This window comes from Acinetobacter sp. YH01024 (assembly GCF_013420195.1).
In the GTDB taxonomy this organism is placed as follows: Bacteria; Pseudomonadota; Gammaproteobacteria; order Pseudomonadales; family Moraxellaceae; genus Acinetobacter; species Acinetobacter amyesii.
Genome location: NZ_VOYQ01000023.1, coordinates 1 through 57,671, shown reverse-complemented (window position 1 = coordinate 57,671; position 57,671 = coordinate 1). Strand labels below are relative to the sequence as shown.

At 40.0% G+C, this 57,671-nt stretch carries 49 protein-coding genes, 4 tRNA genes and 1 pseudogene (1 of these 54 running past the window's edge); 27 read left to right on the top strand and 27 right to left on the bottom strand.

Translation table 11 applies throughout. From position 1 onward, the window contains the following. Positions 1-254, bottom strand: the 5' end (the start) of a protein-coding gene (locus tag FTT88_RS11040; protein ID WP_078190263.1) for an aminodeoxychorismate/anthranilate synthase component II. It extends 331 nt beyond the left edge of the window; the window shows 254 of its 585 coding nt (coding positions 1-254); the start codon lies at positions 252-254; its stop codon lies off the left edge, out of view. Between the two features lie 888 nt (positions 255-1,142). Here FTT88_RS11040 and glnA point away from each other — a divergent pair. Next, positions 1,143-2,558 (top strand): type I glutamate--ammonia ligase, encoded by a 1,416-nt coding sequence (gene glnA, locus FTT88_RS11035; protein WP_171319222.1) that lies wholly within the window; start codon positions 1,143-1,145, stop codon positions 2,556-2,558. 96 nt (positions 2,559-2,654) lie between these two features. Then, complete coding sequence (locus FTT88_RS11030; protein ID WP_180173927.1) at positions 2,655-2,933, top strand: hypothetical protein; 279 nt, start codon at positions 2,655-2,657, stop codon at positions 2,931-2,933. Positions 2,934-3,017: 84 nt separating this feature from the next. Here the strand turns inward: FTT88_RS11030 and FTT88_RS11025 are convergent, their stop codons facing one another. Beyond that, positions 3,018-3,932, bottom strand: a complete 915-nt coding sequence (locus FTT88_RS11025) for a polysaccharide deacetylase family protein (protein WP_168379165.1) — start codon at positions 3,930-3,932, stop codon at positions 3,018-3,020. A gap of 203 nt (positions 3,933-4,135) precedes the next feature. On the opposite strand from FTT88_RS11025, the gene FTT88_RS11020 reads away from it, so the two are divergent. From FTT88_RS11020 to FTT88_RS11005, 4 genes are all read left to right on the top strand, one after another. Next, positions 4,136-4,621: a chorismate lyase gene (locus tag FTT88_RS11020; protein WP_168379166.1), complete on the top strand. Its 486-nt coding sequence runs from the start codon at positions 4,136-4,138 to the stop codon at positions 4,619-4,621. 22 nt (positions 4,622-4,643) lie between these two features. After that, complete coding sequence (gene ubiA, locus FTT88_RS11015) at positions 4,644-5,525, top strand: 4-hydroxybenzoate octaprenyltransferase (protein WP_180022630.1); 882 nt, start codon at positions 4,644-4,646, stop codon at positions 5,523-5,525. 121 nt (positions 5,526-5,646) lie between these two features. Continuing rightward, positions 5,647-7,107, top strand: coding sequence for a S9 family peptidase (locus FTT88_RS11010; protein WP_180173926.1), 1,461 nt, complete (start codon positions 5,647-5,649; stop codon positions 7,105-7,107). 182 nt (positions 7,108-7,289) lie between these two features. Then, a complete protein-coding gene (locus tag FTT88_RS11005) occupies positions 7,290-7,550 on the top strand; it encodes a hypothetical protein (RefSeq protein WP_168379169.1) in 261 nt (86 codons plus the stop codon). Between the two features lie 75 nt (positions 7,551-7,625). Here FTT88_RS11005 and FTT88_RS11000 read toward each other — a convergent pair whose 3' ends face one another. From FTT88_RS11000 to FTT88_RS10980, 5 genes are all read right to left on the bottom strand, one after another. Then, entirely contained in the window at positions 7,626-8,108 is a 483-nt protein-coding gene (locus FTT88_RS11000) for a DUF2726 domain-containing protein (RefSeq protein WP_218955735.1), read from the bottom strand. A gap of 22 nt (positions 8,109-8,130) precedes the next feature. Further along, positions 8,131-8,206: transfer RNA gene (locus FTT88_RS10995), tRNA-Asn, on the bottom strand. A gap of 256 nt (positions 8,207-8,462) precedes the next feature. After that, a tRNA-Asn gene (locus tag FTT88_RS10990) sits at positions 8,463-8,538 on the bottom strand. 216 nt (positions 8,539-8,754) lie between these two features. Beyond that, positions 8,755-8,830 (bottom strand) — tRNA-Asn (locus tag FTT88_RS10985). Between the two features lie 5 nt (positions 8,831-8,835). Further along, a tRNA-Asn gene (locus FTT88_RS10980) sits at positions 8,836-8,911 on the bottom strand. A gap of 496 nt (positions 8,912-9,407) precedes the next feature. Here FTT88_RS10980 and FTT88_RS10975 point away from each other — a divergent pair. Continuing rightward, positions 9,408-10,577 (top strand): hypothetical protein, encoded by a 1,170-nt coding sequence (locus tag FTT88_RS10975; RefSeq protein ID WP_257233053.1) that lies wholly within the window; start codon positions 9,408-9,410, stop codon positions 10,575-10,577. A gap of 501 nt (positions 10,578-11,078) precedes the next feature. Here FTT88_RS10975 and FTT88_RS10970 read toward each other — a convergent pair. Together FTT88_RS10970 and FTT88_RS10965 are read right to left on the bottom strand one after the other, a co-directional pair. Beyond that, entirely contained in the window at positions 11,079-11,705 is a 627-nt protein-coding gene (locus tag FTT88_RS10970) for a superoxide dismutase (protein ID WP_078192384.1), read from the bottom strand. A gap of 156 nt (positions 11,706-11,861) precedes the next feature. Continuing rightward, positions 11,862-12,620: a Nif3-like dinuclear metal center hexameric protein gene (locus FTT88_RS10965; RefSeq protein WP_180173924.1), complete on the bottom strand. Its 759-nt coding sequence runs from the start codon at positions 12,618-12,620 to the stop codon at positions 11,862-11,864. 169 nt (positions 12,621-12,789) lie between these two features. On the opposite strand from FTT88_RS10965, the gene FTT88_RS10960 reads away from it, so the two are divergent. Continuing rightward, the gene (locus FTT88_RS10960) at positions 12,790-13,968 is read left to right on the top strand and encodes a S1C family serine protease (protein WP_180026344.1); all 1,179 of its coding nucleotides are present in this window, start codon (positions 12,790-12,792) and stop codon (positions 13,966-13,968) included. 186 nt (positions 13,969-14,154) lie between these two features. Then, entirely contained in the window at positions 14,155-14,412 is a 258-nt protein-coding gene (locus FTT88_RS10955; RefSeq protein WP_078191893.1) for a hypothetical protein, read from the top strand. 104 nt (positions 14,413-14,516) lie between these two features. Here the strand turns inward: FTT88_RS10955 and FTT88_RS10950 are convergent, their stop codons facing one another. The 3 genes from FTT88_RS10950 to lipA form a co-directional block, all read right to left on the bottom strand. Then, entirely contained in the window at positions 14,517-14,903 is a 387-nt protein-coding gene (locus FTT88_RS10950; RefSeq protein ID WP_168379173.1) for a carboxymuconolactone decarboxylase family protein, read from the bottom strand. Between the two features lie 159 nt (positions 14,904-15,062). Then, a complete protein-coding gene (locus tag FTT88_RS10945; RefSeq protein ID WP_180173923.1) occupies positions 15,063-17,576 on the bottom strand; it encodes an acyl-CoA dehydrogenase in 2,514 nt (837 codons plus the stop codon). Between the two features lie 421 nt (positions 17,577-17,997). Continuing rightward, complete coding sequence (lipA, locus tag FTT88_RS10940; protein ID WP_180010433.1) at positions 17,998-19,011, bottom strand: lipoyl synthase; 1,014 nt, start codon at positions 19,009-19,011, stop codon at positions 17,998-18,000. Positions 19,012-19,217: 206 nt separating this feature from the next. Between lipA and sthA the strand changes: the two genes are divergently transcribed. Together sthA and FTT88_RS10930 are read left to right on the top strand one after the other, a co-directional pair. Continuing rightward, entirely contained in the window at positions 19,218-20,633 is a 1,416-nt protein-coding gene (gene sthA, locus FTT88_RS10935; protein WP_078190237.1) for a Si-specific NAD(P)(+) transhydrogenase, read from the top strand. Positions 20,634-20,776: 143 nt separating this feature from the next. Beyond that, positions 20,777-21,889, top strand: a complete 1,113-nt coding sequence (locus tag FTT88_RS10930) for an AAA family ATPase (RefSeq protein WP_180173922.1) — start codon at positions 20,777-20,779, stop codon at positions 21,887-21,889. A 34-nt stretch (positions 21,890-21,923) separates the two neighbouring features. Here the strand turns inward: FTT88_RS10930 and chrA are convergent, their stop codons facing one another. Beyond that, positions 21,924-23,162 (bottom strand): chromate efflux transporter, encoded by a 1,239-nt coding sequence (gene chrA / locus FTT88_RS10925; RefSeq protein ID WP_180173921.1) that lies wholly within the window; start codon positions 23,160-23,162, stop codon positions 21,924-21,926. 335 nt (positions 23,163-23,497) lie between these two features. On the opposite strand from chrA, the gene FTT88_RS10920 reads away from it, so the two are divergent. Next, a complete protein-coding gene (locus FTT88_RS10920; protein WP_257233054.1) occupies positions 23,498-24,481 on the top strand; it encodes an alpha/beta hydrolase in 984 nt (327 codons plus the stop codon). Between the two features lie 89 nt (positions 24,482-24,570). Here the strand turns inward: FTT88_RS10920 and FTT88_RS10915 are convergent, their stop codons facing one another. Further along, positions 24,571-25,422 (bottom strand): pirin family protein, encoded by an 852-nt coding sequence (locus tag FTT88_RS10915; protein WP_180173919.1) that lies wholly within the window; start codon positions 25,420-25,422, stop codon positions 24,571-24,573. Positions 25,423-25,524: 102 nt separating this feature from the next. Between FTT88_RS10915 and FTT88_RS10910 the strand changes: the two genes are divergently transcribed. Continuing rightward, positions 25,525-26,436, top strand: coding sequence for a LysR substrate-binding domain-containing protein (locus FTT88_RS10910; RefSeq protein WP_180173918.1), 912 nt, complete (start codon positions 25,525-25,527; stop codon positions 26,434-26,436). A 107-nt stretch (positions 26,437-26,543) separates the two neighbouring features. Here the strand turns inward: FTT88_RS10910 and FTT88_RS10905 are convergent, their stop codons facing one another. From FTT88_RS10905 to FTT88_RS10895, 4 genes are all read right to left on the bottom strand, one after another. Beyond that, entirely contained in the window at positions 26,544-27,500 is a 957-nt protein-coding gene (locus FTT88_RS10905) for a TauD/TfdA family dioxygenase (protein ID WP_180173917.1), read from the bottom strand. A 221-nt stretch (positions 27,501-27,721) separates the two neighbouring features. Then, positions 27,722-27,856, bottom strand: coding sequence for a hypothetical protein (locus FTT88_RS17360; protein WP_257220694.1), 135 nt, complete (start codon positions 27,854-27,856; stop codon positions 27,722-27,724). Then, on the bottom strand, positions 27,849-29,060 hold the full coding sequence (locus tag FTT88_RS10900; protein WP_180050854.1) for an MFS transporter: 1,212 nt from the start codon (positions 29,058-29,060) through the stop codon (positions 27,849-27,851). Before FTT88_RS10900 ends, FTT88_RS17360 begins: the two co-directional genes overlap by 8 nt. A gap of 245 nt (positions 29,061-29,305) precedes the next feature. Then, positions 29,306-30,442, bottom strand: coding sequence for an OmpW family protein (locus tag FTT88_RS10895; RefSeq protein WP_180050857.1), 1,137 nt, complete (start codon positions 30,440-30,442; stop codon positions 29,306-29,308). Between the two features lie 401 nt (positions 30,443-30,843). Between FTT88_RS10895 and FTT88_RS10890 the strand changes: the two genes are divergently transcribed. Further along, positions 30,844-31,023 (top strand): hypothetical protein, encoded by a 180-nt coding sequence (locus tag FTT88_RS10890; protein WP_099339550.1) that lies wholly within the window; start codon positions 30,844-30,846, stop codon positions 31,021-31,023. 69 nt (positions 31,024-31,092) lie between these two features. Here FTT88_RS10890 and FTT88_RS10885 read toward each other — a convergent pair whose 3' ends face one another. Together FTT88_RS10885 and FTT88_RS10880 are read right to left on the bottom strand one after the other, a co-directional pair. Then, complete coding sequence (locus FTT88_RS10885) at positions 31,093-32,544, bottom strand: sensor domain-containing diguanylate cyclase (RefSeq protein ID WP_180173928.1); 1,452 nt, start codon at positions 32,542-32,544, stop codon at positions 31,093-31,095. A gap of 198 nt (positions 32,545-32,742) precedes the next feature. Next, entirely contained in the window at positions 32,743-33,531 is a 789-nt protein-coding gene (locus tag FTT88_RS10880) for a hypothetical protein (protein WP_078190221.1), read from the bottom strand. Positions 33,532-33,831: 300 nt separating this feature from the next. On the opposite strand from FTT88_RS10880, the gene uvrB reads away from it, so the two are divergent. From uvrB to FTT88_RS10845, 7 genes and pseudogenes are all read left to right on the top strand, one after another. Beyond that, on the top strand, positions 33,832-35,853 hold the full coding sequence (gene uvrB / locus FTT88_RS10875) for an excinuclease ABC subunit UvrB (RefSeq protein WP_168379183.1): 2,022 nt from the start codon (positions 33,832-33,834) through the stop codon (positions 35,851-35,853). 155 nt (positions 35,854-36,008) lie between these two features. Then, positions 36,009-36,605, top strand: coding sequence for a lipocalin family protein (locus tag FTT88_RS10870; protein WP_180173916.1), 597 nt, complete (start codon positions 36,009-36,011; stop codon positions 36,603-36,605). 127 nt (positions 36,606-36,732) lie between these two features. Next, the gene (rarD, locus tag FTT88_RS10865; protein WP_180135038.1) at positions 36,733-37,665 is read left to right on the top strand and encodes an EamA family transporter RarD; all 933 of its coding nucleotides are present in this window, start codon (positions 36,733-36,735) and stop codon (positions 37,663-37,665) included. A gap of 218 nt (positions 37,666-37,883) precedes the next feature. Beyond that, entirely contained in the window at positions 37,884-39,566 is a 1,683-nt protein-coding gene (locus FTT88_RS10860) for a hypothetical protein (protein ID WP_180173915.1), read from the top strand. A gap of 709 nt (positions 39,567-40,275) precedes the next feature. After that, complete coding sequence (locus tag FTT88_RS10855; RefSeq protein WP_111885541.1) at positions 40,276-41,733, top strand: glyceraldehyde-3-phosphate dehydrogenase; 1,458 nt, start codon at positions 40,276-40,278, stop codon at positions 41,731-41,733. A gap of 304 nt (positions 41,734-42,037) precedes the next feature. Next, positions 42,038-42,739 (top strand): annotated as a pseudogene (locus FTT88_RS10850) (MFS transporter). A gap of 3 nt (positions 42,740-42,742) precedes the next feature. Continuing rightward, positions 42,743-43,423 (top strand): hypothetical protein, encoded by a 681-nt coding sequence (locus FTT88_RS10845; RefSeq protein WP_180173914.1) that lies wholly within the window; start codon positions 42,743-42,745, stop codon positions 43,421-43,423. Positions 43,424-43,478: 55 nt separating this feature from the next. Here the strand turns inward: FTT88_RS10845 and FTT88_RS10840 are convergent, their stop codons facing one another. Further along, complete coding sequence (locus FTT88_RS10840; protein ID WP_180173913.1) at positions 43,479-44,333, bottom strand: SDR family oxidoreductase; 855 nt, start codon at positions 44,331-44,333, stop codon at positions 43,479-43,481. Between the two features lie 115 nt (positions 44,334-44,448). Here FTT88_RS10840 and FTT88_RS10835 point away from each other — a divergent pair, with 115 nt between their 5' ends. From FTT88_RS10835 to FTT88_RS10820, 4 genes are all read left to right on the top strand, one after another. Further along, a complete protein-coding gene (locus FTT88_RS10835; protein ID WP_078191873.1) occupies positions 44,449-44,823 on the top strand; it encodes a helix-turn-helix domain-containing protein in 375 nt (124 codons plus the stop codon). A gap of 214 nt (positions 44,824-45,037) precedes the next feature. Further along, positions 45,038-46,252: an Obg family GTPase CgtA gene (gene cgtA, locus FTT88_RS10830; RefSeq protein WP_180022810.1), complete on the top strand. Its 1,215-nt coding sequence runs from the start codon at positions 45,038-45,040 to the stop codon at positions 46,250-46,252. 40 nt (positions 46,253-46,292) lie between these two features. Continuing rightward, positions 46,293-47,426, top strand: coding sequence for a glutamate 5-kinase (gene proB, locus FTT88_RS10825; protein WP_078190202.1), 1,134 nt, complete (start codon positions 46,293-46,295; stop codon positions 47,424-47,426). A gap of 91 nt (positions 47,427-47,517) precedes the next feature. Further along, on the top strand, positions 47,518-48,036 hold the full coding sequence (locus FTT88_RS10820; protein WP_180173912.1) for a GNAT family N-acetyltransferase: 519 nt from the start codon (positions 47,518-47,520) through the stop codon (positions 48,034-48,036). A gap of 57 nt (positions 48,037-48,093) precedes the next feature. Here the strand turns inward: FTT88_RS10820 and arsH are convergent, their stop codons facing one another. The 6 genes from arsH to FTT88_RS10790 all read right to left on the bottom strand — a co-directional run bounded on the left by arsH (position 48,094) and on the right by FTT88_RS10790 (position 53,837). Continuing rightward, the gene (arsH, locus tag FTT88_RS10815; RefSeq protein ID WP_168379190.1) at positions 48,094-48,798 is read right to left on the bottom strand and encodes an arsenical resistance protein ArsH; all 705 of its coding nucleotides are present in this window, start codon (positions 48,796-48,798) and stop codon (positions 48,094-48,096) included. A 1-nt stretch (position 48,799) separates the two neighbouring features. Further along, positions 48,800-49,840 (bottom strand): ACR3 family arsenite efflux transporter, encoded by a 1,041-nt coding sequence (gene arsB / locus FTT88_RS10810; RefSeq protein ID WP_180022806.1) that lies wholly within the window; start codon positions 49,838-49,840, stop codon positions 48,800-48,802. Further along, positions 49,840-50,313, bottom strand: a complete 474-nt coding sequence (locus tag FTT88_RS10805; RefSeq protein ID WP_180022805.1) for an arsenate reductase ArsC — start codon at positions 50,311-50,313, stop codon at positions 49,840-49,842. The genes arsB and FTT88_RS10805 overlap by 1 nt, the downstream gene beginning before the upstream one ends. Further along, a complete protein-coding gene (locus FTT88_RS10800; RefSeq protein ID WP_168379193.1) occupies positions 50,310-50,639 on the bottom strand; it encodes a metalloregulator ArsR/SmtB family transcription factor in 330 nt (109 codons plus the stop codon). Before FTT88_RS10800 ends, FTT88_RS10805 begins: the two co-directional genes overlap by 4 nt. Positions 50,640-50,752: 113 nt before the next feature. Continuing rightward, a complete protein-coding gene (locus tag FTT88_RS10795) occupies positions 50,753-52,948 on the bottom strand; it encodes a TonB-dependent siderophore receptor (protein WP_180173911.1) in 2,196 nt (731 codons plus the stop codon). A gap of 187 nt (positions 52,949-53,135) precedes the next feature. Then, positions 53,136-53,837: an SIMPL domain-containing protein gene (locus FTT88_RS10790; protein ID WP_180040632.1), complete on the bottom strand. Its 702-nt coding sequence runs from the start codon at positions 53,835-53,837 to the stop codon at positions 53,136-53,138. A 484-nt stretch (positions 53,838-54,321) separates the two neighbouring features. On the opposite strand from FTT88_RS10790, the gene FTT88_RS10785 reads away from it, so the two are divergent. After that, a complete protein-coding gene (locus FTT88_RS10785; RefSeq protein WP_168379196.1) occupies positions 54,322-55,695 on the top strand; it encodes a diaminobutyrate--2-oxoglutarate transaminase in 1,374 nt (457 codons plus the stop codon). A gap of 2 nt (positions 55,696-55,697) precedes the next feature. Beyond that, a complete protein-coding gene (locus tag FTT88_RS10780; protein WP_180173910.1) occupies positions 55,698-57,230 on the top strand; it encodes an aspartate aminotransferase family protein in 1,533 nt (510 codons plus the stop codon). Positions 57,231-57,671 lie beyond the last annotated feature (441 nt).

Below are 57,671 nucleotides of genomic sequence, written 5' to 3'. Positions count from 1 at the left end.
ATGGCTTGGTGGCCTAAACACACACCGAGTAAAGGAATTTTTCCCGCAAAGTGTTGAATCGCAGGAATTGAAATACCTGCTTCACTTGGCGAACAAGGGCCAGGACCAATGACTAAATACTTCGGTTGCCATCGCTCGATATCTTCCAATGTCACGGCATCGTTACGTACAACTTTTACTTCTTGATTTAACTCGCCAAAATATTGGACGATGTTGTAGGTAAAAGAGTCATAATTGTCGATCATCAAAAGCATGAGCGTATTAACCTTTGAAATTTATGCACTTAACTGTGCTTAGAATAGTCCGAAATGATTCTAAATAGTTGTATATTGACCCAAATATCGTGTGGATATTTTAAATAGAAAAATAGTGAAATATTTAGAATGCAGCCAATCATAGCAAATATTATTCAATTTCTGCTGAACAATTTCGCCAAAGTTCATCGCAACTGAAATCATTTCAGCAAATTATCGACTTATAAATTTAGGATTTAAGTTGAACAAAGCAATAGGCTGAATTTAAGTGTTTAAAATGTGTTCAATTGATATTTTAAAAAGATCTGCTTACTGTCGTTAAAAATTGCAATTCAGGCTCTAGCTGGAAAAATATGAACCGTTTTGAAGCAAAATCACCAAAATGGAGCACAATTAATGCAAAGGTAGATTGATCAAAATTAAAACAAAATGGTTAAATCTACTTCAAAAAAAGAGTGCTTTAAGGGCTCAAAAAACCTAAATATCGATCATGAATATAGTTATCACGCTGGTATTTTTCCATCTAGAACTAGCTAAACCATTAGTTTCTATCGTATTTAAATTCGACCTTAAAGCTTTGATAAAATCTCAATGATTTTATCGTTGAAAGCGATTAATCATTTTGGTGCATACTAGTGCAAAACCAAGTTGCACTATTTTGATACACCTGCGAGAAGTTTTTAAACAAAAGTGATGAAGAGTGGCTGAATATGGTGCATTTACTGTTACACACAGTATAATAGTCGAAAAGCAAGGAGTTAAAATCTTCTATTCTGATAAGGAATTCAATATTTTAGCTTGGCTTTTAAAAGTTGGTACGGTAATTGCTTAATAACTACCAACTACTAACACGCACTTCAGTGTGCACAAAAAAATCATCGGAGCAAAATGAGCATGGCGAACAAGGTCCTTCAACTCATCCAAGAAAGTGGCGCAAAATGGGTCGATTTTCGCTTTACTGATACTAAGGGTAAAGAACAACACGTAACTTACCCAGCAGATTCAATCGACGAAGATACGTTTGAAGATGGCAAAATGTTTGATGGTTCTTCAATTGCTGGTTGGAAAGGCATTGAAGCATCTGACATGATCTTACGTCCAGATGCAGAAACTTGTTTTATCGACCCGTTCTTTGCAGAAGCTACAGTTGTTGTGACTTGTGATGTTATCGAACCTTCAACTGGTCAAGGTTATGAACGTGACCCACGCTCTATTGCTCGCCGTGCGGAAGAATACCTAAAATCAACTGGTATCGGTGATACAGCTTTCTTTGGTCCAGAACCAGAATTCTTTGTTTTTGACGAAGTAAAATGGGACATCGATATGTCTGGCGCGCGCCACACATTAATCGCTGAAGAAGCTGCTTGGTCTACTGGTAAAGATTATGAAGCGGGTAACTCTGGTCACCGTCCACGTGTGAAAGGTGGTTACTTCCCAGTTCCTCCTGTAGATTCTTCACAAGATATGCGTGCAGATATGTGTGCAAAAATCGAAGATATCATGGGCCCAGGTCGTGTAGAAGTACATCACCACGAAGTTGCATCTTGCCAGCTTGAAATCGGTGTAAGCTTCAACACTATGGTTCGCAAAGCGGACGAAGTTCAACAGTTCAAATATGCTGTTTGGAACGTTGCTCACCAATATGCTAAAACTGCTACATTTATGCCTAAACCAATGGTTGGCGATAACGGTTCTGGTATGCACGTTCACATGTCGATCTCTAAAGATGGCAAGAACTTGTTTGCTGGTGATGAATACGCTGGTCTTTCAGAAATGGCGTTGTACTTCATTGGCGGTGTGATCAAACACGCTCGTTCATTGAACGCAATCACAAACCCATCAACTAACTCGTACAAACGTTTAGTTCCACATTTCGAAGCGCCGATTATGCTTGCTTACTCAGCACGTAACCGTTCAGCTTCTATCCGTATTCCTTATGTTTCAAGCCCTAAAGGCAAACGTATCGAAGCACGTTTCCCAGATCCAATGATGAACCCGTACTTAGGTTTCGCTGCACTTCTTATGGCTGGTCTTGACGGTATTCAAAACAAGATCCACCCAGGTGAAGCTGCTGACAAGAACTTGTATGACCTTCCTCCTGAAGAAGAAGCTAAAATCCCTACAGTGGCTCATAGCTTAGATATGGCGCTTGAAGCGCTTGCTGCGGACCATGATTACCTTCTTAAAGGTGGCGTGTTCACTAAAGAAATGCTTGATGCTTACATCGAACTTAAAACTGAAGAAGTTCGTCGTCTTAACACGACAACTCACCCAGTTGAATTCGACATGTACTACAGCTTGTAATTCTGTACAGAATTACACTGTAAAAAGACCCGCCTTGTGCGGGTTTTTTTATGAGATGGGTTAAGATAAAGCAAAGAGTTGAATGAATATCTAAACATGGCAAAACCACGTAAAAAACATACCGGTTTTTTTCCTTGGATTGATCCATCGGATCAGGCAAAGGGATTTAAACTCAACTTCTCAGAAGTGACTTATTTGGAAGTTGGGCGGACCGTTGAAGGTTATAAGCAGGCTCAATTTGTCGAACTGAAAAACCCAGAGCTGGCATTGGAGTTTGAATACCCTGAAAGTTTTTATATTACAACCGAAGGACTAGTTCTGATTAAAACACCGCAAGGCAAGTTTGAAGCCATTGCCAAGACAGATAGCTTTTAATTCAACACTAAAAAATTGAACTGAAAAAATGACCTGCAATATTGCAGGTCATTTTTTATTGAATATCTAGAAATTTGCCAAACGTTATTGCAAACCATGCTGTTTTAAATTGTCACCTTCATAAGGCGCATCTTCGGCGGGGTAGCGCAGCTGTGTAATTCCTTGAGTTTTGGCAATCGACCAAATCACACTTTCACCCGCAGGGATGTTTTGGCTGTGCTGTGCATATAACGGGTCTTGCAGGGCGCGCTCAGCTGAAATAAATGTCCAGCCATGCTGTTGAAAAGCAGTAATGGCATCCTTTAAAAATGCGGCATTAATGGCATTTACATGTAAAAGCAAAACATGCTGCGGTGAACGTTGTAAAGTGAGCTGCGCAAGCTGGTCATAATAATCCGCTCGGTGAAGCAGGTGAGCAATATACGCTTGTTTTAGACGCTCTAATTTGTCAAAGTCTTGCTGTTTGGCATAGTCGAGATATTTCCGGTTATAAAACCAGTCACTGGCATCAATACTCACACCGCCAATGCGGTATTGATGCTGCTCTAACCAGTGATAGACAGCATCACGTTTTTCAGCGTTATTACCTTCTTTTAAAAATGGATAACGGTAAATACGGATGTAATTCGGCAGCGTTTTTAGCACTGTATCTGCCTGTTCAATGCTGTGCAGATAATCGTGTACAGTGACATTTTCTTTATTCAGATTTTGGTGCAGTGCACTATGATTGCCAATCAGATGGCCAGATTGTCCCCACGCTTGAATCAGTTGTTTACCTTGATAATCGCCAATTTTAATCAGGCTAGGGAAGACAATAGTTTTGATTTGTTGATCATGCAGATGTTTTAAAATTTGGGCATTGATTTGTTCCGCTTGTGCGTTAAACACTGGATTTAATCCATCATCAAAACTCAGTGCAATAGATTTTGCTTGAGCCGTGATATTGGTACAAAGTAAAACAAGAAAAATAAAAACATGTAGCGGGTTATATGGAAACATTATGTTGGTGTAATTCAGTTGTTATCCACGACATCATACTGTGTAAGTGAGGTTTGTGTTGATTGCAAATGTAATGAAGTACTTAAGCCGTTTTGGTTTTGCTCATTTTACTTAAAACAAGCTATTGGTCATGAAAAACGATGTTGAGTTGGTTACACTAATGATTCGCTATACTCAGCAAAAGCTTATAAGGGAAATGAAATATGCAGCGTCAAGCATGTGAAATGCGGGATAAAAGAATGTCTCCTGAATTAAGAACATGGTTGTATGCTTCGGGTTCATTAACCCAACAATTAACAGATTTTGCCCAAGGTGTATTTAAAGTTGAGCCGAGTATTGAGCAATTTCAACGCATGACGCTTCAAGATGCACAGTGGCTGAAAATGCCAATACAGCACACAGCTTGGGTACGTGAAAGTTATTTATATGGCTGTGAAGCTGAGCCGTGGGTCAAGGCAAAAAGTATATTTCCAATCCTTAGCATACAAGGGCGTGCGCGGATTTTTCAGCATATTGGTAAAAAACCCATCGGACATTTTTTATTTCAGCGTACCAATCCGAAGTGCGAGCGGCGTGTATTGTGGCTAGACGATGGTTGGACACGTCAGAGCTGTTATACTTGGCATGGTTGTAAATTTATTGTTCAGGAAACTTTTTTAGAAAGTTTTGAGCAATATTTGCAGAAATAACATTACCAGATGAAGGACAGTCATGGCCGTGGTGCAACAGATTACTTGGCAGCAGCGTTTAGAAGCTTATTACTATTTATGTCGCTTCGATAAGCCAATTGGCACGGAACTGGTTTTTTGGCCAACCATGTGGGCACTGTGGATTGCTAATCAAGGAACACCGCAATTCAGTATTTTGATTCCCATGATTTTGGGCACGATATTTATGCGTGCAGCAGGTTGTGCGATTAATGACTTTGCTGACCGTAAAGTCGATGGTGCTGTGGAAAGAACCAAGCATCGTCCTTTAGCCACTGGGGTGATTAGTGCTAAAGAAGCCATATATGTGTTCTTGATCTTGGTACTTGCTAGCGCATGTATGTTGTTCTTTTTACCGATAGAAACTTTTTATTGGTCCTTTGGTGCATTGTTTTTAGCGTTCATTTATCCCTTTATGAAACGCTACACGCATCTGCCACAAGTATTTTTAGGCGCGGCATTTTCATGGTCGATTCCTATGGCTTATACCGCTGTTGGGCAAACACCTGATTTAACGTGTTGGTTATTGTACTTTGGTAATTTGGCATGGACCGTTGCGTATGACACACAATATGCCATTACTGACCGTGAATATGATTTGAAAATTGGCGTGAAATCGACTGCGATTTTATTTGGTAAATATGATATTGAAATCATTTCTTTATTACAGGCGCTAAGTATTGTACTGATTGGTTCTGCGTTGTATTTAGAAGATCTCTTGATGCCATTTGGTTTAGTTGCAATGTTGGCTGTGGCTGCCGATTTTATTTACCAATGGACTAAAACCAGAGGCCGTGATCCGCAGTTATGTTTTTGGTCGTTTCGCCATAACCGCTGGGTAGGGCTTATGATTTTTATTGGAATTTTCATGGCCCTGACGCTTTAATGTCATTGATCTGAAACTTTTTAAAATGAACTAAAGCATCCTATTCGGGTGCTTTTTTTATGCATTAATAAAAAGGCATGTAGTTTCATGTTTAAAGAATAATGATTAAAAAGGATATTTTATGAAACGTTCAAAAATAGCATTAGCTTTGACAGTTGCAGTTTCTATGCTGTCTTTAACCGCGTGTAATGACGATGATAATGACTCATCATCTTCGAATCAAAAATCAACATTTGTGTCTGAAGCAAATTATGCTTTCAATACAGTAGACAATACATCGTCCATTAAAGTCATGACCTATAACATGACCAATGTACAGGGGAAAGCAGCGACTGCAACAGCCTTGGTGTTATTTCCAAAAGCTACACAACCTAAAGATGGGTATCGCGTTGTGGTGTGGGAGCATGGGACAGTCGGGGCAGGAGATGAGTGTGCGCCAAGTAAAAATCTAATTCATCCACGTTTTAAAATTCTAGCTAACACGCTTATGGCGGCAGGTTATGTAATTGTGGCGCCAGACTATGAAGGCTTAGGAACCAAGGGAGTTCATCCATACCTTAATTTATCAAGTGCGGCAAATTCGGCGCTTGCTGCAGTTAAAGCGGCAAAAGAACATTATGGTAAGCAACTCAATGGTCAGTGGATGTCGATTGGTCAATCGCAAGGTGGTCATGCATCCTTAGGGACGGCGGAATTTGCAAATACCGATACTAATTATAAAGGTGCAGTAGCAGCCGCACCTGCGTCGAGTTTAGGCACGATTATTAAGATCTATTTAGATCCAAAACTAAATGTTGATGCAAATGGTCAACCTAAACCCCATGGATTGAATAGATTGGATGAACAGTTGGCACAAGTGCGTTATGCACTTAGTATGGGGCAGCTTTCGGAGGTTCAAGCACAAGCTTTAATTGATCAAATTGCTGATGGCTATGCTGAGCTTTTGGCATATGCAGCATTGACCAGTTCGGGTATTAAAGCCTATGAGCCAAATTATGATTTAAAAAATATCTTTACTGCAGATGCTGGTGTTATTGCAGAAAAAGCCTATGGACGTACAGGGGATGATGGTGCATGTTTAAGTTATGCCGATCCAAATGGCGCAAATGGTTTGCAAGAACAGTTTAAAGCAGCTGTGATTGAATTCTTAAAAGATCCAACGCATACGGTTTCACAGTATGGAATTGATTTGAATAAAATCGATACCGATCCTGTTGTTCAGAAATTTTTAATTGACAATCAGCCAGCGACAAATGCTACTGCTGCCAAAGTAATTAAAGCGCCTGTGTATATTATTCAAGGTGCAAATGATCAGGCAGTTATTCCTGTGGTTACGCAAGCGCTATTTGCAAATATGAAAACACAAGCGAAGAAGTATTTCCCAGATGCAAATTATGCTGAAGGTTATCAATTAGACGTTGTGCCAAATGCAACTCATACACAGGCAATTATCTGTAGAAATGCGCAAGCGGTCGAATTTATTCAAGCTAAAATGTCTGCAGGTACAGGTATTGTCTTAACCAATGAGCAAAAAGATGCAAGCCAAAGTCCACATTGTAAGGGGGTAGCTGCTTCAAGCTAAGCTTTTTCAATAATAAAAAAAGGAGCATGTCTCCTTTTTTTTGCATATTGGATTATTAATCATTCAATCCTTAAAAATGAGGGGCACAGTTAGTTCGAGCAAAGAATGTTATGAAGACTTGAGCGAATTTTGTTTTTTGCTATATTGTGCGTCGAATTATTTATGTAAATGAAAGAATCGTTATGTCTGAAGTAAAGCCAAAACCCAATACCAAAAAGATGATCATTTTGATGGCACTTGGGCTATTGATTCCTATATTTTTGGTCAGTATGGCTTTTCTTGCAGTCAATAGTGATGCCAAAAACCAAGAAAAATATAAGCAACAACAAGCTGAAATGATTGAGCGCATTAAAGCAAAAGAAGCACAAGATGAGGCTTTGGCTGCTGAGGCTGACCAAGCAGTATCGGAAGTGCTGGCTGCTCAAGAGTCAAATGCTCAGTAAAATTCTGCTTACATTATGGATGTGAATGCAATGCGCATTCACCCAATGTTTGATTGTACTTTACGTATTTAACAACTATTTATTTACATCATGCCTGAGCGTGTGAACTGTTGGAATGTTGGTGTAGCGGATTACACGGTAGCCCGCTTCTTCAAGCATTGCATCACGTTCAGCATCTTCTTGCTCTTTGCCTATATGACTGGGGTCATCCAGTTCGATTATCACTAATACATTATAAGTTTGGTCAAGTATGACAAAATCAGTGACTTTTCGATTAAATCTATTTCTGATTTTGTAATTTTGATTGGTGATCAGTGCGCTAAAAGCCACTTGGGCTAAAATGTGGTAGTTCGGAAATGCTTCATTTAAACGATGAAACATCTTACTTTCAAAGGCAGTGATTACACGACGTGGGAAAAACTTTTGTTTGCTTCTAAACAGTCTCGGAAAGACTAAGCAGACAAGGGCAAAAGTTGCCAAGCAACCAATAATAAAAAATGTAAACTGACTGAGATTTGGCACGAAATAAACTACATATATGAAAAAAGCCCACGTCATGATGCGTGGGCTTTTTAGAATTTGGCTCTCCAACCTGGGCTCGAACCAGGGACCTGCGGATTAACAGTCCGTCGCTCTACCGACTGAGCTATTGGAGAATCTGCACGCATTCTATGGGGCAAATGCAGTGAGGTCAAGTCAGAATTGCAAAAAATAAGGAAATTTAGGCTGAATGTATTAAATATAAACACCTTTAATATAAAGCGTTTTTAAAACTTAAGCTCTGACTATTCTTTCTAATGTGGTCGGAGAGCTAAGTGAATAGCTTAGGTCATAGAGCAAGTTATACTTATCTTAAAACAAAAGTCAGAGCATAAAAAAAGCCCACGACATAATGCGTGGGCTTTTAGAATTTGGCTCTCCAACCTGGGCTCGAACCAGGGACCTGCGGATTAACAGTCCGTCGCTCTACCGACTGAGCTATTGGAGAATCTGAAACGGATTCTAAAGATGTATGGCAGGGTGGTCAAGCCTGATTTAAATAAAATACAGAAAATTCAAATTAAGTGTTTTAAAAATAGCCGAATCCGACAACTTGGTACATATACGGATACTTTTAGGAAAGCAAAAACAAAAAAGTAGGTATGCTTTGTTAAATAGTTGGCGATAAAAAACCCACTTCGCAATGAGTGGGTTTTTTAGAATTTGGCTCTTCCACCTGGGCTCGAACCAGGGACCTGCGGATTAACAGTCCGTCGCTCTACCGACTGAGCTATGGAAGAATATATGGCTCTCCAACCTGGGCTCGAACCAGGGACCTGCGGATTAACAGTCCGTCGCTCTACCGACTGAGCTATTGGAGAATCTGATGCGCATTTTAGGGATGAAAGCTAAAGCGGTCAAGTAAAAATAAAAGATAAAGCGCTTAAATGTTTTTTTATTATCCAAAGATGAGTTTCTTGCTTATTTATTGATTATTTTAAGCTTTTGTTGCGTTAAACCCTATCAGAATACTTTAACAATTATAGTTAATAGAGTGATGGATGGAATGGTGGGTAAGGTTGCGTTAGATCGCTATTCTAGTTCTGAACATGCTGAGAGAAGTATGTACTGTCATTTCGGATGACCTTTATTATATTGAAATAGTTAATAATTAGTCAGTAAATTCCAGTTTTTTTAATTAATTAGCAGATTTTTTTAATAATTTTTAGATAAATAAATCTTCTAAGTACACAAATGGCTTAGCTTCCTGTATAAGAACAAAACAAAGTTTCATGAAACGTTATTGAATATTTAAAAAAGTATTCTAAATTCAATATTTTATAAAATTTAAAAATTTATTTTTACATAGGGATTTATATGCTTCACATTGGAAGAAAATTATTAACTTCAACTCTCTTATCTATTTTATTAGTCGCATGCGGTGGAGGGGGAGGAGAAAGTAGTCCAACGTCATCAGAAACATCTGTGCCTAAGCCTATTGAAGAAACTTCTGTACTAAGTCCAGATTTGACACATGGCTATTTTGAAATTGAAAACTCTGGCATTGCTAATCACTCAACTATCAAGTTTTCACCATTTCACACAGATAGTGTGATTGAAGCATCTGCTACTAACAATAATATGTGGAATCTAGAAATTCTTACACCAAGCAATGATTTGTCTGCCCATATTAATAATTTGGCGGGTCTTTATTTTTATCCTAATGACGATAAAGTTGGAGTTTTTAGCTATTCGGAAAATGCTAACGGGTATCTGCGGGTTCAATGTCAAAATTCATGCAGTAATACATTTTCTTATAAAATTGAAAAGCAGAGTAATGGCAAAACTTATTTTATTATAGATGCAAATGGTTCTATAACAGGACGTTTAAATAATATTGGCTTTGCATCTACAGCTAAAATTAAAGGCTCTGTTAAGTTTGAAGTAAATTCTGATTGGCCAGTATGGGATAGCAAACGATTTAATGAATATCCTGCGAAATCAGACTTAATTGTTAATGGTAAACCTGCAACAATAGAAAAATTTTTGGATTGGAAAACTAGTTCTGTTTTAAGTTTTAGGACCGATAAAGAATATTATTTTAATTTTAATAATCCTTTGGATCTTGATCATGATAGATTTATCTTAACAGAGGGGAATTATTTCAGTAATGAGCAACCTAAAGATGTGTACATATATAAAGGATACTTCAATCGAGATTTTACATTAAATACAGATTATGAAAATGGTATAACGACCTTTAAATTCATCAATAACTTATTTACCAACCCTGTTGAATATACTGCGTCTCCAGACTTAGAAGTATCTGGAGGTTTTGTGAAAAAAATTCCTTATGGTCAAGTCATTGCAGGAGATGAAGTTTTTAAAATTGATGAAACTGTTTCAGCAGTTGCATATGCAGAGAATGAAAGTAAATATTATCGTTTTATGAGTCGAGATAAGCAATCTGATCTAGAGTTCACAGTGAAATACGATACTATAACTAAAAATGTAAATGTAGCTTTTCAAAGACCACAGAAGGGTTAATTAAATGTGAATATCTATCTGAAATGGAACTGTAAATTGACGAATAATCATTGTAGTGGTGTAACTGTCAATGATTCAGAGGGAACTATAGAATTTAAAAACGTGCAGTTAGATGATGGTCGTCTAATAAATGGCAAGTTTGGTCATTTAGGCGTAAATGATCTCTTAAGGTAATAATTGCGTAGTTATACTCTCAAAAATATAACTATGGTAATTGTCCTACAATTAATTTAATACATAGTATTTGAAAACACCTTAATTTTAATAAATTTCAGAATCTTGTGTTGGGAAAGGCCATAACTACGGATTTTAAATTTTTTAAATGTTTAACATGCAATATGTGTAATAAAAAATCCTTGTTGCATAACTTTATTTAATTTCACTTGAACTAAAACAAGAAAAAGTAGTGCTTATATATTTTTATAGATTTTAAAATTGTTAAGCCCATAAAAAATCACCCTAAAAGGGTGATTTTTTTGACTTTTGGATAAGTTTTAAAACTTATTTTTCAACGCCAGCAGCTTGACCTGCATATTTAGCGTTTGCATAGTCCCAGTTCACTAGGCTTTCTAAGAAAGTAGAGATGTATTTAGGACGAGCGTTACGGAAATCGATGTAGTAAGCGTGTTCCCAAACGTCGATAGTCAACACAGCAACTTTACCGTGAGCAAGTGGAGTGTCAGCATTTGAAGTTTTAAGGATAGAAAGGTTGCCGTTTACTTCGTCAGCAACTAACCAAGCCCAACCTGAACCGAACTGAGTTGCAGCAGCATTTGCAAATTCTTCAGCGAATTTTTCGTAAGAACCAAAAGCTTCGTCGATTTTAGCTGCTAAAGCGCCAGTAGCTTTACCGCCACCGTTTTTAGCCATACAGTTCCAGTAGAATGTGTGGTTCCATACTTGGGCTGCATTGTTGAAGATACCAGCTTTAGAAGCATCGCCTTTAACAGCAGTGATGATTTCTTCTAAAGTTTTGCCAGCAAGGTCAGTACCTTCAATTGCTTTGTTTAGATTAACCACATAAGTATTGTGGTGTTTGTCGTGATGGTATTCTAAAGTTTCTTTGCTGATGTGCGGAGCAAGATCTTCGTAACCGTAAGGTAACGCTGGTAAAGTAATCGTTGTCATGTTTTCAATTCCTTGCATTTTGCTGGGTTTTGACATTAAGTGCCGTTATTGTAATAGATTCTTGCAGTAAAATGCGCATTGCTTATAAATAACAATACAGAATAAAGCCTGAAAATATACGTATAAGGACTGAGCCAAAGACCAAGACGATTTAAATTAAATCGGGTTATTTAATTCGAAATAACTATACTCAATATTGAACTGTTCTGAAATAGCTTTCGCGAGTCGTTGTACACCATAACGCTCGGTTGCATGATGCCCACATGCATAATAATGCACGTTTAATTCTTGAGCCTCGTAAAAAGTACGTTCACTCACTTCACCTGAAATGTACGCATCACAATCTAATGCAGCCGCTTTACCGATAAAGTCCTGTGCGCCGCCTGTACAAAAACCAATTTTTTGAATAGATGGTTTATCTGCAGGCAGGTGAATGGCATCAAATCCTAATCTTTCAGAAACGAACTCTTTAAACGCTGCTGGAGTCATGGCTTGTTTTAAATAACCAACATTGCCAATAGGATTGCGTTCAGTAGGATCTAAAGCTTCAATATTTTCTAATTCGAGCAAATCTGTTATCGCTGCATTATTACCTAAAGTAGGGTGACTATCTAAAGGTAAGTGATAACCAACGAGTGAAATATCGTTTTTGATCAGGCTTTTGATGCGTTTGCCGCGCATACCTGTGATTGGGTAAGCTTCACCTTTCCAAAAATAACCATGGTGTACCAATAGCAAATCAGCTTTTTCTGCTATCGCGGCTTCAATCGCTGTTTGTGATGCGGTAACTGCACATAAAATTTTATGCACTTCTGCTGAGCCTTCAATTTGCAAGCCGTTGGGAGCATAGTCCTTAAATTCATGTGCTTTGAGTGTGCTGTCACACCACTGAATAATTTCACTTAACTGAGCCATATATTGTCCAAAATCTCAAAGAGATGCATCAAAATTTACGATTGTTTAAATTGTAACTAAAGAATCACAAATCTCTGTATTTATTTTTAATTTTGTTGAAAAGATTACATTACAATACGATATAAATTATTTAGCCATCAATGAATTATAAAATTTAGAGGATATAGACGTGCGTCGGACCTTTACATGGTTACCTTGGGTATTATTAATACTTGTGATCATCGGTTTCTTTACATGGCAACAGGTTCAAAAACCTAAAGCACCCATTGCCCCAGATGGGGTTAAAATGCCTGCAGAAAAGGTTGAGCCCCTCATCGATACGTCGCGTACAGGCGGTGTAGTTTCGTATAGTGCTGCGGTAAAAGTTGCTGCTCCAGCGGTTGTCAATATTTTCACTACGCAAAAAGTGAAACAATTGGATCATCCTTTATTAAATGATCCTGTTTACCGTGAGTTTTTTGGTAATCAACTTCCAGATCAAACCAATCAAAACGAAAATAGTTTAGGTTCAGGTGTGATTGTTCGTCCAGATGGCTATATTTTGACGAATAACCACGTGATCGCACAGGCCGATCAGATCGTTGTGGCTTTACATGATGGTCGTCGTGCTGAAGCGAAAGTTGTGGGTACAGACCCAGATACAGACCTAGCTGTGATTAAGATTGAAATGAGTCAATTACCGGTTTTGCCATTTAAGCTAAGTGGCAATGAAGTCGGTGATGTCGTCCTAGCGATTGGTAACCCTTTTGGCGTGGGTCAGACGGTTACGCAAGGGATTATCTCAGCTACAGGTCGTTCAGATTTGGGAATCAACACTTACGAAGACTTTATTCAAACAGATGCTGCGATCAACCCCGGCAACTCTGGTGGTGCTTTAATTGATGTTGCAGGGAACTTAATTGGTGTAAATACCGCGATCTTCTCGCAGTCAGGTGGCTCTTTGGGGATTGGTTTTGCCATTCCTGCAAAAGTATGTCAACAAGTGCTGAACGCTATTTTAAAAGATGGGCGAGTGGTTCGTGGTTGGTTAGGTATTAGTTTACTTCCAATTAAACAAGAAAATATTTTAGATCCACGTGTGAATGGTGTGATTGTCGCAGATGTCATTCGTAATGGACCTGCAGCACAGGCAGGTTTAAAACGTGGTGATAAAATCGTGAAAGTGAATAATGAGCTGATTACCTCGACCTCACATTTAATCAATTACGTTGCACAACAAGCGCCATTGAGCACTATGCAAATTGAGATTGAGCGAGACGGAAAGGCGATGACATTGCCGGTACAAGTGGGAGAGCGTAAACTGCAAACTCAAAACAGTGACTCGCAATATATTCCATTACCCCGCTAGCATAGAAAATCCCTCTTCATGAGGGATTTTTTTTGAGTTCCTTTTTTTGTATATCGCTTTGAAGAGCTTCGTTTGCGCCAAACAATGCGCTTTGAAATTGAAATATCAATTACAAAAATGCATTGCACGCTTTGCTGAATTTGGCTTAATTTATAAGCAATAATAATCAGATAAGCGTATAAGAATATGAGCTTTTTACCCGCTGAACATGCCAAAGTTTTATCCAGTCAAGCCAATTTAGATATCGCCTTATATAAGACACGTTTGGCTTTGCTGATTGAGGAAAATGCCAAACAGGGGAATACCGCCGTATTTACGGTTTTACCCAAGCATTTAGCTTTAGAAGAGATTCGAAGTTTATCTGCTGAGCTTACAGAATTGGGATATCAAGTTCGATTTGAAGTGAATGAATTCTTCTATAATTTTAATGTCTACTGGATTTGATTCGGGATTCACTGCATTTAAGGTCGTAAGTTAAAAACAAGATGAAACCCTTTAGAAAACCACGCTAAGCGTAGTTTTCTAAAACTGTTTTATAACGCAGTAACTTATTTAGATTTTTGATAGTCATTAATGACTTCAAGTGCCGCACGAAAGGCTTCTTGAGTCGCCGGTGCGCCACAATATGGCAAACTATGAAGTAACACTTCCTGAATTTCTTCTACAGTCGCCCCATTATTTAAAGCACCTCGGACATGACCCTTGAGTTCTGTTGGACTTTTTTGTGCAGTTAAAAATGCAATGGTAATCAGTGAGCGATATTTACGGGGTAAAACGCCTTCACGCTGCCAAGTTGAACCCCATGCATGCTCATTAATCCAATCTTGCAAAGGTTGAGTAAATGGCACGGTATTGTCTTGAGCACGTTTAACGAAACTTTCACCCATAACTTCAGTACGAACTTTTAAGCCATTTTCATAATCTTGTTGTGACATGTAGCAAACCCTCTGTGATGTAATTTTGCAGTACAGCCTATACCTTTGACTCTGCGATACCATTGGCTGATGGTCGTATAAAAAAGCCATCCCATTGTTTAACAGTGGAATGGCTTTTATTTTGAGAAAAATAAAGCTTAAAAGCGATGCAGAAGCTGATTAATAACGCAGGAAGGCTTCTGGTTCATCATCGGTGTGTTGTTGCTTTTTCACTTCTGGTGAAACGGTTAAATGTGGATTGGATAGCTCAAGTTCGTGGATGAGTTGCATATCGAAAACATCTGTGAGCATACTGTCATAGCGTTGAATGTTGTAAGTGCTGAGCTGTTCAGCTTCGGAGGCAGTAATGACTTTTTGTGCAATGGCATCGGCTATATGTGCTTCAAAAGTTAAACCTTTAAATTGGCCTTTAGATTCAGCTTTTTTAAATTGGTTCCACAGCGGTTCAATTTTCAACAATTGTAAAAAGGCATTTTCCATACGACCAGAAACTTCATCTGCTGCAGTGCTGTAATACACGTGCTTTTTCAGTTCTTGGCGGAAAGTATTATCTAGCATCATTTGAGTGGCAACTTCACGTTTTAAATGGTCTGTCGGTTTGGCAACAACTCGTCCAAACGGAAAGCAGATGATTTTTACTACACTTGCCGCTAGTCGCATTGGGAAGTTATCAAATAAACCATGGAAAGCCTCTTCGACATTGTACAAAGCTTTATCTAATGCAAGTTGCGCATGTAATTGTTCAGCTTCACTTCTTTGACCTTGTTCATAATATTTAAGAATAGCCGTCGCGATAAATAAATAAGAGTGAATGTCTGCAAGTCGGCCAGAGAGCATTTCTTTACGTTTAATATCGCCGGCTAAAAGGCCAAGACACATATCTGCAGTCAGCGCGAAATCAGCACTGAATCGATTAATTTTTTTATAGTAGGGGCGGCTAAATTCATCTGCTGAAGCTGGTGAGTCTGATGGGCCACCTGTGAACGCATAAGCAAAGGCACGTGCAGTTCGGTTAAAGGTATAGCCTAAGTGCTTAAAGAGCATTTCATTGAATGTATTGAGTGCAGTGTTTTTATCTTCGGCTTGAAGTAATTGTAGCTCCTCAAATAAATATGGATGGCACCGCATTGAGCCTTGTCCAAAAATCATCAGAGAGCGACTTAGAATATTGGCACCTTCGACAGTAATTGACACAGGAATGGCCTGATAATTCAAAGCTAAAAAATTACGAGGTCCCATTTGCACGGCACGTCCACCGACGATGTCCATGCCGTGATTCACCACTTTACGCATGGTTTCAGTGGCATAGTATTTGGCCATTGCAGTCATCACAGCAGGTTTGCCACCTTGATTCAAACCACATGTCACCAAATAGCGGAAAGCTTCAAGCATATAAGCATCTGATGCGATATCACTCGAAGCTTCTTGTACACCTTCAAAATTACCTACAGAAATTTTAAACTGCTGACGAACTTTGGCAAATGCACCAACATTTAAATATGCCATTTCTCCGGCTGCCGTTGACAATGCAGGGAGTGAAATACCACGACCAACCGCTAAGCATTCCATCAGCATACGCCAGCCTTTGCCGGCATTTTCAATCCCACCAATGATCCAGTCTAAGGGAATAAAGACATCTTTACCTTCAACTGTCCCATTCATAAATGGTGAGCCTGGATTATGACGAGGGCCTGTAATGACACCGTCATGACTCGCCGGTAGCAGCGCGCAGGTGATGCCATATTCCGTTTTATTTTTATCTCTCAATAAGCCATCTGGATCGTAAAGTTTAAATGCCAGACCAATGACGGTAGCAATTGGTGCAAGAGTAATCCAGCGTTTGGAGAAGTTCATGTTTAAGCCGAGCACCTGTTGTCCCTCAAAAGTGCCATAACAGACGACACCTGTATCTGGAATAGCGCCTGCATCTGAACCGGCTTCAGGGCTGGTGAGTCCAAAACATGGAATTTCTTCACCTTTGGCAAGGCCAGGGAGGTATCGGTCTTTTTGTGCTTCAGTACCATAGTGTAGAAGCAATTCCCCTGGTCCAAGCGAGTTGGGCACCATACAACTGACTGCGGCAGTCAGTGAGCGGGATGCAATCTTGCTCATGACACGGCTTTGTGCAAATGAACTAAATTCACGTCCTCCATACGATTTTGGAATCACCAGTCCTAAGAAACCATTATCTTTAATGAATTGCCAAGCTTCTGGTGGGAGGTCTTTATGTTTATGGTGAATATCCCACTCGTTGAGCATGCTACAAAGTTGCTCAACTTCATTATCAATGAAAGATTGTTCTTCAGCACTGAGCTGAGGATAGGGATAAGCCTCAAATTTTTTCCAATCAGGCGCGCCCATAAATAGCTCTTTTTCCCACCAACTGGTTCCTGCATCCAATGCTTCACGTTCCGTAGTACTCATACTCGGCATCGCATTTGCTAAGGATTTATAGGCAGGTTTGGTGAGCAGATTGAGTCTCAGTGGGTCAATCAGCACGATTAAACTTAAAGCAATTAGAGGGATGCCAAGTATTAATGACCATGGGCTTAAAAAGGCGAGTGCAATTGAAACGAATATCAGTGTTATTGCGCCTACAGCTCGTGAAAGTTCAAAGAAAAAAACGGCCCAAAGAGCAAAAATAAAGAGTACGGCACTGAGTATAAATAGCATTTGTTATGGCTCCAGTGACAAGGGCCAGAGCGTTATGCGTTTAAAACAGCCTACATGCGTTTAAAATGATCTCATCTTTTGTCTTTCTGATTTTAAAGTGCATGAGACTGTCAAAATGGCATCACTCGGCTGGTGAGTATGATTGGACAATTGCGCGAATATAATGAAAGCGCAAATAAAGTGTTATCAATAGATTGATTAATAAATGATCACAACACAATCCCTATCGGGCAAAGAAATGTCACATTACGTAAACTTGGATAATTCGATATATTGGATGAATATTGGATACTGTTTAAGGAACACACAATTTTCGAAAGATCTTATATTGGGAAACGAATTGGGCTTAGTGTGAAAGCCACAAAAAAAGCCCTCAATCAATGAGGGCTTTTAATTTGCGATGTTTTAAATCTTAGTGTAATTAGGCTTCAATCGCTTGCACTGCAATTTTCTTTGCAGGATCAGTTTTACGACGTACCGCAGGCACTGGCTCACCATAGTATTGACGGTCAGCAAAGTAACTTGAACGGACCATTGGTGCAGCCCAAATGTTTTTGAAACCAAGCTTTTGGCCATGTGCAGTGTAACGCTCAAATTCTTCTGGGCTTACAAAACGGTCAATAGGGGCATGTTCTTTAGAGGGCTGTAAGTACTGACCAATGGTGACATAGTCAACATCATGTGCTTTTAAGTCGTCTAATAACGCGATCACTTCTTCTTCAGTTTCACCAATACCGACCATCAAACCACATTTAGTTGGTACATCTGGGCAGTATTCTTTAAACATTTTTAATAAGTTTAGAGAGTGTTGGTAGTCAGAACCTGGACGCATTGCTTTATACAAACGTGGCACAGTTTCAATGTTGTGGTTAAACACATCAGGAGGGCACTCCGTCATGATACGAAGGGCAACATCCATACGACCACGGAAGTCAGGAACTAGAATTTCCAAAAGTGTTTTTGGGCTCAAGTTTCGAGCTTCTTTAATACAGTCAACAAAGTGCTGTGCGCCGCCATCAACTAGGTCATCACGGTCGACCGACGTAATTACGGCATATTTCAAACCTAGATTGGCAATGGTTTCTGCCATGTGACGTGGTTCATCTGGGTCAAGAGCATTGGGACGACCATGCGCAACGTCGCAGAATGGGCAACGACGAGTACAGATATCGCCCATAATCATAAAGGTTGCAGTACCGCCACCGAAACATTCAGGTAAGTTCGGGCAAGCCGCTTCTTCACACACGGTATGTAATTTTTGTGCGCGTAAAGTTGTTTTAATACGTTGAACTTCATCAGGGGCAGCCATTTTGACCCGAATCCAGTCAGGCTTACGAGGCGTTTCAACCGTTGGCACGACCTTCACAGGTATGCGAGCGACTTTTTCTGCGCCACGAAGTTTTACACCCTGTACAGGTTTACGGTTCTCAGACATATTCAACTTTTCCACTGTTTTTGACGAGGAGATATTCAAAAAATTAGCTCGATCATTATAGCGGACTTGAGCTTAAATAGGGGGAAAACGATATTCATATAATAAATGTGGTTATCACATAATATATGTGAGCTAAATATCCAAAAAAGTTAGGATATACGTCATAATACAGCCTAGATTAAAGAATATTTGTAAAGGAGCGTTGAATGCCACGTAAGAAAGAGGTCGTTAGTGGAACTTTCGTGAAATACGATGCGGTAGTTCTGGGTTCTGGCCCTGCGGGTGAAGGCGCTGCAATGAAACTTGCTAAATCAGGTAAGCGAGTTGCAATTGTAGATATGCGTGAACAGCTTGGTGGTAACTGTACCCATGTAGGAACAATTCCAAGTAAAGCATTACGTCAGACCGTTTCAAGCATTTTACGTTACCAACGTGACCCTATGTTCCAAAAAGTCGGTGAATGGAAACAGTTCACGATGAAACAGGTGTTACGTAATGCGCATAAAGTGATTCAACAACAAGTTGAAACGCATTCACGTTTTTATGACCGTAATAAAATTGATATTTTCCACGGCCGTGCGTATATCCAAGATCAAAACACTGTTTTGATTTTTAGCAATGAAGGTATGACGGAAACTTTAGTATTCCAGCAATTAGTGATTGCGACAGGTTCACGTCCTTACCGTCCTGCTGCTTTAGACTTTAATCATCCTCGCGTATTTGATTCAGACAAAATTTTGGATCTGGATTATTCAATCCAAAAAATCATCATTTATGGTGCAGGTGTGATTGGTTGTGAATATGCGTCTATCTTTATTGGTTTAGACCATAAAGTAGACTTGATCAATACACAGCACAAATTACTCAGCTATTTAGACGATGAAATCTCAGATGCATTGTCATATCGTTTACGTGAGCAGGGTGTACTGATTCGCCACAACGAGCAGATTGATCATCTTGAAACACATGATGATCACGTGGTTCTTCACTTGCAAAGTGGTAAGAAAATTAAAGCGGATGCGATTTTGTGGTGTAACGGCCGTTCTGGTAATACCGATGGTTTAGGCCTAGAAAATGTAGGTATCAAACCAAACAGCCGTGGTCAATTAACTGTGAATGATCAATATCAAACTGAAGTAGAGAATATCTTTGCTGCGGGTGATGTAATCGGTTGGCCTTCACTTGCATCTGCTGCATATGACCAAGGTCGTTGTGCCGGTTCTAACATGAGCGGTGAAGAAGGAATTGCACCTGTAACGGATATTCCTACAGGTATTTATACAATTCCTGAAATCTCTTCGATTGGTAAAACTGAACAACAGTTAACGGAAGAAAAAATTCCGTATGAAGTAGGTCAGGCATCTTTCCGTCATTTGGCACGTGCACAAATTACCGGTGATACCGTGGGCGAGCTTAAAATCTTGTTCCATCGTGATACTTTAGAAATTTTAGGCGTTCATTGCTTCGGTAATAATGCTGCGGAAATTATTCACATTGGTCAGGCCGTGATGAACAGCCCGAACAATACGATTAAATATTTCGTAGAAACCACATTTAACTATCCGACTATGGCGGAAGCGTACCGTGTTGCAACATTGAATGGTATGAATCGCTTATTCTAAGGTTAAAGTGAACTTAGAATGTGCAATGAAAGACCCGTAAGTTTCGGCTTGCGGGTTTTTTTATGGTTAGGATAAAGTGCATGCAAAATATACATTCAATCCACTTATAATCATCAGCATTTCCAACTCATTTTAGGTAGCCCATGATGATCCGTTCAGTGACTATTCAAGGTTTTCGATCTATTCATCATATAAATCTGACCTTGTCGCGTCTGAATATCATCAGTGGTCCGAATGGTTGTGGTAAATCCAATCTATATAAAGCTGTGCGTCTCTTACATGAAGCAGCGAATGGCCAATTATCCCAAGCTATTGCTAATGAAGGCGGGATTCAAAAAATCATGTGGGCAGGTGGTCACCGTGCGGGTGATCGATCGAAAGATCCTAAGCGCATGAAGCTTGCTGTGGAAATGGAGCATTATGAATATCAACTTGAAATTGGTTTTCCCGAACCGCTCATTACGTTATTTGCACTCGATCCTTTGGTCAAAGTAGAAGGGATTTGGTTGAGCGGCTATCAACGTCGAAAAATGAGCGAGTTGTTAGAGAGAACCAACCAAGCGGCATTTCTTAAAAATGTTGATGAAGAACGGATTGCTTATCCGATGTCTTTAACACCTGAAGAGTCGGTGTTTGGACAATTGTCCGACCCACATTTATACCCCGAAGTTTCACAAGTGCGTGAGACCATGAAAAACTGGCGCTTTTATCATGAGTTTTCTGTCAGCGGAAATTCACCGATCCGTGTCCCACAGGTGGGCATTCGTTCGCCAGTTTTAGCGCATGATGGTACAAATTTAGCTGCGGCTTTTGAAACTTTACGTGAGCGTGGCAACAGTGAAACCTTGTTTGAAGTACTAGAAAAAGCCTTTCCGCAGACCCAATTTTATGTGCAGGAAATGGGTGGGCGCTTTCAAATGATGATGCAAAAGCAAGGGATCTTAAGACCTTTGGAAAGTGCCGAATTTTCAGATGGGACTTTACGGTTTTTGTGTTTAGCTGTGGCTTTATTGAGTCCAAGACCCCCAAATTTTATGGCACTGAATGAGCCAGAAAATAGCTTACATCCCGATTTATTACCTGCCTTGGCGCTGCTGATTGCTGAAGCAAGTCGCTATACACAGCTTTGGTTGACCACACATTCCAATGAGCTGGTTGAAATGATCAAACAGTATAGTGATGTGCAGCATTATCAACTGGATCAGGTCGAGGGGAAAACTGTGGTCAAGGGCGCAAGTTTAATCGATGAGGATTAGATTATTCCTTTAGCTATAGTTTTTTTGCTTTCGTTTAAAAGGGCAGAAAAGTTAAAAAAGCATAATAGCCGATAAAACTGCTTATTAAGCTAAACCAGACTGGCAGCTTGCTGCGAAGTAAAGCAATAACGACGGCAACAAATATAAAGTCCGTCCATTGAATGATGTATTTTTGGCTCATTTGAAATAGTAGACACAGTAATAAACCGACGACAGCTGCATTGATCATTTTTAAGGTGCCAAAAATCATCGGGTATTTCATCAACTTATTCCAAAACGGTAATAAGCCAAACAATAATAAAAATGATGGTAAAAATATCGCCACAGTCGCGAGTACAGCATTTAAGAGTAGCACATCAGTCATGGGTAAAAGTGTGCCGAGATAGGCGGCGAAACTAAACAAAGGTCCCGGCATGAGTTGCGCAAGGGCATAGCCTAAGTCAAAATTTTCATTACTGATCAGTCCTGTCGAGACAAAGTCCTGATGTAAAAATGGCAAAATAATATGTCCACCACCAAAGACGAGGGATGCTGTGCGGTAGAAGCTTTCTAAGCTGAAAGCCAATATATTGCTATGTTGTATATCGAAGAATGGCAGAACGAAAAAAGGGCTGATAAAGGCGAGAAGCCATAGCCAAGAGGTGCAAGTATTTTCATGTGCATTCCGGCTAAAATTGTCATGTTTGGGTGGAAATGTTTCGGCGATATTTGGCTTTTGGCTGTGTAATTGATTTGACGATAAAACTAAACCGATAATTGCAGCGCATAAAATCACCAAAACTTGATTTAAAGAAAATTGAAAGAAATAAATAAAAAATGCAGCTAAAAGCATGACTAGATACTGAAATTTTGTTTTACAGAAGCTTCGCATCATTTGCCAAAATGCCCATGCAACAACGGCTAGTACAATTAACTGAATAACATGAAAGAATAAAGTTGAGAGTTGATTACTGAGTTTTATACTTAAAGTGGCCGCGGCACACATCAGCAGGGCTGAAGGTAAAGTAAATCCTAACCATGCAAAACAAGCACCTTGATAGCGGTTGAGTTGAAATCCAATTGCCATGCCGAGCTGGCTACTTGTTGGGCCTGGAAGGACTTGAGCCAAGGCAAGCAAATGCGCATATTCATGCTCCGTTATCCATTTTTCTTGTTTCACAAAATATTGAAAAAACAACACTAAATGCGCAGCAGGTCCACCAAATGCAATACACCCTAATCTTAAAAAGGTGAGAAAGATGACAAGGTTTCGTTGTGGTATGGACTGGCTCATGCGTTACCAATATTTAAAATCAAAAGTAAGGTTATGAATTTCTAAAGGATAAAATTATTAAAGTTAAAAGATCTTAAAGGCTGATTATTGCAGGAGTATGTAAATCCTGCTTCAAAAATATTTTGAAGTGCTTAGCAGGGAAAAAGATAATTGGACGAAGTGACATAGTGCTGTCCCACATGCACATGGCGTCGGTTTCCGCCGCTGATTAGCATCAGCACATACACATAAAAAATTGTCTAAAAATGACTTCTCCAAAATCAGACACCTTATCAGAAATTTTGAGCGCTTTATTGAAGTGGTTGATGAGTGGCATTGCATCGTTACTTTCAATCATGGCATTTGCAGATGATCAGCTACTTGCTTCACAAGCATTAGCAAGTTATACAGATCAAAACAGTTGGCAGGGCATTCAGCACTATCTACCCAAAGAATACCATTTAGATGAAACGCAGCGACCCAAAGAAGAGTGGTGGAGTTGGCAGGGTCATACTGTTCACTTAGATACTTATCGGCATCCACAGGCAAAAGTGAAGGTGATTCTGTTTCATGGTGTGGGAACAAATGGTCGACAAATGTCGATGATTTTGGGTCATCCTTTGGCACAACGTGGCTATGAAACTATCGCTATTGATATGCCCGGTTATGGCCTCACCCAAGTCAAAAAGGGCTCAAAAATTCGTTATGATGATTGGGTTCAAGCAGGTAATGACCTCATTGAAGCCGAGCTACAAAAAGATCATCGTCCTATCGTTTTGTATGGGCTTAGTGCAGGTGGTATGTTGACCTATCACGTGGCGGCAAAAAATAAAAAGGTGAAAGGTATCGTCGGTATGACCTTTCTAGACACTTCAAATAAAACTGTGCGTGATCAAGTCTCTTTGAATAAATTTATGAGCCGCGTGGGCAGCCCACTGGCTCATGTGACAGCACATACACCATTTTCAGCATTGCCAATGCCGATGCGGTGGGTAAGTAAAATGCATCGCTTGGTGAATAATGACGCAGCATTGCAGGTCTTTTTAAAAGATAAAACGTCAGCTGGGAATAGTGTATCGGTTAAATTTCTAGATTCGTATTTATATTATAAAAATGACACGCCACCGGAGCAGTTTGATATCTGCCCAATTTTACTGACGCAGCCTGAACAAGACCGCTGGACGCCTTTGGCTTTAAGTCAGCCATTTTTAGCACGGATTCATCAAGTTCCAGTCGATGTCGTCATGTTGAATAACGCAGGACATTATCCTTTGAAACAGCCGGGACTCGATCAAATGGTCAATGCAATTGATGCGTTTTATCAAAAAGTCACGCAATAATCTGTTGAAAGCGTGATGCGTAATTCATATCAAAATAGATATAAAAAGCCAGAAGGCGGTTTTTTTGGGGGACTTTATCGTGGAAATATTTAAGCAAAATGACCATGTTGAAAATCATAAAATGCCTGACGTATTTCATCTTCAGTATTCATGACGAATGGTCCATGTGCCGCAATCGGTTCATTTAAAGCTTCGCCACTTAAAATAAGCAGTTTGGTTGCTTCAAAAGATTTAAGTTTCAAGGACGATATTTGGTCACTGACATATAAAGTCTGTTTCGCATCAAAGCGTTGACCTTCGATTTCGATCGCGCCACTTAATACAAAAATCATGTTATTCCACTGTGGGTTGAATGAAAATTCCTGTTCAGCATTTGCATTCAAGCGCACATCCAACACATTCATCGGGCTAAAGGTTTCAGCTGCACCCAATGTATCTTCGAATTGGCCAGCAATGACGCGTACCACGCCAGCATTTTGTGCAAGCTTTACTTCAGCAATATTGGCTGTTGTCAGTTCTTGATAGCGAGGTTCAGTCATTTTGGCATGACGAGGTAAATTGACCCAAAGTTGTACCATGTCTAAATTTCCGCCAGTTTTGGCAAAATCTTTAGAATGGTGTTCTTCATGCATAATGCCTCGACCCGCAGTCATCCATTGCACTTCGTCTTTGGCAATGCTGCCGTGATTTCCTTTAGAGTCAAAATGCTCCAATTCACCTTCATAAACAATGGTTACTGTTTCAAAGCCACGATGTGGATGTGATCCAACACCACGTTGATGATGACTTGGAGAGAAGTGATATTGGCCGGTATAGCCCATAACGAGAAATGGACTGGTTTGATTGCCCATTTCTTGCATAGGGAGCATAGAGTTTGTTGGGAAGCCATCGCCCACCCAAGTACTACGATCACTATGATAAACACGTTTGATTGAATTCATAATTCAGCCCTCAATATATTGCTGCTGAGATCTATTATTGAGGTATAGTGAGGGAATGACAGGGCGAAAAACTCAACAGATTATTCTAAAAATGAAACAATCATGCAAAATTTAAATGACTATTACTACTTCGTGCAAGTGGTGAAATACCAAGGTTATACCAAAGCCAGTGAAGCATTGGGTATTACAAAATCTAAGCTATCACGCCGTATCACAGAATTAGAGACCCGTTTGGGGGTGCGTTTGATTCAGCGTAATACGCGTAAATTTACAGTAACTGAAATAGGACAACAGTTCTATTTGCATTGCTTAAAAATTTTAGAGGAAGTCAGCGAAACGGAAAACTTTGTGCTTAGTACGTTGAATGACCAACTCTGTGGCCAAATTAAAATCTCTTGTCCTGTGGCTTTGGTGGAAATGCCTGTTGCAAAAATGGTCACCGATTTTATGCAGCAATATCCAGACATCAGTGTGCATCTGATGGCGACCAATCATCGGGTTGATGTCATTGAGGAAGGCGTAGATTTAGCAATTCGTGTTCGTAATATGCCTTTATTGGATAGTGATTTGATCGTTCGAGATTTAGATGCTTGGGATCATGTTTTGGTGGCATCGCCACAACTTTTCTTCGAGCGTGAAATTCCACAGCAATTGGCTGAGATTCAAAATTTTCCGTGTATTGGTTTTGACCGACCTAAACATTTTTGGGATTTCCGACATCGTGAAAAAAGTGAAACCCAACAAATTGAATTTCATCCACGCTTAAGAACTGACAGTTTTAGTGCGATGATTTCTGCTGCTCTTTCTGGCGTAGGAATCGCATCTTTGCCCAAAGTGTTTGTACGTGATGCTTTAAAAAGTGGTGAGTTAATAGGGCTATTTCCTGAATGGCAATTGCCGCAAGGGGCCATCCATGTTGCCTACGCGACACGACAAGGCATGCTGCCGGGTGTGCGTGCGATGTTAGACCATTTGATTTCAGGTTTTAAGGCCTTAGATATAGATCATCCGTAATTTGAGCAGTGTTCTTATTGTTTTAAAATTTTAATTATTTGGAGTTATTGCTCAAACACGGATTTTGCTGTTTTATTTATTTTTTATTGTTGGTATGACATTCAACATTAGTATGGTCGTCCTCCAGCTAGGCTAATTCGCTTTAATAAGCGGCGTTGGTCTGAAGGGAAAGGGCGGCGTGAGTGTAAAGTGGCTTGGTTATCCCAAAATACAATGTCACCTTCTTCCCATTGATGTTCATATCGAAACTCAGGTTTCAATAAATGTTCACGTAAAGATGCAATCAACTCACTGCCCGACTGATCATCGTAGTGAACCAATTCCACTTCAGATCTTTCATTTAACCACAGCCCTTTACGGCCACTTTCTGGATGGGTACGTACAAGCGGATGTGGATAAGCATGTCCAACAATCGGGTGGTCTTTGAAACGATATAGCGGTGTAGCGCCATATCCCGTTGTGCCTTTATTATTTTTGGCACGGACAAATGGGTTGTAGGTAATGAGTTGAAGTTGGTCTAAATGTTTTTGTGTCGCTTCATCTAAAGCTTCATAGGCTTTAATGGTGTTATACCATGAGGTTTGTCCACCGTCTTGTGGCAGTTCAATGGCATAGAGTAATGAACCAAAAGATGGCAGCGGAGTCCACTGATGGTCTGCATGCGCAGCCAATTCACCATGTCCAGTATAGTCAACTTTGCCGACTGCATTTGACACAGGTACCACGTCTGGTGGTGTACCGGTATCATCTTGTGACGCCAGCACAGGAATATCTGCACCGGGACGGAAGATTGAACCGAAGTAACTTGCAAACGCGAGATACTGTAAATCATCTAGACTTTGATGTTTGAAAATTAAAATCAAGTGTTCTGCCAACGCTTGTTTTAAACGGTAGATGGTTTCCCCAGACTGTGCTTTACGCGCATCTAAACCATAAACCACAGCCCCCAAAGCTTGGTCATGTTGCGCTTCAATACGAATTTCATTGCCATCTTGAAATTGTTCTGCTTGATGCCAACGTGGAGCATCATGGATGGCTTGTGAAAGTTGAGTTAATGCGGTCATTTCATAAGTTCTCAAATTGTTCTTTATTGAGACTTAATCTATGGAAGAAAGCGCAGGATGGAAAATTAAAAAATAAGCTAAGTTTATGAAAAAACGTATGATTAATACTAATATGCTGAAAATGCAGCTTTTATTGAATCGTGTAGAAAATAGCTAAAAAACTGCTGTTGTAGTGTTGATAAAACAGCAGTTTGAATTGGAATTATTGCTTCAATACGTCTTTAATGTGCACAAAACGCTTGGTTAAAGTATTCGAATAATTCAGGCGTTTGGCTCCATAAGCCGATGGACAATGCCAACAAGGCCAGAATACTGATGCCAATACTGAGCCGGAACCACAGTGTTGAATTAGTCATGAATGACACTTTCCTCATTAACCATGAAATGTACCAATACCCCAAAAATACTCAGGACAATCGAAAAAATCCAAATGGCATTATAGTTACCGGTCATATCGTGGTTCACACCACCCAACCAGCCACCAAAAAATGAACCGACTTGGTGTGTAAAGAACACGATACCACTCAGCATACTGAGATATTTAACGCCAAACATATTGGCTACAATACCGTTGGTGAGCGGTACGGTAGAAAGCCATAGTAGACCCATAATGACGCCAAATGCATAGATTGTCCATGTGCTTAAAGGCAGCAAAAGAAAGGCAATAATGGCAATGCCACGTAAACCATACAGTCCCATCAACAGCTTTGGTTTGGAATATTTGCCACCGAGCCAACCAGCTGTGTAGGTGCCGACAATATTAAACAGTCCAACGAGCGCTAGGAAAATAGTGCCCGTAGTGGCATTAAAGCCATGATCGATTAAATATCCCGGAAGATGGATGCCAATAAACACCACTTGGAAGCCACAGACAAAGAAACCGAGTGCTAGAAACCAAAAGGGTTTATGCTCCCAAGCCAATTGCAAAATTTGTTTAAAAGTCAGAGAGGCTTCATGCGTATTGGTTGCATTTGGTGCAACATACATTGGTGCTTTTAGCATCCAAGCTAAAGGAATAATAAGTGCAATTAAAATGGCGCTGAGCACCAAAGCCGACGACCAACCAAATTTTTGCAACAACAGTAATGTAGAGGGCAGCATAATGAACTGACCAAAAGAACCTGCTGCACTGGCAATACCCATGGCTAAACTACGTTTTTCTGGATGCGCTGCACGACCTACGGCAGAAAGTAATACTGGAAAAGATGTGGCTGAGAGGGCTAAACCCAGGATTAAACCTGCACTTAAATTAAGCAGTAAACCGGTAGAGCTGATGGCCATGAGTAATAGTCCGAGGGCATATAATGCACCACCGACGGCGACCACGATCTTACTGCCATATTTATCTGCAAAAGCCCCAGTAATCGGCTGCACAGCACCCCAAATTAGGTTTTGCATGGCAATGGCAAGGCTAAATACGTTATGTCCCCAACCAAATTCATCACTCATCGGCACGAGATAGAGGCCAAATGCATGACGCACCCCTAAAGACAATGCCAAAATAATTGCACTGCCAATGAGCATGTAAATCAGTGGCTTTGAGAATCGAGTATCAGACATACAGCAGGCTACATTTTTTAAATTTAACCCAATGTTATTCGAATAAACGCAGAGTTGCGATTAAATTTAATTCACCAAACAATAAATTTTTTTTATAGGTAACTATGGATGAATAAAGGAAATTGCCTCAGCAGAAATTCAAAAGTGTTTAAAAGAGGTTGAAGGCATAATTCAAAATAAAAGACCATATATAGCCTAATAAAAAAGACGGCTGTAGCCGTCTTTTTTTATATTCAGGTTATTAATTAGAAACGCATACCGATACCTGCATACGCAAGAATTGGATTTACCTCAATATCTGCTTTAGAGGTAATTAAAGTTCCATGTTCGGCATTGGACACAGTAATCGTTGTTTCATTTTTTAAATGAGCATAACTTACTGAACCTACTGCGAACCATGTATCATTAAAGTCGTAAGTAAAGCCAGCTGTAGCAACGGGAGCAAAGACATCAGTAGCCTCAAGTTTAACTTTAGGTGTACTACCATTACTTTTCAGATTATCAGGAACTGATGTGCCATAAGGGAGTTCACCAATTTCCAGAGCTTTACCTGCTTGACCATCTTTAATATTTGCAATCATATGACCCGCTTTGATCAAGTCCTGCTCAACATTCTTATTCATTTCCAATTCGTTGAAATAAGCATACATCACACCCAGCCCTACATAAGGACGGAACTTATTTACACCTGTTTTACCAAAGTGATATTGGAATTCAAAAGCTGGTGTCCAAGCACGAGCAGAAGCAGCCTTATCCTGTGCACCTAAATCTGTAACTAAAATATCTTTTTTCAAGTCGATACTCTGTAAATCAATTGATCCGGGAATACTCGGAAAGAGGTCTATAGATGGCGTAGCTTGCGCAGAGAAAGGCGCATAAATTCTTCCTTTACCTTTTAAGTCCACTGTTGGTGGAATCCCGGCTTTAATTTCAAGAGAAATATTATCGGTAAAAAAGTAATTGGTCATGATCCCTAGGGTAGTCACATCCTCGGCTTCTAAACCTGTTCCTGGATTGTTCCAGCTTGAGAGATTATAAACTTCAGCAGAACCACTCAGATTTGCAGAAAGCGTATCGACCCCTAATCCATCTAGAAGTCGAAGGATTGCGGTGGTTGAATTTGAACCCATGTCAAGATCGAGATTATTTTGAACAGCTTGAATACTGACATTACCTACTGCAGATGTAATGCCTTCGTTAGCTGCGGTATTTACTTTGAAAGGTTGTGCTTTCCCTTGTGGCATAACATGTAAAGCACCCACCGAAACTGAAAAACGTTTAAAGCCATCGCCTTCTTGCAGGCTAAAATAAGGGGAATCGGCATGAGTCAAAATAGGCATTAATGCCATTGAGCCAATAAACGTCCCTAAAACCTTTTTCATTTGAACTCCTTGTTCAATTTATTCATCTTTGTTTTTGTTATTGTTAATAAACTAAACTTGGCTCAATTAATCTGTATGAAAAACAAGAGTACTAAGTAGGTGAAAAGTTAATAAATAAGGAAATGTATTTCATTAAGTTTAATTATTTTAGTAATTATGTAATTTTTTAATTTAAAAATAAAAAAATACTGGTTCGCTCTGCTTTTTAGAAAATATGAATAGCCATCGATTTTTTAGACATCTTTTAGTTAGATAAAATAGAACACTTAAGACGTATTTTTTATCCTGAACATGATATCGAAATTAAATGAATTGTTATGAGAGTGCATAATAAAAGACTTGTTTTTACATTCTGCTCTTTTTTTTTGTACAATAGGCTGAGTTATTATTGAGTCAGTCTGATGAGCTCCCCAAATACTCCCAAGAAAAAGCCTTTAGTTAATTTACCGTTTCCTTTGAAGCAAGCTGAACAAGGTGCGACAGATGAGATCCTTGAAGATCTTCGTCCTAAGCCACAACGCTATGCGGATAGAACCTGGATGCCACCACGTGGTACCCGCCGTTCGATGGGAAAACGCTAAGTTTTAAAATAAAAAAGCCATGGTATTTGACCATGGCTTTTTTATTCGCTGATATTTAAATCATGCAACTTACTGAGAGACTGACATTCTTCGGTCATTATTTTGGTAATGAGTTCTTTTCTGGTGATACATCTCTTGATCGGCACGTTTTAGCATGTCTTCAAGACGTTCATCTGCATGACTGGTTGCATGCCCGATCGACAGGCTGATTGGCTGATGTGAGTAAAACTGGTTATCGACCAGTAAAAGTTCATGCAAACTATTCAAACAGTTTTGCAAAGCAGTCTGATCTGCACCCGGTAAAAGGACTACAAATTCATCTCCACCAATTCGTGAGGCAGAATAGGGCGTATGTTGAATAAGTTGAGTCAGGATGTTGCCCATACGACGTAACAGGTTATCTCCGGCATCATGTCCAAGGCTGTCATTCAGCTCTTTCAGTCCATTGAGGTCCATAAAAATACAGGATACTGGGCGCAGTGAATTACGCTCTAGACGGTTCAGTTCCTGCATATAAAATGAACGGTTACATAGCTTGGTGAGAACATCATGTCTGCCTAAATATTCCAGATAATGCTCCGCTTTTTTGCGTGCGGTAATATCCGTCAGCGCAACTTGAACAACGCTCCAGTCATCTAGATAATCAGGAAACACGGTAAATTGCAGTAAAACATGGCGAATACTGCCATCCAGTGCATAATTTACCGCTTCACGCTGATGATGCAGATTGCCATTCCAAAGCTCAATAAGCTGTTCTTTAAAAGTTTGAAGCATTTCTTTGGCAAATACTTTATGTACATTTTTGAGCAAGATTTCTTTATCCGAAGCGCCAAATAAATCAAGCGTGGCTTGATTGACGTCAACGATCAGTATTTCTTTAATGCACTCTTGTACAAAATCGGGATGAACATCCAAAAAAGTGACAAAGTCTTCGATTTCTAAAGCGCGTAGCTGATCTAATTTGATTTTAATCCGGCTAAAATCTTCGACCCAAAGTGAGGTTGGAGAATAATGAAAACGCGCTTCTGCCAAATGACGACTTTGTTCTTGTAAACGGCAAGCTTCAGTATAAGAGGTGATATCTTCAGTCGTAATTAAAACGGCAGATAAATCCTGCTCATGACTCGGTAGCACGATGCCTTTGAGTTGAATGTCTAGGCGTTGTCCATTGAGCGTATAGTTCACGGCAGAATGGGAAAAATGTGTTTCACCATTCCATAATGCAACCAATTCTCTAATGTGTGTTTGACAGATCTCCGCCTGAAAAACTAAATCAAGGTTTTGACATAAATGTTCAAAGTCACGTGCTTGATAAAGTTCCAACGTTTTTGCGTTAACCTGTAAGATTTTTATTTTTCTCGCACATTGCAAAATACGAGATTCATCTTGTTGAAGAAAAGTGGAGAGATCCTGCACACCTTGCTGACGCCAGAGATCAAATTGTTTTTTGACTTCACTGTAATCTTCAAGCCACATGGCAATGGGGGATAGCTCAAAAAAAGGAGAATCTAGCATGTCTATTTTATGTGCTCGTCATTCTTTATGATAATGTCAGCAAGTAGTATAAGACGAAAAAAATGATATTAAAATAATGTGATATGTAAAATAAGTTTTATTTTTAATGTGACTTAAGTCGCTAAAAACCATTAGTCAACCGTAGAAAAAAAGCCAATATGGACATTGGCTTTTTGGGTGTTTCAAATGTGGTGAAAAGAGCCTTTAGCGGCTGGCTTTACGGGCTTTATTTTCAGGCTTTGGTGCAGCAATTTCACGTTCAGCTTTCCAAACATCGATGAAATCTTTTTCATTGATATTGTACAGTTCAAGTAGGGCTAAAATAACGCCGCCAAACATCATCGGGCCTTCAGAATTACTTTGAAACTCAAATATTTTCCCATTCAGCGCATGCAAAATATCTTCAATTTCAAAAATACGGTCACGACCATTACTGTCTGTTGGGTACATTTGGGTATTCAGCACAATTTTCGCAAGACTTTTTTCATTATCTGTTAAGGCCAGTACATCAACCAACTCATCTGTTGAAGGTGCGAAAATAACCGAATCTCGATAAATCGTATGTAAAAGTTTCGAGGTGAGTTTTGGTAATGCTTTTTCAACGAATGGACGGAAAGAAATAGGGAAAATCACATTGCTGGAAATGCCCTTAAACATGGGGGCAATTTCTTCAACTTTATAGCCAGCGACACCACAACCGATCGAGGTTATGAAGTATTTAGTCTTCGGATGATTCTTGGTATAGATTTTAAAATCATCGACATAGTGTTGAATTTGTGACAACGGCATTTGTTGTAAATGCTCATTCATGGTTGGAATAGCAAAACTTTGACCTGCCCATCCACGACCAATACCATTCATTGCGCCAAAATGCTCTAGTGCGGTACGCGCTGCACCGCCAGCATGTTGACCTGCCATATTGCTGCCAAAAACAAAAATGGTATCTTCAGCTAAGTTTTTAACAATACTTTCGTCATGATATTGATAAGTCATAAAGTTTGATCTGTGGCGTCCTTTTGTCCATGTTGCAGGTGAAATTTACCTAGGTCAAGTATCAATCTGGGGTAAATGAACGCTTTATCTATGAGTTTTTTAGCTCAAAGAGTTTCTTCGAAAAAAATTGGCTCAATTAGGTGCTTTATAATTTTGAAGATGATGAAAAAATCTAGAAACTTATACTAAATAAAGATTACTTCTGTCTGTATGTGACTTTGGCTTTTTACATAAATTTAGCATTGTTTTGTGCAACTTTGCCCTCATAATAAAGCCCTATAAAAACTGTTGAAGAAGAGTGTGATGCAGGAACAGCCTTTTGAACTGGTAACACAATATCAGCCCGCAGGTGATCAGCCTCAAGCGATTGAGAAATTGGTCAAGGGGATTGAGAAAGGAATGCATGACCAGTTGCTTTTAGGGGTAACTGGTTCGGGTAAAACCTATACCATGGCAAATGTGATCGCTCGCACGCAACGTCCAACGATTATTATGGCGCATAACAAAACTTTGGCTGCGCAGCTTTATGGTGAGTTTAAAGCCTTCTTTCCGCATAATGCTGTGGAATATTTCGTCAGTTATTATGACTATTATCAGCCCGAAGCCTATGTGCCATCTTCAGATACCTTTATTGAAAAAGACTCATCGATTAATGATCACATTGACCAAATGCGTCTTTCGGCAACCCGAGCATTATTAGAACGTCGTGATGCAATTATTGTAGCGTCAGTTTCAGCCATTTATGGTCTAGGTGACCCGAATGCCTATATGAGTATGCTTTTGCATATCGTGGAAGGTGACCGTATCAGCCGTGATGACATCATTCGTCGTTTGGTGGAAATGCAATACACCCGAAATGAACTCGAATTCCTACGTGGCACATACCGTATCCGTGGTGAAATTATTGATATTTTCCCTGCAGAATCGGATCAAAATGCCATTCGAATTGAGTTGTTTGATGATGAAGTTGATTCAGTTCGATGGTTTGACCCATTGACGGGCAAGCTAGTCCGTAAAGTGCCACGTATTACGATTTATCCAAAGAGCCATTACGTGACGCCTAAAGATAACTTGCAGCGTGCAATTGGGACTATTCGAGAAGAATTAACTGAACGACTCGGCTTTTTCCGCGCCAATGATAAATTACTCGAAGCACAGCGTATCGAACAGCGAACACGTTATGACTTAGAGATGATGCAGCAGCTTGGCTATACCAATGGTATTGAAAACTACTCACGGCATTTGTCAGGTCGTCCCTCAGGTGAAGCACCTCCGACTTTGTTTGATTATGTACCTGATGATGCTTTATTAATCATTGATGAATCGCACGTTACCGTTCCGCAAATTGGGGCTATGTATAAAGGTGACCGTTCACGTAAAGAAAATTTGGTCAATTACGGTTTTCGTTTACCAAGTGCGCTTGATAACCGGCCAATGAAATTTGAAGAATGGGAGCGGATTATTCCTTCGACCATTTATGTCAGTGCAACGCCTGCACATTATGAAATGGAAAAGTCTGAACAAGTCGTTGAGCAAGTGGTTCGACCCACAGGTTTGGTCGACCCTGAAATTGAAATTCGTCCAGTGTTAACGCAAGTGGATGATGTATTGTCAGAAATTAATAATCGTAAAAACTTAAATGAGCGTGTATTGGTTACGACATTAACCAAACGTATGGCAGAAGATTTAACTTCATATTTGAAAGAATATGGTATTAAGGTCGCTTATTTACATTCAGATATCGACACTGTTGAACGAACTAAAATTATTCATGAATTGCGTTCAGGTGTATACGATGCAATTGTTGGGATTAACTTGCTGCGTGAAGGCTTAGATATGCCAGAGGTGTCTTTAGTCGCCATCTTAGATGCTGACAAAGAGGGGTTTTTACGTTCTGAGCGTTCTTTGATTCAAACCATTGGTCGTGCAGCGCGTAACTTAAACGGTAAAGCGATTTTATATGCAGATCGTATGACCGACTCCATGCAAAAAGCCATTGATGAAACGGATCGTCGTCGTAATTTACAAATTGCATTTAACCTTGAGCATGGCATTACGCCACGAAGTGCAGTGCGTCAAAACGTCAATGATATTGATACAGGTGAAGTGCTGACAGATGATGAAATCGATGCAAAAATTTCAGATCAGGCTAAGGCATTAACTGCAGATGAACGTCATTTGATGTCTGATCCAAAACTTTTAGCAAAACATATGAACAAGCTGGAAAAAGAAATGCTGAAAGCATCGAAAGATTTGCAGTTTGAACAAGCTGCTCGATTACGTGATGAAATCTTGCGTTTAAAAGCACAGATGATTTCATAATTTTGTTAGACAAGATGCGGAATATTGTCTGAATTACATACATAATTCAGACAAGAAAATGATTTTTAGAGCAATTTTTTCCGCTAGAGTAAAAACACGAGAGAAAGAATTACTTAATTTTCATCGAATGTTTTGCATCGAAATGAGGCATAAAAATGACAACAACGAATCTTCCGAAAGCTGGTTTTAAGCTCGCAAAAATTGCACTTGGTGCAGCAGTGTTAATTGGTTTGGGTGCAGCCACAATGGCTTATGCACAGACGAAACCTTTACAGACTGTGGAAAAAGTCGAGCTCGATCGTTATTTAGGTATGTGGTATGAAGTTACTCGTAAGCCTTTAGTCTTTCAAAAAAGCTGTGACCGTGATGTTACTGCGGTCTATACCTTAAATGAAAACGGCAATATTAATGTCAATAATCGCTGTGTATCGAAAGATGGCACCAAGAAGCAATCAATAGGCGAGGCATTTGTACAAAATGCACCGTTTAACACGAAATTAAAAGTTAGTTTCTTACCAGAAGCCATTCGTTGGTTGCCTGTGGGGCGTGGTGATTATTGGGTACTCAAAGCCGATGAAGACTATCAAACAGTCTTGGTGGGTGAACCCCGTCGTAAATATATGTGGGTGCTATCTCGTTCGGCTCATCCAGATCAGGAAGTGATTCAGGAATATCTAAATTATGCTCAATCTGTCGGTTATGACTTATCAGATATTATTCATACCAAGCAGACAGTGAAACCTAAAACCTAAATAATTGAACAAATGCTAAAAAACCATGCCTGTGCATGGTTTTTTATTTGCTAGAATGTCCAGGTGAGAAGCTTGATTGATCAAGCAAAATATCAAGATTATGTAGTCATTTTGACTGGAGTGAAAGATGTATAAAGGCGTTGCATTGTCTGTATTGGCATCGGTCACTTTTGGTATTTTGTATTTCTTTACCATCTTTTTAAAACCTCTAGATAGCGAGCAAACTTTTGCATGGCGCATGTTAGCGACCTTGCCATTTTTAACCTTATTTATGTGGTGGATGAAAGATTTAAACAAAGTTAGTGAAATTTTTTGGCGAGTGGTTAAGCAGCCGATCTTTCTCATTTGGTTAATCATTAGTTCATTTTTATGTACTACACAGCTTTGGTTGTTTTTGTGGGGACCAATTAATGGCCGAGGGCTAGAAGTATCTTTAGGGTATTTTCTATTGCCCTTAGTGATGGTTCTGGTTGGATGTGTACTGTATAAAGAAAAGCTGTCTAAATGGCAGATGGCTGCCGTGGCACTGGCAATTTTAGGGGTCGGCCACGAAATTTGGCGTATTGGCAGTATCGCGTGGGAAACTGTCTATGTCGCTGTGGCTTATCCGATTTATTTCTTTTTACGTCGTACCTTTAAAACCGATCATTTGGGTGGTTTTTGGTGGGATCTTTGCTTAATTCTGCCTGTAGCATTTTATTTAGGATTTATTCATAGCGATAGTTTAGCGCTGATGTCGTTATTCCCGCATCTGATTTTGGCGGTTTTAGGACTGGGTTTTCTGAGTGCGCTTGGCTTAGGTAGCTATATGTTGGCGAGTCGTTATTTGCCATTTGTGATTTTTGGTTTGTTGAGTTATTTAGAACCCGTGTTGTTAGCTTTTGCATCCATCGCATTGGGGGAGCGAGTAGAAGCCGAAGAATGGCTGACCTATATTCCAATTTGGGGTGCGGTATTGTTATTGGTGATAGAGGGTGTTTTGCATCTGTTTAAACAAAAGCAAAATGAACGTGCGCTAGCAAAAAATGTAAAAGCGTTAAATGATCGAATCGATTCTTAGACTGAGAATATTGGTACGATAAATTGATCAGTTTACAATTAATGCTTGCTGTTTTTTAATAAAATCTTAAACTTAGAAAACTAAAACACGCCATGATTCAATTTATTGTTTAGGAAGAACAGCATTGAATGATGGTGTACAAAAATATTTATTTTAGATAAAAATAAACTGAAATCGATAAAAGATCGATTAAAGAACCAAGATACAGGAAGCAGTCAGTGGTTGTCCCATTTCATCAAAGCGCTAAACTTTTACAGCTAGAGCCTGTGTTGGATCAGCATTGGCGGAGTATTGTATCTGAAGTATGCACTGATCTTGATCAATCCAATTTAGCACAGATACAGCAGGTGTTATCGCAAAAAGGTATTCGTTGGGAGTCTTCATCACAGTCGTATCAAAGAGATGTACCGATGAATTTGGGCATGCTGATGAAAGTACTAAAATATGATGTCATGCGTGAGCATGCACAGTATTTGGCAACACAGCTCGAAGAACTTCGAATATTGACAATGAGTATTCAAGTTGCGCAAAAATTAGAAGAAAACCTAGCCTATATCAATAAAATAGATGCCGAAGAAGATTTTGAATTACAGCAAAAAAAAAACGTATTACATCTGCATTTCATTTTAAATGCCGCACAAATCATTCGTGAAATGGATTTGATTGCGCCGAGTGATGCACGTCAACTCACTGCCCAGCAAGTCAAAATTTTCTTGATTGAAATTTTCTTAAAGTCACATGTGTTGGGGCAAGTGTTTGATGCTTCTATCCCGAAATCATCTGAGATTTGGCAACATCCGATTTTTAAATACTATTTAAAGCGTGAACAAAAAACGCGATATCTACAAATCGTACATACATCTGAGTTTATTTATATTTTGTCGCCTGATTTAGATTGGACGACGCAGTATTCAGCAATTCGGTTTTTATCTACAAAGCACAATGAGGCCTTAGCAGACGACGTTTTTGATGGGGTGGCCATAGATTTAACTACTGCTTTAGAGAATCAGCAAATAGAACAATTAAAAATTCAAGTGTCAAAGCTAGCATCCATTGCAGGTTTTATACATTTAGATCTACAAAATTTAATGCAGCAATTATATACACGGGTGGATAAGCATCTGCTTTTAATGCTACATGTAGAGGATGCCATTCAATTGGCAACGGTTTTACCTGCTTTTGAGCAGCAGTTCAATACATTGATATTGAAGCCCTTACATCAGACTGTTCAATATCAACTGAGTGAGCAGATACAGCATGACTTTGTATTTTTCCATAGCATGCAAATATCTCAGCGGCTCATCACGAGTCTAAACGTCTTGAGTAGTTGCCCTAAGTTTGAGGCAAGTTTGGAGTTGAAGCGACTGCGACTTCAACTACAGGCTTGGCAGGTGCTTTTGTTGAAACGGCGTGCTCAAATTTTTCATGTTCAAAACGAAGATGAGTGGGAGTTTCATCATCAGCAGTCACAGCAAATTCATACGGCATTGAAAGCGCTCTTGCAGACGACCGAGGACGAGGATCAACAGAAGATCTTTGCTACAGAGTTAATCGTAGAAAATACAGCCGTCAATGGCGCTCATGTTGCGTTTTCCAAACGCATGACGAAAACAGGGGATTATGAAAGCCTTGAAGCCGATGCTTTAAAAGCGCAGCAGCAAAAAAAGCGACAAACTTATATGCAGGTTTTAATGTTGCTAAAGGAACATGCGTCACAGCTCGTCAATCTCGATTTTGAGCCATGTGAAAATGCCTTAAAGGTGCAGTCTTTTAGTGATCGGAGATATTTTGCGATTTGTGCTGGAGAGAATGGTTTAAATGCACTACCGAAAGTATTTGAGCTGAGTGTAAATTTCTTTGATTTTAATCTGGAAAAATTTGCTGAGAATCTGAAAAATTAACTGAATTTTAAATATAGATCTGACTTTAAATAATTTTAGGCAGTAACATTAGAGGCGTAATTTGATTCAAATAAAAGAACGATACGCGGTAATGTCATCCGCAATTGTCTGAGACAAGGTTACTTCTAATAAAAAATGTTTTTGCGATACTTTGAATAAATTGACGGTAGTGAACGAGTTTTGCGGTGAGGAGCATTGCTCCGCAAGATTGTTTCCTTACGAAGCATGCTTCTCATTTTGCCAAATGAGAAACAACGTTTCGTAAGAGTACCTCCAGCTGAAGGCTAAACCCTTGATTCAAACCTCAGATGTAAGACTCCGTCGAATAGTTTTAAAAATCATTTAAAAATGTGAAATTATTATTACGAGCTTAACATCAGTAAAAATACTATAAATTGAGCAAAATAAAAAAACAGCACAATTTGAAAAATATAAATATTCGTTCATCTTTGAGCTAAATGTGCTGAGATCTGGTTGATAAAACTACATTTGAAATTTTGTGACAAAAATCTGCGAAAAAGCCGGTTTTTCAACTTTCGGCTATAAAATCATAATACTAATCATGATTATTTTGAAAATTGATAGTGAATATATAACAAAATAACCTTGTCGAAATCTGCTTTTAGATTCATTAATTTTCAGTTTTCCATTACAATTGTGGGGTTTTGAAATTTATGCTTAGATTTACAATTAATTAGAGGACGTATCTGTGAGCAAAGACACTATCGTTGCCCTACATGCAGAGCACCAAGGTCGCTGGAAAAACCGTGAAGAAATCGCGGAACGTATGATTGCCCTAGTGGGTCAGTTATATCGTGAAAAAAACATCGTAGCTACAGTATACGGTCGTTCTTTAATTAACCGTTCGGTTATCCAAATTCTTAAAGCGCATCGTCGTACTCGCGTACTTGACGTTGAACTTTCAGTTGTGAACACTTTCCCAATTCTTGAAGCTTTAGCGAAAATCGAAAACATCGGTACTGCTGAAATTGATCTTGGCAAACTTGCTGTTGAGTTCAAAGAAAAAGGCGGTGATGTTGACGCATTCGTTGCTGACGCTGTGAAATCACTTGAAGGCAATGCAACTAACGTTGAAAACCGTGATGTTGTACTTTACGGTTTCGGTCGTATTGGTCGTATCCTTGCACGTTTGATGATCAGCCAATCTGGTTTAGGCCGTGGTCTTAACCTTAAAGCAATCGTTGTTCGTAAATCATCTGACGGTGACTTAGAAAAACGTGCGTCTTTGTTACGTCGTGACTCTATTCATGGTCCATTCGCAGGTACGATTTCTGTTGATGAAGAAAACGAAGCAATCATTGCTAACGGTAACTTCATCAAAGTGATCTATGCGTCTAACCCATCTGAAGTTGATTACACTGCTTACGGTATTAACAATGCACTTGTAATCGATAACACAGGTAAATGGCGTGATTCTGAAGGTCTTGCACAGCACCTTAAATGCGCTGGCGCTGCACGTGTAATTCTAACTGCACCTGGTAAAGGTGACATGAAGAACGTTGTATACGGTGTGAACCAAGCTGACATCCTTGATGAAGATACAATCATCTCTGCTGCAAGCTGTACAACAAACGCGATCACACCAACACTTAAAGTGTTAAATGACAAGTACACAGTGATCAATGGTCACGTTGAAACAGTTCACTCGTTCACAAACGACCAAAACTTAATCGACAACTACCATAAAGCTGACCGTCGTGGCCGTGCTGCAACATTGAACATGGTTATTACTGAAACAGGTGCTGCTAAAGCAGTTGCTAAAGCGCTTCCTGCTCTTCAAGGTAAATTGACTGGTAACTCAGTACGTGTACCTACTCCAAACGTATCTCTTGCAATTTTGAACCTTACTTTGGGTCAAGATGTTGACCGTGAAGAAGTGAATGAATACATTCGCCAAATTTCAATCAACTCTAACCTTCAAGGTCAAATCGGTTATACAAACTCAACTGAAGTTGTATCGTCTGACTTTATCGGTTCACGTACTGCTGGTGTGTTTGACGCTCAAGCGACAATCGCTTCTGGTAACCGTTTAACTGCTTATGTTTGGTACGATAATGAAGTGGGTTATAGCTGCCAAGTATTGCGTATTGCTGAGCAAATGGGCGGCGTAAGCTATCCAAAAGTTCCTGCTGAAACTAATGCTTAATTAGTACACGCTGTAAAAAAGGGCCTCATTTGAGGCTCTTTTTTTATCTAAAGAGCAGGGGTAAAACTTAAGGCATAGACGACGAATGGATTGATCAAAAGCATCAAAGTTCTTGTTTTTTCTGCCACTGTTAGATGAGTGTGAGTCATTTATAATGAAAAGCTGACTAAAATTTTCAAGTTTTAAGTTGATGAAATTATTAAAGAATTAAATACAAAAAATTGCAAACTGGTTTGTATAATGTGTTCAAAATGAGACTGTAAAAAATAAAAAGCAAAAGGAATTTAGTTTGCAAGCAAAGCACATGCTCAGTGGATTGGCATTTATTGTGTTTGCTGCGCTCTGTGGTGTACTTATCGCCATTTGGGTGTTTAAGCACTTTAATATTTATATCCCGCTAGAAAATCAGAACGTCAATATTGACCTGCAAGAGCCGTTACAAGCCGAAGTCAAAATTCATGATGCCTTGGATGTGGACGTGACAGGGAGGGTGAATGCTGAAATTCCGATACATGAAAATTTAAATATTCCCTTAACTCAAACGCTGACGCCACGGGTGTATTTTGATAATCAAGTCCCGATTAAGACCACGATTCCAGTGCGTGAAACTTTGAAAGTGAATCAAAACCTACCTGTGAATACCAAAGTGAAAGTTAAAGTCATGGGGCAGGATGTGACTTTGCCGCTCAAAGGTGATATCCCGATATAATTGGATATTCCAGTAAATATGAATGTGCCTTTGGAGCAAAAAGTACATTTAAAATTTGATGCGCCAGTCAAAACCGTACTGAAAGAAAACCTACATATTCCACTGAATGCAAATTTAAAAACCAACATTCCTATTGAAGGTAATTTGAATGTTCCAATTAAAACGGCATTGAAAGCGACAGTGGACGTACAAAATACGTTGCCGGTTCAAATTAAAAAGGGTGAATTGGTAATTCCACTAAAAACAATGCGACTCAACAGAGAGCATGCCAAAACTGAAGCGAAAGCTCAGGAGTAAGCCATGTGGATATTTCAATCGGCGAAGCGCATCATTTTGAGTTTTATTGCAGTTGCGTTATTGGTTGCCGTACTATTTTGGTTGTATTTAAATATTTATGCGTCGATGCAAGTACGTGCAAAAAATGCTGATATTCAATTGTCGCATTCACTACCCACCAAAATTTCCGTTGGTAATTATTTGCAAACGCAGTCTATTGGGACGTTGGATACACAGATTGCTTTGGATCGGAAGCTGCAACTCCCCTTAAAGGGAAAATATCTGGCAGATTTGCAGTTTAGTGTAGAGGTTCCGATCTTTGTGGATATTGATTATTCCACCAATATTCAAATTAACCAGACGATGCCGCTTGAGGCGACCACGGATTTGGTGATTAAAAATAAACTCGTGCCGAAATTTCCTTTAAAAATGGACATTCCTGTCAAGTTAGATATGCCTTTTCATTTGAAAAGAACCTATAACATTCCTATTCGAATTAATTTTAATGGCCCTGTGTATTTTGAGTTTAATGAAAAAGTTGATTTACATGTGGTACATCAGTTTGCACCACAACTAAAACTCAATGACCCGATGACCATGCGAAAAATCGCAACCTTTAATGCCACGATGTATAACGCAGAGCGTAATACCAAGGCAAATTTAGATATGAACATGGATTTACCGATAAAAAATGTACATCCCTAAGTGAAATTCAAATCAAAAAGCCCGAATCAATTCGGGCTTTTTTGATGGTTCGATCTTATTTTAAAGCAGCTTCAACAGCACTGCGTAGAGTAGTGGTTGAGTGACCGAGCAACTGTTCCAAGTCCTTACGATCACTTTGCATTGCACCGTCAATGCTATTGATATCAGCATCGACGATCACATCTACAAGACCAGCAGGTAATCCAGCTTGTAATAGACCTTGTGTATAGTCGTCTGCTGTTAGATTTTGATAGTGAACCTTTTGACCTGAAACTTGCTGTAGGGTTTCAGCAAGCTGTGCCAAGTTGAAACTGTCTGAGCTTGCAAGTTCATAGGTTTTATTCTCATGACCAGCGCTTGTAAGCACTTTTGCAGCAGCTTCGGCATAGTCAGCACGGGATGCTGCATTAATTTTTCCATCCTTTGCTGCACCAAATAAGGTACCTGTTTCCACCACATGCCCTACAGCAGCAAGATAGTTTTCGACATACCAGTTATTTCGTAAGAAGGTATAGGTTAAACCACTAGCTTGAATCAGACTTTCTGTTTCACGATGTTCTTGAGATAAACCCAATGGTGACGTATCTGCACGTAACAGGCTGGTATAAGCAAGATATGGAACTTTCGCTTCTACTGCAGCATCAATTACGGCTTTGTGTTGTGGAGTACGACGACCAATTTCATTGGCAGAAATAAGTAATAATTTATCGACACCTTGTAGTGCAGGAACAAGTGTATCTGGTTGGTCATAGTCAAAATGACGCAGTTCGATGCCTTGAGCTTGTAGGGATGCTGCTTTTTCTGGCGAGCGAACTAAAGCGATGATGTTTTCGGCTGCGGTTTCTTTCAATAAAAATTTAAGGACCAATTGGCCTAGTTGACCTGTTGCACCTGTAATTGCGATTTTCATATTTAAACCCTCTGATTGTTGAATAAATGATCTTGATGGTTGAATCTTAATCTGTTAACTTACTAAATGTAAGTACGTACCAAAAAGTAAGTTAGTGACTTTGAGGAAAGATTTAATGAACACATACGCTACAAGTAAATTATTAGGTCAAGTTTTATCCACTGATTGTCCATCTCGAGAAATATTGGAACATCTCACCAATAAATGGTCAGTATTAGTTTTACGTTGTTTGACTGAAGGGGTACACCGTTTTAGTGAACTTAAGCAACGTATCGAAGGGGTGAGCGAAAAGATGCTGGCTCAAACGCTGAAAATGCTCGAGCAAGATGGTTTTATCTTACGGACAGTCTATCCAGTTGTGCCACCCAAAGTTGAATATCAACTGACTTTAATGGGCTCGCAGGCTGCAGAAAAGTTAATGCATCTGATTGGTTGGGTTGAACGAACCTTGCCTGAAATTATTGAAGCCAAGGAAAATGCACGTAAATAGCTTTCAGAAATGGGGAGTGAAATTCGTTTGCCATTTATCAAAGGTATTTTGATGATGAGCTAAAGATTTTCGAGCGAGGTGCGGATTTTCCTAAAAAATTTGCATCAGCACCAAGATGAATGAAATTTATAGTATTGCTGAATAATATTGTTCGAGAAATTCTTTAAAATATGGCAGAATAAGCGGTTTTAAAGTTTTTAGAGGATTGGCAAACATGCGCTTTGTTGATGAAGCAGTCATTACCGTAGAGGCTGGCGACGGTGGCAATGGCGTAGCCAGTTTTCGCCGTGAAAAATTCGTACCATTTGGTGGTCCAGATGGTGGTGATGGTGGTCGTGGCGGTAACGTATACGTTCAAGCCGACAACGACACAAGTACCCTAGTAGATTATCGTTATACACGTAAATTCCGTGCAGAACGTGCTAAAAATGGTCGTGGAGCGAACTGCTCAGGCCGTGGCGGTGAAGATACCGTATTGCTTGTTCCAGTGGGCACAACAATTGTAGATACAGAATCTGGCGATATCATCGGCGACTTAGTGGCTGACGGTCAGCGTGTGTTAGTGGCAGCAGGTGGTGAAGGTGGTTTGGGTAATACTCACTTCAAATCTTCAACCAACCGTTCTCCACGTAAATGTACACACGGCTCAAAAGGCGAATTTCGTGAAATTCGTCTTGAATTAAAAGTACTCGCAGACGTTGGTTTGTTGGGTATGCCAAATGCGGGTAAATCAACCTTTATCCGTGCAGTTTCAGCAGCAAAACCAAAAGTTGCAGATTATCCATTTACCACTATGGTGCCAAATCTAGGTGTGGTTGATGCCGATAGTCACCGTTCATTTGTAATGGCGGATATTCCGGGTCTAATCGAAGGGGCTGCAGAAGGTGCAGGTCTAGGTATTCGATTCCTGAAACACTTGGCTCGTACACGTATTTTATTACACATTGTAGATGTTCAACCGATTGATGGTTCTGACCCTGCGTACAATGCAAAAGCAATTTTGGAAGAGTTGAAAAAATTCTCCCCAACACTTTCAAAATTACCTGTTGTGTTGGTACTCAATAAAGTAGACCAATTGGCGGCTGAAACGCGTGATGAATGGTGTGATCACATTCTCGAAGAGTTGCAGTGGAAAGGCCCTGTATTCAAAACTTCAGGTTTAACGTTTGAAGGTACTAAAGACGTTGTGTACTACCTGATGGATCAAATTGAAGAACAACGCGAACGCGAAACTGAAGATCCTGAATATGCAGCAGAAGTTAAAGCGTTCCGTGATCAGCTTGAAGCTGAAACACGTGAGCAAACGCTTGCTGCGAAAGAAGCATATCGTGAAATGCGTCGTCAACAACGTCTGGCAGGTCAAGGTGAAGACTTTGATGATGAATTTGAAGACGGTGATGATGAGGCAGAATCGTACTACGTACGTTAATTGCTGAATAAGTGTCAAAGCAAACAAGTCTGAGGACAAGATGATAGAAGTGGTAGATGGGCAACGTCAGCTCAAGGGTTGTAAACGTATCGTTGTTAAAATCGGATCATCACTACTCACAGCAAACGGAAAAGGGTTAGATCTGGATGCAATCTCGCATTGGGCGGGACAAATTGCAGAACTACACAATGCAGGACACGAGATCATTCTTGTGTCTTCCGGTGCTGTGGCTGAAGGGATGGTTCGTATGAATTTGGACAACCGACCCACAGATCTACCCAGTCTACAGGCTTGTGCTGCCATTGGTCAGATGGGCTTAATTCATACTTGGTCTAGCGTATTAGAACAACGTTCGATTCGCACAGCACAAGTTTTGTTAACACATGATGACTTGGCAGACCGTCGTCGCTATTTGAACTCATGTGATGCCTTGCAGCATTTGATCGATTGGCGTGTGATTCCTGTGATCAATGAAAATGACACAGTGTCGACTGATGAAATCCGCTTTGGCGATAACGATACTTTAGCTGCGATGGTGGCTGGGCAAGTTCATGCAGACCTCTTGGTTATTCTAACTGACCAAGAAGGCATGTTTGACTCTGACCCTCGTTCCAATCCAGACGCAAAACTGTTCCATACAGTACGTGCAATGGATGAATCATTATTCGATATGGCTGGCGGCGGCGGTAAATTCGGTCGTGGTGGTATGTTGACCAAAGTTCGTGCGGCACGTTTGGCAGCCAAGTCAGGTTGCCCAACAGTCATTGCGAGCGGCGATAGCGACAATGTGCTTTCACGTGTGATGGCCGGTGAATTACTCGGTACCTTATTCATTACGGATAATGACCGTGTCACAGCCCATCAACAATGGTTAGCTGCACATTTACAAACAGCTGGTCGTTTAGTGATTGATGATGGTGCAGTCAAAGCCATTCGTGATAATCACCGCAGTTTATTACCTGTAGGCGTGAAAGCGGTTGAAGGGCATTTTGAACGTGGTGATGTGGTGGAATGTGTCGATACACAAGGTCATCGTGTTGCCGTCGGTCGTGTAAACTTCAGTTCACGCTCGGCAGAAATCGTTAAAGGTTTGGCCTCAGATAAAGTTCATCAAGTTTTAGGGGAAGCCCGATCACTTGAAATGATCCATCGCAATCATATGTCGATTTACTAAATTGAAAGATCAAAATCCTGCTTCCGAGCGGGATTTTTTATGGCATGCCATTTGAATATAACGATAAAAATAGTAATAAGACGAGAAGAATATGAGCGAAATTCAATATTTAAACATTCAAGATCTAAAAGATGAGCAGGCTCAACTGTGCGAATTATTGGCACAATGTGTGCAAGATGGTGCATCACTGGGTTTTTTAGCTAAAGAATCTAAGTCGCACTATGATGAATATTTGTCTGCTGTGACAAAGGATATTCAAAAGCATAAAACCTTTTTGTGGGCGGCGCTACAAAGCGGTGAAATTGTGGGCACAGTACAATTGGTTCGTGCCACCAAAGCCAATGCACTGCATCGTGCTGAGATTGAAAAACTTATGGTGCATCCAAAGGTACGTCAGCAAGGCATTGCTCACCAACTATTAACACTTGCAGAAGATAAAGCAAAACACTTGAACTTGAAATTACTTGTACTTGATACGCGTACAGGCGATTTCGCTGAAAGGCTGTATGAAAAATTTAACTATATAAAAGCTGGGATCATTCCGCAATTTGTATTGAGCCATACGGGTACAATAGATTCAACGACATTATTTTATAAATTATTGGCTTAAGTTAAAGTTGATGAAATTTTTAGACTAAAACTCCTGCACAGATGCAGGAGTTTTTCATTAAAGGTTCTTTTGATTAACCCGTTTAGAGAGCTCTTCCGCACTTTCAACTCGTTCAGAATAGCGATCTGTGAGGTAGGCAGATTGACCACGTGTGAGTAGGGTAAATTTATATAATTCCTCCATCACATCGACAATGCGAGTGTAATAGGAGGAAGGTTTCATGCGATCATTTTCATCAAACTCTAAAAATGCTTTTGCAACGGAAGATTGATTTGGAATCGTGATCATCCGCATCCAACGCCCAAGGATGCGCATTTGGTTAACAGCATTAAAAGATTGCGAACCACCACTGACTTGCATTAACGCCAGCGTTTTACCTTGAGTAGCACGAATGGCACCTGACGCTAAAGGAATCCAATCAATTTGTGCTTTCAATATAGAGCTCATCGCACCATGTCGTTCTGGCGAACACCAAACCATGCCTTCTGACCATGTAAGCAATTCATGTAATTCCTGAACTTTGGGATGTGAAGTTTCAGCATCTTCAGGCAGAGGAAGACCTTTAGGATGAAAGATTTTGACTTCTGCACCAAAATGTTCAAGGATTCGACCCGCCTCCAATACCGTTAGGCGGCTAAATGAGCGTTCACGGTTAGAGCCATATAGCAGCAGAATGCGTGGCGGATGTTCAAGTGCTTTAGCTTGAACTTGTTCAAAACGCGGTGTTTCAAGTAGATCTAGTTGAATATTGGGGAGCTTCATTTTAGTTCTCTTTATACCATTTTCGTTTTAACCATAGCGATACACTCACTAATGCAATTAGCACAGGGACTTCAACCAATGGGCCAATAATCGTGGTAAATGCAATCGGAGATGCAATACCAAAGGTGGCGATGGCAACAGCGAGGGCAAGTTCAAAATTATTACCCGCTGCGGTAAAGGATATGGCAGTGGTTTTGGCGTAATTATTACCCATCCATTTGCTCATCAAAAAGCTAATGAAAAACATCACCACAAAGTAGATCGTGAGGGGAATGCCAATACGCAGTACATCCATTGGAAGGCTCAAGACATCTGCACCTTTGAGGCTAAACATCACCACAATGGTAAAGAGTAATGCCATTAAACTGATGGGGCTGATTTTGGGTATAAATTGATTTTTATACCAATCCAGACCTTTTTGTTTTACCAATATGGCACGCGTCAGGAAACCGAGCAGGAAGGGAATACCTAAATACACCAATACTGCATGTGTGATGGTCCAAAAGCTGACTTGGATCACTTGTGCTTCTATACCAAAATAAGGCGGTAAAAAACTCAAAAAGAACCATGCGTAGGTACTAAAAAATGCAATTTGGAAAATACTGTTAAAGGCCACTAAAGCCGCGACGTATTGGTTATCCCCACAAGCGAGATCATTCCAGACCAGAACCATCGCAATGCAACGTGCTAAACCAATCAGAATCAAACCGGTCATGTATTCAGGGTAGTGTTGTAAAAACACGATCGCCAAAATAAACATCAGGCAAGGTGCGATTAACCAGTTTTGAAGTAGTGAAAGGTATAAGGTACGTTTATCTTTAAACACTTCAGGCAGGGCTTTGTAATCCACTTTAGCCAAAGGTGGATACATCATCAGGATTATACCAATGGCAATCGCAATATTGACATCACCGATATTGAGTTGATTTAAAGCCCTTGAAGCACTTGGAACATACACGCCAATCGCAATGCCTAGCCCCATTGCTATAAAAATCCATAGCGTTAAATTGCGGTCTAGAAATGACAGTTTTGCAGCAGCCATTATTGGATCTCTGAAATTTTTTGGATTTCTTGGTTAAGCTCTTCACGACTTAATTGCTTAAAATCGAGTGCAAATAAAGCATCTAAACGGCGGTTAATATGCGCCACGGTATCAAAAAATGCTGCAAGTTTTATGTCATCTGCAAGCTCTAAATGGGAAGGATCTTCTAAGCCCCAGTGGGCTTTGATGGCAGAGCCTAAGTAAATTGGGCAAGCTTCTTGAGCGGCAGAACCACAGACGGTAATTACCGCATCAGGCTGGTATTGTTTACATGCTGCGATGGATTTACTCGACAAACCCTCAGTCGGTAGATTGAGGTTGCGTAAGGTTTTTAAGGTAAACGGGTGGACTTGTCCTGAAGGTTTACTGCCTGCACTATAGGCACGGAAACCTTCAGGGGCACGCTGGTTAAAAAGTACTTCGGATAAAATGCTGCGGCAGCTATTGCCAGTACATAGAAATAAAAAATTCATAGCGTTTCACACAGTGTTGTCGTGTTTTTTGGGGAATTTAAATCGAGGTCTTTAAATCGTTCTTGGTGACGCATGACATCAAGTATTTGTGTACACCAAGTAGGCAGTGCAGGGTGAATGGAGTAATAGACCCATTGACCTTTACGTTGATCACTCAGCACACCTGATGAACGCAGTAATGCCAAATGACGTGAAATTTTGGGTTGGCTTAATTCAAGGGACTCAGTGAGTTCGCAGACGCAGAGTTCACCTTTACATGCCAACAGCATGATGATGTTCAGACGAGTCTCATCTGCAAGTAATTTGAAAAATTCAGTCTGTTCCATGCTTATCTGTACATATGGATTTGCACATATCTTTACATGTGAATATATGGATGTCCATATGTATTATTCAATAAAAATCCCACACTCGGTGGGATTTTTATATTTAGACTAGTTTAAAAGTCGAATGAAGTTTGTAAGAAGAAGGTACGTGGCTGACCAATATATTTACCACCTGTTGCATCTGATGAACGGGTGAAATACTGTTTATCAAAGACGTTCTTAATACCAGCAGCAACTTTAACTCCTTGTAACGAACCGCCAAAGTCATAGCCTGTACGCACAGCGAAAGTTGAATAGCCTGGAATATCGCCTAGTTTACCATTTGCCGTTTCTTCTGTTTGGTAGATGCCAGAATCTTGGTTACCTGGAGCACGTTGCTTAGATTGTGCGTACATGTCAGCATTGATGGACCAAGCATCATATTTATAGCCTAAGCCAAAGTTTGCGACATTTTGTGAATAGAAGGGCAAATCTTTACCTTTAAAGTTACCTGCTTCAGCAACCGCTTTTGTATAGGTGTAATTACCATAGGCTTTCAAGCCTTCGAGACTGTCAGCTAAATGTCCAAAGTCATAGCTAAAACCGGTTTCGATCCCTTTATGACTTGTAGCACCAAGATCAGTCCATATGCCATTGTTTGCAGCATCGCGTTCTAAAATCAGTTCTTTGTCAAAATCTAGATAAAACGCAGTCAATTCAGCGCTCAAACCATTGCCTAAATATTTGGTACCAATTTCAAAGTTATTAGACTTTTCAGGATGTAAGCCATCTAAGGTGGTGACCGCTGTAGTGCCTTGTGTTGTTGCTAACTGGTTATATTGCTGTGGACCAAAAGAGACACCGGCATTGGCAAAGAAATTCCAATGGTCTGTTGCTTTATACAGGACAGCTAAACTTGGCAAAAATTCATCTGATTGGATCGATGGATGAACAGTATTTTGTAATACGCCATTTTTATAGGCACTAAAACTGTTTTGCGTATCAATCGATTCAAAACGAACGCCGGGTGTAATATTCCATTTACCCAATTCAATACGGTTATCGATATAAGCAGCGTGTGCTTTGGTGCCACCCTCACTACGGGTACGTGCTATAAACTGACCAGGTTCTGCATCTGCTGCGTATTCAGTACGGCCTGCGAACTCGGTGCTCTCTTCGTCCATATAACGGTAACCGACAGTCACTTCATTCAGCGTACTTCCTAAGCTATAGCTACGTGAATAACGTGGCTCAATGGCAAAGACTTTATAATCACGTGGTGAGGTATCTAAGCGATGATTGCCATTGGCTAAAGTAGATTCAAGGTTGCTGGTACGGAATGAATCGATGTAATAACTTAAAAGTTCAAAGTTGTTCGTGTCGTCTTTATGTGTATAACGTAGGGATACATCTGAACGACGGCCAGTGAAAAAGTCACGATAATGCGACGTTTGATATGGATTTACTTCGAATTCAGCAGCGCTTAAACCTTCAGGCATTTCACCTGTACCATCGTAGTGATGGAAATTTAATGCGATTTTATCCTGATCAGTGATGTCATAAGCGGTTTTTAACATGACATCATCAATGTCATTTTTATTGTTCGCTTCACGATAACCGTTGCCTTTAGTGCCTGAATAAAGTAAGGCAAGACCTAAACCATTATCTAATGTTCCACCAACAAACAGACTAGGACCTAATTTTACCTGATCTGTACCTGTTGCATATTCAGAGTTTAATGCCACGGTACCTTTAAAGTCTTCAGGAATGCTACGTGTGGCAAAGTTGATAATACCGCCGACATTTTGTGGCCCAAAACGGACAGAACCTGCACCACGGACTACATCAACAGATTCTATATTTCCTAAAGAGACAGGCGCCATCGAAAGCTGTGGTTGGCCATACGGTGCAAATGACATTGGTATGCCATCGATCAACACAGTTGAACGTGGAGAGAGGCGAGAAGTTAATCCTCGAACGCCAATATTTAATGAAACATCGCTACCGCCAGTACCATTATTTTCTTGAACCTGAACACCAGAAACTTGGCGTAACGCATTTTTTAGAGATGTTGCTGCGCTTTCGTTTAAGCGTTTACGGTCAATAATGGTCCGCGCACCGGCATGCTTTTGCACCTTTTTTTCATTGGCGTTTTCCAGCCAGTTCCCTTGAGTTTCAATGGTGATGGTCGGTAAAACATCAGCTTGCGCGGTATCTGTATTTTCAGCAGCAGAAGCCATAGTGGCAACCATGCTTATACCTACGGCAATACTTAGCGGTAATAACGGGAAGTTTTGAAGCTTTAGAGATTTTTTGCTTGAACTATACATAAAAGTGTGAGCAATGGAGAGAGAGCGCGTATCATAATCTTGAGTGCGATAAATTTAAATAAGGATGATTATCATTTGAAACTATGAATTTGATTAAGCCAATAGACTTTTTAATTTAAATAAAGAATAGATGGAATTTATAGTCAAAAAAACCGCGCTAAAGCACGGTTTCTTAAAATGAATTTAATTATTTAAACTGGATAGAGCCATTTGCACTGACCGTGATTTTAGATTCACCACCTGCCATTTCTTGTTCAGGAATAGCATCGGCACTTGCAGCTTTCATCATCGCCATACGCGGTACTGGCTGACCACCATAATTGCTGGTATTTAAATTAATATTAACCAAGTTGTAGCCTGATTTATTCCATGCCTGAGCGAGCGCTTGGGCACGTTGTTGAAAGTTTTTGGATACTTCAACCATCAGTTCATTTTCAACTTTTTTACGCTGTGCATCTGACACACTAAAGCTGATGGATTGAGTTTGGAAATTTTGTTGTAACTCGCTCACCAATTGGCTAGCAGTTTTAAAGTCAGTACTTTCTAAACGAACTTCAGCACGACCACGCCATTCTTTCAATTTACGACTGTCATTGTCATAAATCGGGTAGGTGCTTTGAGATCCCGTTTCGATTTTTACCGCAGGGTATTTACGGGCTGTGTTCACCGCTTGGGTCATTAATTGGTTGATTTGGGTAGCAAGTTCAGCCGGCTGTTTATTTGATTTTTCAATATATAAAACGGCATACATTTGGTCGTTCGACACTTGGCGAGTAGCATCCGCTTGAATGTTCACGATGTTGTAATTGAGTGGGTCAGCTGCTTGAGTTGCTGCTGCCAAACCTAAACCTGATGCTAATAAAACAGTAGATAAGATAATTTTACGCATTGTTATGACCTATTCTTCTTTCAGAATGACTAATTTAGCTTATGCTGTTATCTTAAAAGGGGATTGTGATGGATTAAAGGAAAATCTGTGGTGGGATTGTAAATCTTTCAAGAAAAATAAATGTAGTGCTTGATGAATATTTATTTAAATAATCAGTACTTAGTTGTTTAAATAATTGATGATTACAATAATCATTCATAAGTTGTAAAAAAGCATAAAATAAAAAGGTTTTCTTTGTTTTGTCACACTGTAAGATGATAATTCAAGATATCCATGGAATAGATCTGTTTTTTCTCTAAATTATCTTTTTATTTGATCATAAAAGTGATTTATTTTCTTGAAAAAGTCTGTATCATCCGCCTCCTAGTTAGCCCATACTCAAAGAGCTTTTAAAGCTAACTAGAAACTCATAAAGCACCGAGTCAAAGGACCGCAAGTCACCCGACTTATTTCTTTCAACCCATATCAGAGATGGTAATTCGATATGAGCGTTTCTTCTGTAAACCCTGCCACTAATTCTACTAACGAATACTATTTGACTCGCCAAAGCCAGATGGAATCCAATGTTCGTAGCTATCCGCGTAAACTTCCACTTGCGATAGCAAAAGCTTTAGGTTGTTGGGTTACTGATGTTGAAGGTACAGAGTACCTCGATTGTTTAGCTGGGGCAGGAACATTGGCATTAGGCCATAATCATCCTGCGGTAATTCAAAGTATCCAAGACACACTTGCAAGTGGCCTCCCATTGCATACTTTGGATTTAACAACGCCTTTAAAAGATGCTTTTACTGAAGCACTACTTGAGCAATTACCTGGTGGTAAAGAAGAGTATTGTCTACAGTTCTGTGGCCCATCTGGTGCAGATGGTACAGAAGCAGCAATTAAATTAGCAAAAACTTACACTGGTCGTAGTTCAGTAATCAGCTTCTCAGGTGGTTACCATGGTATGACTCACGGTTCTTTAGCAATGACAGGTAACTTGTCTGCTAAAAATGCTGTAAACGGCTTAATGCCGGGTGTTCAATTTATGCCGTATCCGCATGAATACCGTTGCCCATTAGGCATTGGTGGTGAAGCGGGTGTTGATGCATTAACGTATTATTTCGAAAACTTCATTGAAGACGTAGAAAGCGGTGTAACTAAACCTGCAGCTGTAATCTTGGAAGCAATCCAAGGTGAAGGCGGTGTAGTGACTGCACCTGTAAAATGGTTAAAGAAAATCCGCGAAGTGACTGAAAAGCACAACATCGTGTTGATTCTTGATGAAGTACAAGCGGGCTTTGCACGTTCAGGTAAAATGTTTGCCTTTGAACATGCAGGTATTGAGCCAGACGTCATTGTAATGTCTAAAGCGGTAGGTGGTAGCTTACCACTTGCAGTATTAGGTATTAAACGTAAGTTTGACGCATGGCAACCAGCGGGTCACACGGGTACATTCCGTGGTAACCAACTTGCTATGGGTACTGGTCTTGCAACTATCAAAACCATCAAAGAACAAAACTTGGCTCAAAACGCACAAGAGCGTGGCGACTTCTTACAAGCTGAAATTAAAAAATTAGCGGTAGAATTCCCATGTATCGGTAACGTACGTGGCCGTGGTTTGATGATTGGTGTTGAAATTGTTGATGAACGTCAAAAAGCAGATCACATGGGTTCTTTACCAGGTGATTCTCAATTGGCAGCAGCAATTCAAGCAGCATGTTTCAACAACAAATTGTTGTTAGAAAAAGGTGGTCGTAACGGTACAGTCATTCGTTTACTTTGCCCATTGATCATCAACCAAGCTGAATGTATTGAGGTGATCGTTCGCTTCAAGAAAGCACTTGCTGAAGCACTTGTTGCAACTCGAGGCGCGTAATAATGGTTGATTTTGCAGAACATCGTAAAGCGTTATTCTGCAATGATGCACAATCCATTGCTGACTACCAGTCAGCAATGGGCGAAGCGGTAAAAGCCGTTTCTGCATGGTTGCAAAATGACAAAATGTACACAGGCGGTAGCATTAAAGAGCTTCGCTCCGCTATTGCATTTAATCCTTCTAAAGAAGGTTTAGGTGTACAAAAATCACTAGACCGTATGGTTGAGCTTTTCTTAAATAAAAGCTTAAAGGTGCATCATCCGCATTCTCTAGCGCATTTACACTGCCCAACAATGGTCACTAGCCAAATTGCGGAAGTGCTGATTAACGCAACAAACCAATCGATGGACTCATGGGATCAAAGCCCTGCAGGTTCATTGATGGAAGTTCAATTGATTGATTGGCTTCGCCAAAAAGTGGGCTACGGTGCAGGTCAAGCAGGTGTATTCACCTCTGGCGGTACACAGTCTAACTTGATGGGTGTGTTACTTGCGCGTGATGCGTGTATCGCGAAAAACTGGAAAGACGAAAACGGCAATCCGTGGTCTGTTCAGCGTGATGGCGTGCCAAGCGACGCTATGCGTAATGTCAAAGTCATCTGTTCTGAAAACGCACACTTCTCTGTGCAAAAGAACATGGCGATGATGGGCATGGGCTTCCAATCTGTGGTGACTGTTCCTGTGAACGACAACGCACAGATGGATGTAGACGCACTTGAGAAAACCATGGCTCACCTTCAAGCGGAAGGTAAGATCGTGGCATGTGTGGTTGCAACTGCGGGTACTACCGATGCAGGCGCAATTGATCCATTGAAAGAAGTGCGTGCAATCACCAACAAATATGGCGCGTGGATGCATATCGACGCAGCATGGGGCGGTGCACTGATTCTTTCAAATGACTATCGTTCAATGTTAGATGGTATTGAACTGTCTGACTCGGTAACGCTTGATTTCCATAAGCATTACTTCCAAACGATTTCATGTGGCGCATTTTTGCTTAAAGATGAATCGAACTATCGTTTCATGCATTATGAAGCTGAGTATTTAAACTCTGCTTATGATGAAGAGCATGGCGTTCCTAACTTAGTATCTAAGTCACTGCAAACCACTCGCCGTTTTGACGCGTTGAAATTGTGGATGACGGTTGAAGCGTTAGGTGAAGAGCTTTATGGTTCGATGATCGATCATGGTGTAGGTCTTACACGTGATGTTGCAGATTATATCAATGCAACTGACGGTCTAGAAATGCTGGTTGATCCGCAATTTGCATCGGTATTGTTCCGTGTGATCCCTGAAGGTTACCCAGCTGAATTGTTAGATACATTGAACCAAAACGTAGCAGATGAATTATTTGCACGTGGTGAAGCGAATATTGGTGTAACTAAAGTAGGTCAAGTTCAATCATTGAAAATGACCACTTTAAGCCCAGTAGCGACTTTAGACAACGTGAAGAACTTGCTTGCTCTGGTGCTTGCAGAAGCGGATCGTATCAAAGGCCCAATCGCTGACGGTACATATACACCTGCAATTGACTAATTGTCGTTTTGCTGTTGTAGAAAGAGGAGCTCATTTGAGCTCCTTCTTTTTTTAAAAAGACAATTAATGATTTTACAGCCACAATTTTTCATTGAGAGATGATAGTTTACTGTGTAGGCAGATTGTTACTTTGAGGGATCAAAGTAACTAAAATCCTTCTCAGGGAAAAGGTACATCCATGTGACCATTACCTTATAGTGACATCCCTGTCGCCAGTCGCGATAGTCATTGATGTTTATCATTTGATGAATGTGATACCACAATATTTATAACCAATATAAGGCTTGTAAAGGAGTTTCCCTCTCCTTGTAGGCCATAGGTATCTACACATTTTTTATAAATTGAATGCGATCTGAGCAATCGCATTCAGCTCATCAGACGAATACTCTGACAACAACTGAAGAGTGTTCAATAGTATTGAAAGCCCTGCCAGTATGGCAG

Excerpts from the sequence above, each read along its gene's own strand:
- FTT88_RS10920 (WP_257233054.1), top strand. The coding sequence starts at position 23,498 with ATGGCATTTGCAGATGATCAGCTACTTGCTTCACAAGCATTAGCAAGT.
- FTT88_RS11030 (WP_180173927.1), top strand. The coding sequence starts at position 2,655 with ATGGCAAAACCACGTAAAAAACATACCGGTTTTTTTCCTTGGATTGAT.
- FTT88_RS10795 (WP_180173911.1), bottom strand. The coding sequence starts at position 52,948 with ATGTATAGTTCAAGCAAAAAATCTCTAAAGCTTCAAAACTTCCCGTTA.
- FTT88_RS10785 (WP_168379196.1), top strand. The coding sequence starts at position 54,322 with ATGAGCGTTTCTTCTGTAAACCCTGCCACTAATTCTACTAACGAATAC.
- chrA (WP_180173921.1), bottom strand. The coding sequence starts at position 23,162 with ATGAGCCAGTCCATACCACAACGAAACCTTGTCATCTTTCTCACCTTT.
- FTT88_RS11000 (WP_218955735.1), bottom strand. The coding sequence starts at position 8,108 with ATGACGTGGGCTTTTTTCATATATGTAGTTTATTTCGTGCCAAATCTC.
- arsB (WP_180022806.1), bottom strand. The coding sequence starts at position 49,840 with ATGGCTGCTGCAAAACTGTCATTTCTAGACCGCAATTTAACGCTATGG.
- FTT88_RS10870 (WP_180173916.1), top strand. The coding sequence starts at position 36,009 with ATGACAACAACGAATCTTCCGAAAGCTGGTTTTAAGCTCGCAAAAATT.
- FTT88_RS10835 (WP_078191873.1), top strand. The coding sequence starts at position 44,449 with ATGAACACATACGCTACAAGTAAATTATTAGGTCAAGTTTTATCCACT.
- FTT88_RS10970 (WP_078192384.1), bottom strand. The coding sequence starts at position 11,705 with ATGACAACGATTACTTTACCAGCGTTACCTTACGGTTACGAAGATCTT.
- FTT88_RS10805 (WP_180022805.1), bottom strand. The coding sequence starts at position 50,313 with ATGAATTTTTTATTTCTATGTACTGGCAATAGCTGCCGCAGCATTTTA.
- FTT88_RS10780 (WP_180173910.1), top strand. The coding sequence starts at position 55,698 with ATGGTTGATTTTGCAGAACATCGTAAAGCGTTATTCTGCAATGATGCA.
- FTT88_RS10945 (WP_180173923.1), bottom strand. The coding sequence starts at position 17,576 with ATGCTATTTATACTCAGTGCCGTACTCTTTATTTTTGCTCTTTGGGCC.
- ubiA (WP_180022630.1), top strand. The coding sequence starts at position 4,644 with ATGGCCGTGGTGCAACAGATTACTTGGCAGCAGCGTTTAGAAGCTTAT.
- FTT88_RS10965 (WP_180173924.1), bottom strand. The coding sequence starts at position 12,620 with ATGGCTCAGTTAAGTGAAATTATTCAGTGGTGTGACAGCACACTCAAA.
- FTT88_RS10950 (WP_168379173.1), bottom strand. The coding sequence starts at position 14,903 with ATGTCACAACAAGATTATGAAAATGGCTTAAAAGTTCGTACTGAAGTT.
- FTT88_RS10930 (WP_180173922.1), top strand. The coding sequence starts at position 20,777 with ATGATGATCCGTTCAGTGACTATTCAAGGTTTTCGATCTATTCATCAT.
- FTT88_RS10910 (WP_180173918.1), top strand. The coding sequence starts at position 25,525 with ATGCAAAATTTAAATGACTATTACTACTTCGTGCAAGTGGTGAAATAC.
- glnA (WP_171319222.1), top strand. The coding sequence starts at position 1,143 with ATGAGCATGGCGAACAAGGTCCTTCAACTCATCCAAGAAAGTGGCGCA.
- FTT88_RS10845 (WP_180173914.1), top strand. The coding sequence starts at position 42,743 with ATGTGGATATTTCAATCGGCGAAGCGCATCATTTTGAGTTTTATTGCA.
- FTT88_RS11010 (WP_180173926.1), top strand. The coding sequence starts at position 5,647 with ATGAAACGTTCAAAAATAGCATTAGCTTTGACAGTTGCAGTTTCTATG.
- FTT88_RS10975 (WP_257233053.1), top strand. The coding sequence starts at position 9,408 with ATGCTTCACATTGGAAGAAAATTATTAACTTCAACTCTCTTATCTATT.
- FTT88_RS11005 (WP_168379169.1), top strand. The coding sequence starts at position 7,290 with ATGTCTGAAGTAAAGCCAAAACCCAATACCAAAAAGATGATCATTTTG.
- FTT88_RS10955 (WP_078191893.1), top strand. The coding sequence starts at position 14,155 with ATGAGCTTTTTACCCGCTGAACATGCCAAAGTTTTATCCAGTCAAGCC.
- sthA (WP_078190237.1), top strand. The coding sequence starts at position 19,218 with ATGCCACGTAAGAAAGAGGTCGTTAGTGGAACTTTCGTGAAATACGAT.
- FTT88_RS11025 (WP_168379165.1), bottom strand. The coding sequence starts at position 3,932 with ATGTTTCCATATAACCCGCTACATGTTTTTATTTTTCTTGTTTTACTT.
- FTT88_RS10800 (WP_168379193.1), bottom strand. The coding sequence starts at position 50,639 with ATGGAACAGACTGAATTTTTCAAATTACTTGCAGATGAGACTCGTCTG.
- FTT88_RS11020 (WP_168379166.1), top strand. The coding sequence starts at position 4,136 with ATGCAGCGTCAAGCATGTGAAATGCGGGATAAAAGAATGTCTCCTGAA.
- FTT88_RS10890 (WP_099339550.1), top strand. The coding sequence starts at position 30,844 with ATGAGCTCCCCAAATACTCCCAAGAAAAAGCCTTTAGTTAATTTACCG.
- cgtA (WP_180022810.1), top strand. The coding sequence starts at position 45,038 with ATGCGCTTTGTTGATGAAGCAGTCATTACCGTAGAGGCTGGCGACGGT.
- FTT88_RS10900 (WP_180050854.1), bottom strand. The coding sequence starts at position 29,060 with ATGTCTGATACTCGATTCTCAAAGCCACTGATTTACATGCTCATTGGC.
- rarD (WP_180135038.1), top strand. The coding sequence starts at position 36,733 with ATGTATAAAGGCGTTGCATTGTCTGTATTGGCATCGGTCACTTTTGGT.
- FTT88_RS10905 (WP_180173917.1), bottom strand. The coding sequence starts at position 27,500 with ATGACCGCATTAACTCAACTTTCACAAGCCATCCATGATGCTCCACGT.
- FTT88_RS17360 (WP_257220694.1), bottom strand. The coding sequence starts at position 27,856 with ATGACTAATTCAACACTGTGGTTCCGGCTCAGTATTGGCATCAGTATT.
- arsH (WP_168379190.1), bottom strand. The coding sequence starts at position 48,798 with ATGAAGCTCCCCAATATTCAACTAGATCTACTTGAAACACCGCGTTTT.
- FTT88_RS10820 (WP_180173912.1), top strand. The coding sequence starts at position 47,518 with ATGAGCGAAATTCAATATTTAAACATTCAAGATCTAAAAGATGAGCAG.
- proB (WP_078190202.1), top strand. The coding sequence starts at position 46,293 with ATGATAGAAGTGGTAGATGGGCAACGTCAGCTCAAGGGTTGTAAACGT.
- lipA (WP_180010433.1), bottom strand. The coding sequence starts at position 19,011 with ATGTCTGAGAACCGTAAACCTGTACAGGGTGTAAAACTTCGTGGCGCA.
- FTT88_RS10840 (WP_180173913.1), bottom strand. The coding sequence starts at position 44,333 with ATGAAAATCGCAATTACAGGTGCAACAGGTCAACTAGGCCAATTGGTC.
- FTT88_RS10895 (WP_180050857.1), bottom strand. The coding sequence starts at position 30,442 with ATGAAAAAGGTTTTAGGGACGTTTATTGGCTCAATGGCATTAATGCCT.
- FTT88_RS10880 (WP_078190221.1), bottom strand. The coding sequence starts at position 33,531 with ATGACTTATCAATATCATGACGAAAGTATTGTTAAAAACTTAGCTGAA.
- FTT88_RS10790 (WP_180040632.1), bottom strand. The coding sequence starts at position 53,837 with ATGCGTAAAATTATCTTATCTACTGTTTTATTAGCATCAGGTTTAGGT.
- FTT88_RS10915 (WP_180173919.1), bottom strand. The coding sequence starts at position 25,422 with ATGAATTCAATCAAACGTGTTTATCATAGTGATCGTAGTACTTGGGTG.